This window comes from Bacillus sp. SIMBA_008 (genome assembly GCF_046535495.1).
GTDB classification, from domain to species: Bacteria; Bacillota; Bacilli; order Bacillales; family Bacillaceae; genus Bacillus; species Bacillus subtilis.
This window is the reverse complement of the sequence record NZ_JAWRWL010000002.1, coordinates 858,925-916,595: the sequence shown is the minus strand read 5'-3', so window position 1 is coordinate 916,595 and position 57,671 is coordinate 858,925. Positions and strand designations below refer to the sequence as shown.

The 57,671-nt window shown below is 44.1% G+C and carries 56 protein-coding genes and 1 pseudogene (2 of these 57 only partly in view); 28 read left to right on the top strand and 29 right to left on the bottom strand.

All coding sequences use genetic code 11. From position 1 onward, the window contains the following. The 3 genes from lytF to SB658_RS10225 form a co-directional block, all read right to left on the bottom strand. Positions 1-193: the start of a peptidoglycan endopeptidase LytF gene (gene lytF, locus SB658_RS10235; RefSeq protein WP_032721232.1), read on the bottom strand. 1,274 nt of this gene lie to the left of the window's left edge; the window shows 193 of its 1,467 coding nt (coding positions 1-193); the start codon lies at positions 191-193; the stop codon falls past the left edge of the window. Between the two features lie 152 nt (positions 194-345). Beyond that, positions 346-786 carry a nitric oxide-sensing transcriptional repressor NsrR gene (nsrR, locus tag SB658_RS10230; RefSeq protein WP_003245378.1) on the bottom strand — a complete coding sequence of 147 codons (441 nt, stop codon included), beginning with the start codon at positions 784-786 and terminating at the stop codon, positions 346-348. 106 nt (positions 787-892) lie between these two features. Next, on the bottom strand, positions 893-2,419 hold the full coding sequence (locus tag SB658_RS10225) for a mechanosensitive ion channel (protein ID WP_003245641.1): 1,527 nt from the start codon (positions 2,417-2,419) through the stop codon (positions 893-895). 162 nt (positions 2,420-2,581) lie between these two features. Here SB658_RS10225 and spoVR point away from each other — a divergent pair, with 162 nt between their 5' ends. After that, positions 2,582-3,988, top strand: a complete 1,407-nt coding sequence (gene spoVR / locus SB658_RS10220; RefSeq protein WP_003233364.1) for a stage V sporulation protein SpoVR — start codon at positions 2,582-2,584, stop codon at positions 3,986-3,988. Between the two features lie 29 nt (positions 3,989-4,017). Here spoVR and phoA read toward each other — a convergent pair whose 3' ends face one another. After that, complete coding sequence (gene phoA / locus SB658_RS10215) at positions 4,018-5,403, bottom strand: alkaline phosphatase PhoA (RefSeq protein WP_010886458.1); 1,386 nt, start codon at positions 5,401-5,403, stop codon at positions 4,018-4,020. Between the two features lie 529 nt (positions 5,404-5,932). Here phoA and lytE point away from each other — a divergent pair. Continuing rightward, entirely contained in the window at positions 5,933-6,937 is a 1,005-nt protein-coding gene (lytE, locus tag SB658_RS10210) for a peptidoglycan endopeptidase LytE (RefSeq protein ID WP_003244816.1), read from the top strand. A gap of 70 nt (positions 6,938-7,007) precedes the next feature. Here lytE and citR read toward each other — a convergent pair whose 3' ends face one another. Continuing rightward, positions 7,008-7,883, bottom strand: coding sequence for a transcriptional regulator CitR (citR, locus tag SB658_RS10205; RefSeq protein WP_032721233.1), 876 nt, complete (start codon positions 7,881-7,883; stop codon positions 7,008-7,010). A 108-nt stretch (positions 7,884-7,991) separates the two neighbouring features. Between citR and citA the strand changes: the two genes are divergently transcribed. The 4 genes from citA to SB658_RS10185 all read left to right on the top strand — a co-directional run bounded on the left by citA (position 7,992) and on the right by SB658_RS10185 (position 13,155). Beyond that, positions 7,992-9,092: a citrate synthase CitA gene (gene citA, locus SB658_RS10200; RefSeq protein ID WP_032721234.1), complete on the top strand. Its 1,101-nt coding sequence runs from the start codon at positions 7,992-7,994 to the stop codon at positions 9,090-9,092. A 73-nt stretch (positions 9,093-9,165) separates the two neighbouring features. Next, complete coding sequence (locus SB658_RS10195) at positions 9,166-10,035, top strand: SDR family oxidoreductase (protein ID WP_032721235.1); 870 nt, start codon at positions 9,166-9,168, stop codon at positions 10,033-10,035. A 248-nt stretch (positions 10,036-10,283) separates the two neighbouring features. Beyond that, the gene (gene bcaP, locus SB658_RS10190; protein ID WP_032721236.1) at positions 10,284-11,681 is read left to right on the top strand and encodes a branched-chain amino acid transporter BcaP; all 1,398 of its coding nucleotides are present in this window, start codon (positions 10,284-10,286) and stop codon (positions 11,679-11,681) included. Between the two features lie 118 nt (positions 11,682-11,799). Continuing rightward, a complete protein-coding gene (locus SB658_RS10185) occupies positions 11,800-13,155 on the top strand; it encodes a sodium-dependent transporter (RefSeq protein ID WP_003233348.1) in 1,356 nt (451 codons plus the stop codon). A 35-nt stretch (positions 13,156-13,190) separates the two neighbouring features. On the opposite strand, the gene pdxR is transcribed toward SB658_RS10185, so the two are convergent. Beyond that, a complete protein-coding gene (gene pdxR, locus SB658_RS10180) occupies positions 13,191-14,600 on the bottom strand; it encodes a MocR-like pyridoxine biosynthesis transcription factor PdxR (RefSeq protein WP_144500810.1) in 1,410 nt (469 codons plus the stop codon). Positions 14,601-14,709: 109 nt separating this feature from the next. On the opposite strand from pdxR, the gene SB658_RS10175 reads away from it, so the two are divergent. Then, positions 14,710-15,138 (top strand): GNAT family N-acetyltransferase, encoded by a 429-nt coding sequence (locus SB658_RS10175; protein WP_009966899.1) that lies wholly within the window; start codon positions 14,710-14,712, stop codon positions 15,136-15,138. A 26-nt stretch (positions 15,139-15,164) separates the two neighbouring features. On the opposite strand, the gene SB658_RS10170 is transcribed toward SB658_RS10175, so the two are convergent. From SB658_RS10170 to sigM, 3 genes are read right to left on the bottom strand one after another with little or no spacing between them, the layout of a single operon-like run. Continuing rightward, positions 15,165-15,455, bottom strand: a complete 291-nt coding sequence (locus tag SB658_RS10170; protein WP_003233341.1) for an anti-sigma-M factor — start codon at positions 15,453-15,455, stop codon at positions 15,165-15,167. Then, positions 15,443-16,519 carry an anti-sigma factor gene (locus SB658_RS10165; RefSeq protein ID WP_010886459.1) on the bottom strand — a complete coding sequence of 359 codons (1,077 nt, stop codon included), beginning with the start codon at positions 16,517-16,519 and terminating at the stop codon, positions 15,443-15,445. Before SB658_RS10165 ends, SB658_RS10170 begins: the two co-directional genes overlap by 13 nt. Beyond that, entirely contained in the window at positions 16,509-17,000 is a 492-nt protein-coding gene (sigM, locus tag SB658_RS10160) for an RNA polymerase sigma factor SigM (RefSeq protein WP_003224177.1), read from the bottom strand. Before sigM ends, SB658_RS10165 begins: the two co-directional genes overlap by 11 nt. Positions 17,001-17,196: 196 nt before the next feature. On the opposite strand from sigM, the gene akrN reads away from it, so the two are divergent. Beyond that, positions 17,197-18,192, top strand: coding sequence for an aldo/keto reductase AkrN (akrN, locus tag SB658_RS10155; RefSeq protein ID WP_003245422.1), 996 nt, complete (start codon positions 17,197-17,199; stop codon positions 18,190-18,192). A gap of 391 nt (positions 18,193-18,583) precedes the next feature. Further along, positions 18,584-19,183, top strand: coding sequence for a 1-acylglycerol-3-phosphate O-acyltransferase (locus SB658_RS10150; protein WP_003233335.1), 600 nt, complete (start codon positions 18,584-18,586; stop codon positions 19,181-19,183). Between the two features lie 68 nt (positions 19,184-19,251). Here SB658_RS10150 and SB658_RS10145 read toward each other — a convergent pair whose 3' ends face one another. Beyond that, entirely contained in the window at positions 19,252-20,586 is a 1,335-nt protein-coding gene (locus tag SB658_RS10145; protein WP_009966903.1) for a hemolysin family protein, read from the bottom strand. Positions 20,587-20,646: 60 nt separating this feature from the next. After that, entirely contained in the window at positions 20,647-21,078 is a 432-nt protein-coding gene (gene cueR, locus SB658_RS10140) for a Cu(I)-responsive transcriptional regulator (protein WP_010886460.1), read from the bottom strand. A 156-nt stretch (positions 21,079-21,234) separates the two neighbouring features. Here cueR and SB658_RS10135 point away from each other — a divergent pair, with 156 nt between their 5' ends. Both SB658_RS10135 and SB658_RS10130 read left to right on the top strand, forming a co-directional pair. After that, entirely contained in the window at positions 21,235-22,416 is a 1,182-nt protein-coding gene (locus tag SB658_RS10135) for a pyridoxal phosphate-dependent aminotransferase (protein WP_015383213.1), read from the top strand. Positions 22,417-22,742: 326 nt separating this feature from the next. After that, the gene (locus tag SB658_RS10130; protein WP_032721242.1) at positions 22,743-24,128 is read left to right on the top strand and encodes a hemolysin family protein; all 1,386 of its coding nucleotides are present in this window, start codon (positions 22,743-22,745) and stop codon (positions 24,126-24,128) included. 13 nt (positions 24,129-24,141) lie between these two features. On the opposite strand, the gene crcB is transcribed toward SB658_RS10130, so the two are convergent. From crcB to SB658_RS10115, 3 genes are read right to left on the bottom strand one after another with little or no spacing between them, the layout of a single operon-like run. After that, entirely contained in the window at positions 24,142-24,498 is a 357-nt protein-coding gene (gene crcB / locus SB658_RS10125; RefSeq protein WP_003233320.1) for a fluoride efflux transporter CrcB, read from the bottom strand. Continuing rightward, on the bottom strand, positions 24,495-24,890 hold the full coding sequence (locus SB658_RS10120; RefSeq protein WP_014479308.1) for a fluoride efflux transporter FluC: 396 nt from the start codon (positions 24,888-24,890) through the stop codon (positions 24,495-24,497). Before SB658_RS10120 ends, crcB begins: the two co-directional genes overlap by 4 nt. Beyond that, positions 24,877-25,608: a glycerophosphodiester phosphodiesterase gene (locus tag SB658_RS10115; protein ID WP_014479309.1), complete on the bottom strand. Its 732-nt coding sequence runs from the start codon at positions 25,606-25,608 to the stop codon at positions 24,877-24,879. The genes SB658_RS10120 and SB658_RS10115 overlap by 14 nt, the downstream gene beginning before the upstream one ends. A gap of 233 nt (positions 25,609-25,841) precedes the next feature. On the opposite strand from SB658_RS10115, the gene SB658_RS10110 reads away from it, so the two are divergent. The 3 genes from SB658_RS10110 to srtN all read left to right on the top strand — a co-directional run bounded on the left by SB658_RS10110 (position 25,842) and on the right by srtN (position 28,026). Further along, positions 25,842-25,949 carry a YhdX family protein gene (locus SB658_RS10110; protein ID WP_009966908.1) on the top strand — a complete coding sequence of 36 codons (108 nt, stop codon included), beginning with the start codon at positions 25,842-25,844 and terminating at the stop codon, positions 25,947-25,949. 148 nt (positions 25,950-26,097) lie between these two features. Further along, entirely contained in the window at positions 26,098-27,213 is a 1,116-nt protein-coding gene (gene mscY / locus SB658_RS10105) for a small-conductance mechanosensitive channel protein MscY (RefSeq protein WP_015383218.1), read from the top strand. Positions 27,214-27,282: 69 nt separating this feature from the next. Next, complete coding sequence (srtN, locus tag SB658_RS10100) at positions 27,283-28,026, top strand: sirtuin NAD-dependent deacetylase (RefSeq protein WP_032725294.1); 744 nt, start codon at positions 27,283-27,285, stop codon at positions 28,024-28,026. 23 nt (positions 28,027-28,049) lie between these two features. Here the strand turns inward: srtN and SB658_RS10095 are convergent, their stop codons facing one another. Continuing rightward, positions 28,050-28,898: a polysaccharide deacetylase family protein gene (locus SB658_RS10095; RefSeq protein ID WP_032725295.1), complete on the bottom strand. Its 849-nt coding sequence runs from the start codon at positions 28,896-28,898 to the stop codon at positions 28,050-28,052. A 284-nt stretch (positions 28,899-29,182) separates the two neighbouring features. Here SB658_RS10095 and dat point away from each other — a divergent pair, with 284 nt between their 5' ends. Further along, the gene (gene dat, locus SB658_RS10090; protein ID WP_017695386.1) at positions 29,183-30,031 is read left to right on the top strand and encodes a D-amino-acid transaminase; all 849 of its coding nucleotides are present in this window, start codon (positions 29,183-29,185) and stop codon (positions 30,029-30,031) included. Between the two features lie 42 nt (positions 30,032-30,073). On the opposite strand, the gene nhaC is transcribed toward dat, so the two are convergent. Then, complete coding sequence (gene nhaC / locus SB658_RS10085; protein ID WP_120363312.1) at positions 30,074-31,435, bottom strand: Na+/H+ antiporter NhaC; 1,362 nt, start codon at positions 31,433-31,435, stop codon at positions 30,074-30,076. 126 nt (positions 31,436-31,561) lie between these two features. After that, positions 31,562-32,062: a universal stress protein gene (locus SB658_RS10080; protein WP_015252456.1), complete on the bottom strand. Its 501-nt coding sequence runs from the start codon at positions 32,060-32,062 to the stop codon at positions 31,562-31,564. Between the two features lie 163 nt (positions 32,063-32,225). On the opposite strand from SB658_RS10080, the pseudogene SB658_RS10075 reads away from it, so the two are divergent. The 3 genes and pseudogenes from SB658_RS10075 (at position 32,226) to bmrD (ending at position 36,280) form a co-directional block, all read left to right on the top strand. Then, positions 32,226-32,385: pseudogene (locus SB658_RS10075) on the top strand (hypothetical protein). A gap of 119 nt (positions 32,386-32,504) precedes the next feature. Beyond that, entirely contained in the window at positions 32,505-34,262 is a 1,758-nt protein-coding gene (bmrC, locus tag SB658_RS10070; protein ID WP_144500811.1) for a multidrug ABC transporter ATP-binding protein BmrC, read from the top strand. Continuing rightward, complete coding sequence (gene bmrD / locus SB658_RS10065) at positions 34,259-36,280, top strand: multidrug resistance ABC transporter ATP-binding protein/permease BmrD (RefSeq protein WP_144500812.1); 2,022 nt, start codon at positions 34,259-34,261, stop codon at positions 36,278-36,280. The genes bmrC and bmrD overlap by 4 nt, the downstream gene beginning before the upstream one ends. Before the next feature lie 48 nt (positions 36,281-36,328). On the opposite strand, the gene SB658_RS10060 is transcribed toward bmrD, so the two are convergent. The 6 genes from SB658_RS10060 to spaC all read right to left on the bottom strand — a co-directional run bounded on the left by SB658_RS10060 (position 36,329) and on the right by spaC (position 40,441). Next, complete coding sequence (locus SB658_RS10060; RefSeq protein WP_014479319.1) at positions 36,329-36,949, bottom strand: SDR family oxidoreductase; 621 nt, start codon at positions 36,947-36,949, stop codon at positions 36,329-36,331. A 38-nt stretch (positions 36,950-36,987) separates the two neighbouring features. Beyond that, entirely contained in the window at positions 36,988-37,113 is a 126-nt protein-coding gene (locus SB658_RS10055) for a hypothetical protein (RefSeq protein WP_003245136.1), read from the bottom strand. Positions 37,114-37,217: 104 nt separating this feature from the next. Further along, positions 37,218-37,421, bottom strand: a complete 204-nt coding sequence (gene sspB, locus SB658_RS10050; protein WP_003233287.1) for a beta type acid-soluble spore protein SspB — start codon at positions 37,419-37,421, stop codon at positions 37,218-37,220. A 209-nt stretch (positions 37,422-37,630) separates the two neighbouring features. Next, positions 37,631-37,849 (bottom strand): YheE family protein, encoded by a 219-nt coding sequence (locus tag SB658_RS10045; RefSeq protein WP_010886462.1) that lies wholly within the window; start codon positions 37,847-37,849, stop codon positions 37,631-37,633. 149 nt (positions 37,850-37,998) lie between these two features. After that, positions 37,999-39,360, bottom strand: coding sequence for a spore coat associated protein YheD (yheD, locus tag SB658_RS10040; RefSeq protein ID WP_046160225.1), 1,362 nt, complete (start codon positions 39,358-39,360; stop codon positions 37,999-38,001). Then, a complete protein-coding gene (gene spaC / locus SB658_RS10035) occupies positions 39,350-40,441 on the bottom strand; it encodes a spore coat associated protein SpaC (RefSeq protein ID WP_014479322.1) in 1,092 nt (363 codons plus the stop codon). Before spaC ends, yheD begins: the two co-directional genes overlap by 11 nt. A 266-nt stretch (positions 40,442-40,707) precedes the next feature. Here spaC and SB658_RS10030 point away from each other — a divergent pair, with 266 nt between their 5' ends. Both SB658_RS10030 and SB658_RS10025 read left to right on the top strand, forming a co-directional pair. Further along, on the top strand, positions 40,708-41,841 hold the full coding sequence (locus SB658_RS10030) for a DUF445 domain-containing protein (protein WP_046160226.1): 1,134 nt from the start codon (positions 40,708-40,710) through the stop codon (positions 41,839-41,841). Between the two features lie 92 nt (positions 41,842-41,933). Continuing rightward, positions 41,934-42,287: a YlbF/YmcA family competence regulator gene (locus SB658_RS10025; protein ID WP_003224239.1), complete on the top strand. Its 354-nt coding sequence runs from the start codon at positions 41,934-41,936 to the stop codon at positions 42,285-42,287. A 43-nt stretch (positions 42,288-42,330) separates the two neighbouring features. On the opposite strand, the gene SB658_RS10020 is transcribed toward SB658_RS10025, so the two are convergent. Then, positions 42,331-43,404, bottom strand: a complete 1,074-nt coding sequence (locus SB658_RS10020; RefSeq protein WP_003233279.1) for a DNA alkylation repair protein — start codon at positions 43,402-43,404, stop codon at positions 42,331-42,333. Positions 43,405-43,889: 485 nt separating this feature from the next. Between SB658_RS10020 and SB658_RS10015 the strand changes: the two genes are divergently transcribed. Both SB658_RS10015 and SB658_RS10010 read left to right on the top strand, forming a co-directional pair. Beyond that, a complete protein-coding gene (locus SB658_RS10015; protein ID WP_003233277.1) occupies positions 43,890-44,756 on the top strand; it encodes a Cof-type HAD-IIB family hydrolase in 867 nt (288 codons plus the stop codon). A gap of 111 nt (positions 44,757-44,867) precedes the next feature. Next, positions 44,868-46,373 (top strand): coproporphyrinogen III oxidase, encoded by a 1,506-nt coding sequence (locus tag SB658_RS10010; RefSeq protein ID WP_032677416.1) that lies wholly within the window; start codon positions 44,868-44,870, stop codon positions 46,371-46,373. A gap of 17 nt (positions 46,374-46,390) precedes the next feature. Here the strand turns inward: SB658_RS10010 and khtU are convergent, their stop codons facing one another. The 3 genes from khtU to khtS all read right to left on the bottom strand — a co-directional run bounded on the left by khtU (position 46,391) and on the right by khtS (position 48,514). Further along, positions 46,391-47,608 (bottom strand): K(+)/H(+) antiporter subunit KhtU, encoded by a 1,218-nt coding sequence (khtU, locus tag SB658_RS10005; protein ID WP_003233272.1) that lies wholly within the window; start codon positions 47,606-47,608, stop codon positions 46,391-46,393. Positions 47,609-47,614: 6 nt separating this feature from the next. After that, positions 47,615-48,112: a K(+)/H(+) antiporter subunit KhtT gene (gene khtT / locus SB658_RS10000; protein WP_003233269.1), complete on the bottom strand. Its 498-nt coding sequence runs from the start codon at positions 48,110-48,112 to the stop codon at positions 47,615-47,617. A gap of 63 nt (positions 48,113-48,175) precedes the next feature. Beyond that, positions 48,176-48,514: a K(+)/H(+) antiporter modulator KhtS gene (gene khtS, locus SB658_RS09995; RefSeq protein ID WP_080010593.1), complete on the bottom strand. Its 339-nt coding sequence runs from the start codon at positions 48,512-48,514 to the stop codon at positions 48,176-48,178. Between the two features lie 165 nt (positions 48,515-48,679). Between khtS and SB658_RS09990 the strand changes: the two genes are divergently transcribed. Then, on the top strand, positions 48,680-49,447 hold the full coding sequence (locus tag SB658_RS09990) for an enoyl-CoA hydratase (RefSeq protein WP_032677415.1): 768 nt from the start codon (positions 48,680-48,682) through the stop codon (positions 49,445-49,447). Between the two features lie 20 nt (positions 49,448-49,467). Here SB658_RS09990 and SB658_RS09985 read toward each other — a convergent pair whose 3' ends face one another. Further along, on the bottom strand, positions 49,468-49,653 hold the full coding sequence (locus tag SB658_RS09985) for a YhzD family protein (protein ID WP_015715596.1): 186 nt from the start codon (positions 49,651-49,653) through the stop codon (positions 49,468-49,470). 126 nt (positions 49,654-49,779) lie between these two features. Here SB658_RS09985 and SB658_RS09980 point away from each other — a divergent pair, with 126 nt between their 5' ends. Together SB658_RS09980 and SB658_RS09975 are read left to right on the top strand one after the other, a co-directional pair. Further along, complete coding sequence (locus tag SB658_RS09980) at positions 49,780-50,676, top strand: ABC transporter ATP-binding protein (RefSeq protein WP_032725309.1); 897 nt, start codon at positions 49,780-49,782, stop codon at positions 50,674-50,676. Beyond that, the gene (locus tag SB658_RS09975) at positions 50,669-51,928 is read left to right on the top strand and encodes an ABC transporter permease (RefSeq protein WP_144500813.1); all 1,260 of its coding nucleotides are present in this window, start codon (positions 50,669-50,671) and stop codon (positions 51,926-51,928) included. Before SB658_RS09980 ends, SB658_RS09975 begins: the two co-directional genes overlap by 8 nt. A gap of 158 nt (positions 51,929-52,086) precedes the next feature. Here the strand turns inward: SB658_RS09975 and SB658_RS09970 are convergent, their stop codons facing one another. Then, the gene (locus SB658_RS09970; protein ID WP_250634996.1) at positions 52,087-52,533 is read right to left on the bottom strand and encodes a hypothetical protein; all 447 of its coding nucleotides are present in this window, start codon (positions 52,531-52,533) and stop codon (positions 52,087-52,089) included. Positions 52,534-52,795: 262 nt separating this feature from the next. On the opposite strand from SB658_RS09970, the gene SB658_RS09965 reads away from it, so the two are divergent. The 3 genes from SB658_RS09965 to yhaM all read left to right on the top strand — a co-directional run. Then, positions 52,796-54,022 carry a metallophosphoesterase family protein gene (locus SB658_RS09965; protein WP_014479332.1) on the top strand — a complete coding sequence of 409 codons (1,227 nt, stop codon included), beginning with the start codon at positions 52,796-52,798 and terminating at the stop codon, positions 54,020-54,022. A gap of 4 nt (positions 54,023-54,026) precedes the next feature. Then, positions 54,027-56,918, top strand: a complete 2,892-nt coding sequence (gene sbcE, locus SB658_RS09960; RefSeq protein ID WP_080351450.1) for a DNA repair/recombination ATPase SbcE — start codon at positions 54,027-54,029, stop codon at positions 56,916-56,918. A 73-nt stretch (positions 56,919-56,991) separates the two neighbouring features. Continuing rightward, positions 56,992-57,671 carry the 5' portion of a 3'-5' exoribonuclease YhaM gene (gene yhaM, locus SB658_RS09955; RefSeq protein WP_003245698.1) on the top strand. The gene runs 265 nt beyond the window's last position, so only the first 680 of its 945 coding nucleotides appear in the window; the start codon lies at positions 56,992-56,994; its stop codon lies off the right edge, out of view.

Genomic DNA, 57,671 nt, shown 5'->3' with positions numbered 1-57,671 from the left:
CGATCGACAGAACAGTAGTCGAAAGATGATTGGCGGATGTGAGGGCCGCCACACTTGTGTTATAGGTTTGGGCCAGTTTCCATAAAGAATCTCCGCTTTTGACCTTAATCGTTGCTGCTTCAGCTGGTGTCACTACTAAAGTTGTGCCGACAATCGCAGATGCTGTCAGCCCTGCTGCTAATTTCTTTTTCATCTTAGCTCTCCTTTTTCCCCCAATGATTTTGCATTTGCTGTTTCTTTTTTATATCGGCACATTTGTCTCATCGTTTTGCCTTTTTATAAAAATAGCCAAATTATCTTAACAATAAGGGGGAAAAAGGGCATAAAAAAAGAAGGAATCTTAATCTATTCCTTCATTTTTAAAAGCTTCATGATATCTTCTTTGTTTTTGACGAGGTCGCGCAGTGTGTATTTGTCTAAAACTGCGAGGTAGGCTAAAAGCGCTTCATTCAGCACATGTTTTAAGCCGCAAACCGGGGAAATAACACAGAGATTCTTGTTCGCATCAAAACATTCAACAATATTAAAATCGTCCTCCGTTTTTCTGACAACCTCACCGATGTTGATGTCTTCAGGGTCCATGCCTAATCGTATGCCGCCGCCCCGTCCGCGTATCGTTTCTACGTAGCCGAGCTGGCCGAGCCTGTATATGACTTTCATGAGATGATTTTTTGAAATAGAATACGTTTCGGCAATCTGTTTTATATTTGAAAGTTCTCCGGGACGCTCTGCAGCCAGAAAAATCAACACTCTTAATGAATAATCTGTATAATTGGTTAACTTCATAATAAGACCTCAGAATAAGACATTTTCTATATCTTATCATAATCGATTGAAAAATGAAAAAAAAGGAATTAAAAAACATGCACCCAGCTGGGTGCATGTTTTTTGCTTACATGTCATTCGGCGGATTTTGGTTTTTACGGTTTTTTTCGATTTCTGTGTTTTGCATTTTGCGTTCAAATGTAGACAGATAACGTGATGCAAAATCCTTACCGCCAAGGCCGAAGGATAAACCAAAAGCAAGTGCGAAGCCGCTAAGAACGATGATGAACGCGGAATTGACGATTGTCGCAGCGACACCCAGCTGATCCAGGGCCATAAAGAAAGCAAGTGCGATAATCGTATATTTAGCAATAGGCGCTAAAGACTTGAATTCCTGACCTTTTATCATGCTTGCGAGCACTTTTCTCACCAATTCTCCTGCGTAAAGGCCGAGTCCGAGAATGAATACTGCGACAAGGACATTCGGCAGATACGCGATGATGCCGGTGGCAATTTCTACGAGGAAGTGCAGCCGAACAATTTGAAGCGCCTCAGCTGTAAAGAGCAGAATGACAATGATTTGCGCAATCATACCGACAACTTGAGACAAGGACAGCTTTGCAGGCGTTCCGGCTTCCATGCCCATTTTCCCTAAGACAGAATCAAAGCCTGCGCGATGGAGCAGTCCGGACACCATGGATTTCACCCATTTTCCTGCCCAGATACCCGCTAATACAAGCACGATGGCAATCATGATGTTCGGAAGCATGTTTAAAATCGTATTCAGCATAGAGACAGCTGGTTTTGAAATGCCGGCGACATCCAGCTGATCAAGCGCTGAAATGACCACCGGAATCATAATGAGCACATAAGCGATTGTTCCGATGACTGCTGAAAGGCTTGTGTCTTTTAAGTAAATTGATAAACCCATACGTGCCGCGAATCTTTCGGTGCCGATGCTTGCAAGGAAATTCGTAATGATATCACGGACAAGGCGGGCAACAAGCCATCCGATTAATACGATAAGCGCCGCTGCAAATAATTTCGGCAGAAAAGCGAGCACGCTTTCCATCATATTTGTAAAAGGACCTGAAATGCCGCTGATTTTCAAAGAAGATAAGACCCCTGGCAGAAAAACAAGCAGCACGAGATAAAAGACAATTTGTGAAGCGGTATTGACAGCCTGGTGAATATCTTTTCCTTCAGACACCAAATTCCACTTGCGCAGTTTGTCACTCGTGTTCAGCTTCATCCCGATTTTTTTGACAAGGAAGCTCAAAACAGAAGCTGCAGCCCATCCTAACAGCAGAATGAGTCCGGCTTTCAGCACGCTTGGGATCGCAGCTGCAATCGCCGAAAGCATACTGACAAACGGCGATGCCACTGTTGTCAGGTGCAAAATGTTAAAGAATAAAATAAAGACGATGATCAGTGCGATAAAATAAACGACCTTGCTTATGACTTTTTCCGAGGAATAGCGTGAAGGCTTTTTCCCAGCAAAGAGCTTGTCGTCGATTTTTGTTTTGCTGAGTCCTTTGTATACCGCTTTTTCAATGATTTTAGCAATAGCCCAGCCGATTAATAAGACGAGTAAAGCAATGATTACGTTTGGCAGCTTACTGAGATAAGAAGAAAACACGTCTGCTACATTCAATTGGTATCGCTCCTTTTTCGTAGTATGGTGTGTGTTTACCCACTTATCCAATAAGCAAACAGATGAATGTGCCGGGGGAATTTTTTCTTGCCCGAGTGAGACTATCATCTTTTGTCTGGCGGGCTCATACATTATAGATAAGTCCAAGTAGGGGGGATTCGGTTGAACGCGGAGGAGAAGAAGGGATTACAGCGGGCAATTGAGGAAATTACCGAAATTGCAAAAGGATTCGGCCTTGATTTCTACCCGATGAGATATGAAATCTGCCCGGCTGAAATTATTTATACATTTGGCGCGTACGGGATGCCGACAAGATTCAGCCACTGGAGCTTCGGCAAGCAGTTTCACAAGATGAAGCTGCACTATGATCTAGGGTTAAGTAAGATCTATGAGCTGGTCATTAACTCAGATCCATGCTACGCTTTTTTGCTGGACAGCAACTCACTGATCCAAAATAAATTGATTGTCGCACACGTTCTTGCTCATTGCGATTTCTTCAAAAACAACTGCCGTTTCCAAAACACGAAGCGCGATATGGTGGAAAGCATGGCGGCAACAGCTGAACGGATAAAACACTATGAACAGGTTCACGGGATAAAAGAAGTCGAATCTTTTTTAGATGCAATCCTTTCGATTCAGGAGCATATCGATCCGTCGTTGGTCCGACCAAAGCTCCAATGGAGTGTGGATGATGAGGAAGAGGAGATTGAAGAGGCAGCCACGCCTTACGATGATCTATGGTCTTTAGATGAAAAGAAACCGAAAAAACAAGTGAAAAAATCGAAAAAACCGTTCCCGCCGCGGCCTGAAAAAGATATCCTGCTTTTTATCGAGGAGCATTCCCGGGAGCTGGAGCCATGGCAGCGTGATATATTAACGATGATGAGAGAGGAAATGCTTTATTTCTGGCCTCAGCTGGAAACCAAGATTATGAATGAGGGCTGGGCTTCCTATTGGCACCAGAGAATTATACGTGAGCTTGATTTAACCTCTGATGAAGCGATCGAGTTCGCCAAGCTGAATGCAGGTGTCGTTCAGCCGTCCAAAACAGGCATTAATCCTTATTATTTAGGGCTGAAAATATTTGAAGACATTGAAAAGAGGTACAACAACCCGACGGAGGAAATGAAGAAAATGGGCGTGCAGCCTGACTCCGGCCGGGAGAAAATGTTTGAGGTCAGGGAGATTGAATCCGATATCTCTTTCATCCGCAATTATTTAACCAAAGAATTAGTCATGCGCGAGGATCTTTATTTATTTCAAAAACAGGGCCGAGATTATAAAATCATCGATAAACAGTGGAAGTCGGTGCGCGACCAGCTCGTAAGCATGCGGGTAAATGGCGGTTTTCCATATTTGACAGTAAACGACGGCGATTATATGAAAAATAACGAACTCTATATTAAGCATTGGTATGAGGGCATAGAGTTGGATTTGAAATATTTGGAGAAAGTGCTTCCTTATTTATTCCAGCTTTGGGGAAGAAGCGTGCACATTGAGTCTGTGCTTGAGGATAAGGAAGTCATGTTTTCGTACGACGGAAAAGGTGTTCACCGCAGATATTTATAAAAAAGAGGATGCAGCGTTCTGCATCCTTTTTATTTTCCAGTTTTTAAAATCTTAAATATGATGTTTGCCTGGTCCGTATTGTTAATCAATCCGCGGAATTTTTCTTTTCCGGGGCCGTACGCGTATACCGGTACTTCTTCGCCGGTATGATCGGTACTCGTCCATCCGCTGTTGGAGCGGGTATTAAAAATCTTGATGATGGCTTTGGAGGCCCCTTTGCTTTTGTCAGCCTGTGCAGCTGCTTCAACGCTTTTGATTTCTTCAGATGTGACTTTCAGATTGGCATAGCGGGCGAGCACATCTTTAACCGGCTTGCCTTCACTGATTTTTTTGGCCATGAATTCAGGTGTTTTCTTAGCGGAGAGAATCGGTTCTGCGTGCCAATTCTTTTCCCCGTTTGCGCCAATGGTAAAGCCGCCGGTTGTATGGTCAGCAGTTGCAATCACAAGTGTATGTTTGTCTTTTTTCGCAAATTCAATCGCGGCTTTATAGGCCTGTTCAAAATCTTTAACCTCGCTCATGGCTCCTACTGTATCATTGTCATGGGCCGCCCAGTCAATCTGGCTCCCTTCGACCATCAAGAAAAATCCTTTTTTATTTTGGTTCAGGCGATCAATTGCTGAAACCGTCATGTCTTTGAGAGACGGTGTTTTACTGTCACGGTCGAGCGCTTTAGCAAGCCCTCCATCTGCGAAAAGCCCGAGCACCTGCTGATCTTTATTTTTTTTCAATGCTTGTTTAGTTGTCACATAGCTGTAGCCGGCTTGTTTGAATTCCTTTGTCAAGTTTCTGTCCTTGCGGTTAAAATAAGATTTTCCGCCGCCGAGCAGCACGTCTATTTTATGTTTGCCTTTTATCTTGTCATCCATATAGCTGTTGGCGATTTGGTCCATGTTTTTCCGTGATTCATTGTGGGCGCCATATGCGGCTGGAGTGGCGTGGTTAATTTCAGACGTGGCGACAAGCCCTGTTGACTTGCCTTGCTGTTTGGCCTCTTCAAGTACAGATTTCACTTTTTTTCCGTTTTTATCGACGCCAATTGCATTGTTATATGTCTTAACGCCTGTCGCTAATGCTGTTCCGGCTGCTGCTGAATCTGTAATATTATAGTCAGGGTCATCCGGATGCGTCATCATCATGCCTGTCAGGTTCCGGTCAAATTCTGTTAACTTCGGGTTATTCGGTGTGTCACCGTTATTTTTCATGGAACGGTAGGCTCTTATGTAAGGCGTCCCCATGCCGTCGCCTATCATCACAATGACATTTCTGATCTCAGCTTTGTCTTGTTTTTTGGCGCTGGCCTTTTCTGTTTGCTGAAGCTCAGCTCCGGCAAAGATTCCAGCTGTAAGGACAGAAACAGCGGCGATTGGCAGAAGTTTTGATTTCATATTTTGAAACAAACTCATTTTTTTCATGCCTCCTTTAATGTATTCCGTTTATCATGTTAGGGAAACTTTGTTAAATGCGGCTGTTGATCATGTAAACAATAAGTAAAGCCTTGTAAGGAAATGAAAAAACGCTTTTCGTTATCTTGCCTTATTTGATGTAAAGCATTCATTTTTCAGAAAAATCTTTACCTCTCTGTCTTTGCATGATATGTTTGTTTAAATAAAAAAACTGCGGATAACCACAGCTCTCCTCGAATATACTTTATCACTCATTTTTCCGATATATGAGCCGACCCCGAAAGTTTTTCATTTATTTCCTTTATGTTGAAAAACATCCCATAAAACATGACAAAAGCACTCGTTTTTTGTCACCTTTGCAATGAAAATGAAATATTTAATACCCTTAAAAACTTTTTTTTAGAACGAATAATTAAGAAATTTGTCACATGAAGTCAAGACTATTTCTGATGGGAATCTATCCTTATAATAGAAATCAATAAGATTAATTTAAAAAAAGAGATACATATATATAGAGTTAACATTTGGGGAGGAAAATATGAAAAAGCAAATCATTACAGCTACGACAGCAGTTGTTTTAGGATCGACGTTATTTGCAGGAGCGGCATCTGCACAAAGCATTAAGGTGAAAAAAGGCGACACGTTATGGGATCTTTCAAGAAAATACGACACAACGATCAGTAAAATTAAATCAGAGAACCACCTTCGTTCAGACATTATTTATGTGGGACAAACTTTATCGATTAACGGCAAATCTACAAGTTCAAAAAGCAGCAGTTCTTCTTCCTCTTCTTCTACATACAAAGTAAAGAGCGGGGACAGCCTTTGGAAAATTTCAAAAAAATACGGCATGACAATCAATGAACTGAAGAAGCTGAATGGCTTAAAATCAGATTTGCTTCGTGTTGGACAAGTCCTGAAACTGAAAGGTTCAACTAGTTCAAGCAGCTCCAGCTCATCAAAAGTGTCATCGTCTTCAACTTCTACTTATAAAGTGAAGAGCGGAGACAGCCTTTCTAAAATTGCGAGCAAATACGGCACTACGGTTAGCAAATTAAAAAGCTTAAACGGCTTAAAATCAGATGTAATCTATGTCAACCAAGTATTGAAGGTGAAAGGAACAAGCACAAGCAGCTCAAAACCTGCTTCATCTTCATCGTCTTCAAGCAGCAAAACGTCATCTACATCACTTAATGTGAGCAAGCTGGTTTCTGATGCAAAAGCGTTAGTCGGAACGCCATATAAATGGGGCGGAACGACAACTTCAGGCTTTGACTGCAGCGGATTCATTTGGTACGTACTGAATAAACAAACAAGTGTGGGCAGAACAAGCACTGCAGGATACTGGAGTTCTATGAAGAGCATTGCCAGCCCGTCTGTTGGTGATTTCGTCTTCTTCACAACATATAAATCCGGCCCTTCTCACATGGGGATTTACATTGGAAACAACAGTTTCATTCATGCAGGATCTGACGGCGTACAAATCAGCAGCCTGAACAACAGCTACTGGAAGCCTCGTTACCTCGGTGCGAAAAGATTCTAATTTTTAGAGAAAACCCGTTCATTGGAACGGGTTTTTTTCATTAGACGGAGCACAGGCGTTTTGGTTGCTCCTAAAAATGAAAATGTGATAAAAAATCCAAGAACTTTTTTTCTTTCTTATTTTCATAAAGGGCAATCGCGTAAGCGCCGGCATAGGGCAGCTGTACAGACTGATAAGGAATTCTGATCATCTGTTTCTCTGCTAACTCACGCTTTACTGTAGATAAAGGCAGAAATGAAACTCCGAGTCCTTCCTTGATAAACCGTTTCGTTATATGTGTTTGAGTGACCTTCATTGTTCTCACAAATGGAAAAGTCATTCTGACTTGACGGAGCAAGTCGTCCCAGTAATCAGGGTGATTGTGGGTCAAAAGCAGGTATTGTTCGAGCACCTCTTTGGCATCAATTTCGTTGTCTTCTATGAAACGCTTATCGGGCGGGGCAACAAGGACGACAGGGTCTTTGTATAGGCAGTGGCAGCTTAAAGATGAAGACTGTACCTTTAAACCGCTTAGTCCGATATCTGCTTCCCCGGCTTTAATCAGTGACGCGATTTCCGCTGATTCGAAAATTGTAACCGCCATTTCTGTTTCCGTATTCATTGCTGTGTACCGTTTCATGACAGAAGGAAGCACAGTATCTGCAATAAGCGGAGAAACCGCGAGCTGTAAGGTTTGAGAGTAGCCTTGTCTCACTCTGTGAAGCTCTGCCATGCTGTTTTCATAATCATCAAGAAGCCTGAGCGCATACGGCAAATACGCCCTGCCTTCATCAGTCAGCTGGATTTGCCTGCCTTTACGCTCGAACAGCTTGCAGCTGATTTCTTTTTCTAATTGCTTGATATGTACGGTCACAGTAGGCTGAGATAAGAAAAGCGTTTCCGCCGTTTTTCGGAAGTTCTCATATTTTGCAGCGGTCACAAAGGTGTGAAGCCATTTGAAATCCATTTCTATTCTCCCTCTGATTAATATTTTTAATTAATTCCCTTTAAAATATTCATTATTTTTTAAATATTATATTTACTATAATAACAGAAAAGGATAGGGGGAATACAAATGGTACATTACGGATTAAAGGGAATTACATGTGTAGAAACATCCATCAGCCATATTGATGGTGAAAAAGGGCGTCTGATTTACAGAGGACATCATGCAAAAGACATCGCACTGAATCATAGCTTTGAAGAAGCGGCTTATTTGATTTTATTTGGAAAACTGCCTTCAACTGAAGAATTGCAGGTATTTAAAGATAAGCTGGCTGCGGAACGGAATCTTCCGGAACACATTGAGCGCTTGATTCAATCACTGCCAAACAACATGGACGATATGTCGGTGCTGAGAACGGTTGTTTCAGCATTGGGGGTAAATACGTACATATTCCATCCGAAAACAGAGGAAGCAATCCGGCTGATTGCAATCACGCCTTCCATCATCGCATACAGAAAAAGATGGACGCGCGGTGAACAAGCAATTGCACCTTCTTCCCAGTACGGACATGTCGAAAACTACTATTATATGCTCACAGGTGAACAACCTTCAGAGGCAAAAAAGAAAGCGCTTGAAACCTATATGATTCTGGCCATGGAACACGGCATGAACGCATCCACTTTTTCGGCACGAGTCACGTTATCAACAGAGAGTGATTTAGTGTCAGCCGTCACGTCTGCTCTCGGCACGATGAAAGGTCCGCTGCACGGAGGCGCTCCTTCTGCGGTGACAAAAATGCTTGAAGACATTGGAGAAAAAGAACATGCTGAAGCATATCTGAAAGAAAAACTCGAAAAAGGAGAGCGCTTGATGGGATTCGGCCACAGGGTGTACAAAACAAAAGACCCGCGGGCAGAAGCTTTAAGACAGAAAGCAGAAGAGGTGGCCGGCAATGACCGTGATCTTGATCTTGCGCTGCATGTAGAAGCAGAAGCGATTCGTTTGCTTGAAATCTACAAACCGGGACGAAAGCTGTACACAAATGTTGAATTTTACGCAGCTGCAGTGATGAAGGCCATCGATTTTGACGATGAATTGTTTACTCCGACCTTTTCAGCAAGCCGAATGGTAGGGTGGTGCGCCCATGTGCTGGAACAGGCAGAAAACAACATGATTTTCCGCCCGTCAGCGAAATATACTGGTGCCATTCCCGAGGAAGTTCTTTCATAACATATTTTGGCGTTTATTCATTTCTGTCGTGTGGTAACGTTCAGTATCAACCACATGTCTAGGAGTGATGAATGTGAACCCAATGGACAGACAAACAGAAGGACAAGAACCGCAGCATCAGGACAGACAGCCGGGCATTGAATCAAAAATGAACCCGCTGCCGCTGTCAGAGGACGAGGATTATCGAGGAAGCGGAAAACTGAAAGGAAAAGTCGCGATCATTACTGGAGGCGACAGCGGAATAGGGAGAGCAGCAGCTATTGCCTTTGCTAAAGAGGGGGCTGATATCTCCATTCTATACTTAGACGAGCATTCGGACGCAGAGGAAACACGTAAACGGATCGAAAAGGAGAATGTCCGCTGCCTGCTTATCCCGGGAGATGTCGGGGACGAGAACCATTGTGAACAAGCTGTGCAGCAAACAGTGGACCATTTTGGTAAACTTGATATCTTAGTGAATAACGCCGCTGAACAGCATCCGCAGGACAGCATTCTCAAAATTTCAACAGAACAGCTGGAAAAAACCTTTCGCACAAATATTTTTTCCATGTTTCATATGACGAAGAAAGCTTTGCCTCACCTGGAAGAGGGGAGTGCCATTATTAATACGACATCGATTACCGCTTATGAAGGGGATACGGCGTTAATTGATTATTCCAGCACAAAGGGTGCGATTGTCTCCTTTACGCGTTCCATGGCGAAGTCGCTTGCAGATAAAGGCATCAGAGTGAATGCGGTGGCGCCCGGTCCGATTTGGACACCGCTTATTCCGGCGACATTCCCTGAGGAAAAAGTGAAACAGCACGGCTTGGATACCCCAATGGGAAGACCGGGACAGCCGGTTGAGCATGCAGGCGCCTATGTTCTGCTGGCGTCTGACGAATCTTCCTATATGACAGGGCAGACCATTCATGTGAATGGCGGCCGTTTTATTTCAACGTAATCAACGAAAAACCAGCTCTAGAGCTGGTTTTTTTGTGCGGTAAAAAATTAAAAATAAAAAATTTGTCGATTTTTCTAACAATTTTGTTTTCATTTTTGCAATTTTATATATAATATTGAGTAGGAGAAAGGAATGATTCGCGACCAGTACAAATATAGTAGAAAAAAAGAAAAATGACCATTGTTGCTCATGAATTCAGAAAATTCAAATAAAATATATAAAAATAGATGATCGGGAGTTGAAGGGGAATGAAAGGGAGCGTTTTTAGGAAGAAAAGCATTCAGGATTTAATCGCTGCGACGAGCGGTGAAAAGTCTTTAAAAAGAGAATTAGGGGCATTTGATTTAACGTTGCTTGGAATCGGCGCCATTATTGGCACAGGGATTTTTGTTCTGACGGGAACAGGTGCAGTCACGGCCGGTCCCGGGCTGACGATTTCATTTGTTGTGGCGGCGCTGGCTTGTTTATTCGCCGCCCTGTCTTACGCGGAATTTGCGTCAAGTGTGCCTGTTTCAGGTTCGGTGTATACATTCACTTATGCGACATTGGGAGAGCTTATGGCCTTTATTATCGGGTGGGATTTAATTTTAGAATACATGCTGGCGGTAAGTGCAGTGTCGGTCGGCTGGTCTGGTTATTTCCAATCGTTTTTATCAGGGCTCGGCATTCATATTCCGGTTGCTTTAACAGCGGCACCGGGCGCAGTGAAAGGCACCTTTACCCTGTTTAATCTTCCTGCATTCGTCATTGTAATGGCGATAACATATTTGCTTTATTTAGGCATCAAAGAATCAAAAAGAGTCAACAATATCATGGTTATCTTGAAGATACTGGTTGTTCTGCTGTTTATCGCGGTGGCAGCCGTTTACGTGAAGCCGCACAACTGGCAGCCGTTTATGCCAATGGGCTTTGGCGGCGTGTTCAGTGCAGCGGCGCTCGTATTCTTTGCTTTTATCGGATTTGACGCTGTATCCTCTGCTGCGGAAGAAACGAAAAATCCCGCGAAGGATCTGCCTAAAGGCATTATTTTCTCTTTATTGGTTTGCACGATTTTATATGTCACCGTATCAGCGATCATGACTGGGGTTATCCCGTTTGCTCAATTTGCGGGTGTAGATCATCCGGTTTCTCTAGTTCTTCAAAGCGCAGGGCAAAATTGGGTGGCAGGCATCATTGATATTGGCGCCGTGTTGGGAATGACAACAGTTATGCTCGTGATGCTTTACGGGCAGACACGCGTCATGTTTGCCATGTCGCGTGACGGACTTGTGCCGGGCTCACTTTCTAAAGTGCATCCAAAGCACAAAACACCTTATGTAGCCACTTGGTTTTTCGGAACGATGTCGGCGCTTCTCGGCTCACTTGTTCCGCTGGATGAACTTGCAAAGCTGGTAAACATCGGAACGTTGTCGGCATTTGTCCTGATTTCTGTGGCAGTTATCGTTTTGAGAAAGAAACAGCCTGATCTTCCGAGAGCTTTTAAATGCCCGGGAGTTCCCGTGATCCCAGGCCTGGCGATTCTGTTCTGCCTGTTCTTGATTTTAAATCTGGGATGGGTGACGATTGTCCGCTTCCTAGTGTGGCTGTTAATCGGCTTGGTAATCTATTTTCTGTATTCAAGAAAGCATTCAAAATTAAATCAATAACCTTTTGATAAAGAGAGCGTCCATACAGGCCGCTCTCTTTTCTGTTCTTGGCAAATGAATCTATAGAAATGAAGACAAAAATAAGAGATAATATAGGCTGGAAAGGAAGTGACGTTTATTGTCTGAGCAAAAACCAGTCCAATGGGCTTCGAAAATCGGTTTCGTCATGGCAGCGGCCGGCTCGGCTATCGGCTTGGGCGCGATTTGGAAGTTCCCTTACGTAGCGGGGACCAATGGGGGAGGAGCCTTTTTTCTTATCTTCGTGTTATTTACCATCCTCTTAGGCTATCCGCTTTTGGTGGGGGAATTTATTTTTGGAAGACGGAACCAGACGAATGCCATTGATGCATATAAAAAAGAAGCGCCGCGATCAGCTTGGTTTCTTACGGGGTGGATCGGCGTAGCCGCGTGTTTCTTAGTGCTGTCGTTTTACAGTGTAATTGGGGGATGGATTTTGCTGTATATCGTAAAAACGGCGTCAGGCTCACTGTCCGGGCTTTCTCAAGCACAGTATGGCGCTCTTTTTGCTTCTATTATCCAAAATCCGGTGCAGACGCTCGCGGCTCAGCTTGTCTTTATGGTACTTACTGTCATCGTTGTCGCAAGAGGGGTTCAAAAAGGGATTGAACGGGTAAGCGCGGTGATGATGCCGATTTTGTTTTTATTGTTTATTCTGCTCGTTCTTCGGTCTCTTACGCTTAATGGTGCAATGGAAGGCGTAAAGTTTCTGCTTGTGCCTCATTTCGGCGATCTGACTCCGGAATCCATATTATTCGCGCTGGGACAGGCCTTCTTTACGTTAACACTGGGGGTTTCGGTGATGGTGACCTACAGCTCCTATTTGCCGAAAACACAAAATATCCCTCGTTCGGCAGCCTCCATTGTCTTGATGAATATCATTGTGACACTCTTGGCAGGTTTGGCTATTTTTCCGGCGGTTTTCTCATTCGGTTTTCAGCCAAATGAAGGACCGACATTGCTGTTTACAGTGCTTCCGGCCGTTTTTGAACAGCTTCCGTTCGGCACGTTGTTTTTTATCGGCTTTCTCGTTGCATTTTTATTTGCAGCCTTAACCTCAGCATTTTCTATGGTTGAAATTATCGTTGCCACAATCGGAAAAGGGGACGAAAAGAAGAGAAAAAAACTGTCATGGACGAGCGGGCTTTTGATCTTTTTGGTCGGAATCCCATGCTGCTTGTCTTATGGCGTTTTGAGTGATGTGCACCTATTTGGCAAAACATTTTTTGATATTGCCGACTTTACCGTCAGCAATGTTTTGATGCCTTCAGGCGCTCTGTTAATTTCTCTATTTATCCCGCTGAAAATTTCGAAAAGCGAACTCTTGGCTGAAATGCGAAATGGATCAAATGCAGGTAAAGCATTCTTTTACACGTGGTTTTATTTGCTTCGTTTTATCGTGCCGCTTGCCATTATTATCGTGTTCTTAAATTTAATCGGAATTTTATCATTTTAAAAAAACAGGCTCCGTTTCCGGGGCCTGTTTTTTATTTAATAAGATGATATCAACGGTGCCCATGCCGTTTTCAGTTTTTGGATGCCGAGCCTGATGTCCTCTTCTAACAAACCGCCATAACCGATTAAGACAGAAGTAAAAGCCGTCTGTTCTATATATAAGGGAGACACGGGATAGATGGTTACACCGTGGTCTGCAGCTGCTTGTATTGCTTCTTCCTCACTTGCTGGAAACAAAAGGCGCAGCAGGATGTGAAGCCCCGAGTTCTTACCGAGAATCTCAACGGTGTTTCCCAGTTCAGAGCGGATGGTTTCTAACAGGATAGCGTGTTTTTTTCGGTATAAGCTTCTCATTCTATTTATGTGTTTTTGCCACTCTCCGGTTTCGATGAAGTCTGCCAGTGTCAATTGCGAGTGGACAGAGACGGTCTGCTTCATTAACTGAGCACTGTTTTTGATCGGTTCCATGAGTTCAGGGGGCACAATCATGAAGCTGAGCCGCAAGGAAGGCAGAAGTGACTTTGAAAAAGTGCCCAGATATATGACTCTGCCATTCGGATCAAGCCCCTGTAAAGACGGAATGGGATGGCCGCTGTAGCGAAATTCTCCATCGTAATCATCTTCTATAATGAATGAATTTGTTTCTGCCGCCCATGCCAGCAGCTCCTGTCTGCGGGTAATCGTCATAATGGTCCCAATCGGAAACTGATGCGAAGGAGTCGTATACATGAGATAAGGATTCTGACGGTAGAGCTCATCCGGCAGGACGCCTTCTGCATCAGAACAAATCGGAGTGACATCCATGTGATTTGCTTCAAACATCCTTCTTGAACGGTGAAAGCCCGGTTCTTCAAAGCCGATTTTTGTACCTGGCTTTAGCGAAAGGCAAAGAATTTGCAGAAGCACGGTGGTTCCTGCGCCGATGATAATCTGGCCGGGTTCACAATTTACTCCCCGAGACAGCCTGACGAATCGGGCAATCATGTGCCTGAGTTCGTATTCTCCTTGAGGGTCGCCAGAGGTGTGAAACGATCTGGAATAGCGATCAAGACTTTTTACTATGCTTTTTCTCCATGCGTTAAAGGGAAAGAGGGTCGGATCAACGTTGCCCTGATGGAAGTCAATAGTAGGTGCGTTTTTTTCATGTAATCCCGGCTGTACAGACTGCTGAAAATGGTCAGGAGCTGTCGGGAATCCTGGTTCTACTTCCGCCGCGAACCAGCCGATTTTCGGCTTGCTTTTGACATAGCCCTCAGCAGTTAATTGCTCATAAGCTCGTTCTATAGTTGCCGTGCTGACATCGAGCAAGCTGGAGAGCCTGCGTTTTGACGGAAGTCTTGTTCCCTTTGTGATTCGCGCATGTGAAATTTCTTGTTTAAAAAAGGTATAAAGCTGCTCATACAGCGGTGTTTTGCTCTTTTTATCAAGAAACGGCGTAATATCCATCTCATGTCTCCTTTGTAGCTGGCATGGTCATTTTTTCTGATATTGGCTATTTGGCAAATGCCATTTATTAGCTATGATCATTGTAACGAAAGGAAAGGGGATTGAGAAGATGATCCATATGAAACAATTAACCTCGAAAGAAGAATGGGCTGAGTCGTATCCGATTATGAGTGAATTGAGAACAGAACTGGATATAGAGACGTATTTACAAAGGCTTGAAGCCTGTGTGCAGAAAGAATCGTATATGCTGTTTGCCTTATATGAAAATACAGCAATCAGAGCGCTGTGCGGGGCTCTGCCGAGAGTTTCCATTCATAAAGGAGAGCACTTATGGATTGCGGATCTTGTTACAACGGCACCTTGCCGATCAAAGGGATACGGCAAAATGCTTTTGGATTATGCCTCAGACTGGGCGAGAAAAGCCGGACTCGGTTTTGTCAGTCTATCATCTGGCCTTCAGCGTAAAGACGCACATCGATTTTATACAGATAAAATGGGTTTTACTATAGAAAGTTATTTGTTCCGAAAACCGGTATAAAAAAGACGCCTGAAAAGGCGTCTTTTTTAAAAGCCAAACTGTAAATTCGTATCTACAGATACAATGGTATACACACAAATAATCACAAAGAGATTAAGGATGACGCCGAGCAGGCCGGGGCCTGTGCGCCCTCTCTTGATGAAGAGTTCAACAACGCCGAACGGAACGGCAGCCATGGCGAATGGAAGCATTTGATAGGAATAAAACGTGACATTGCTGATAATGGCCAAATTCAGCAACAGCAGGGACAGAACCGCTGTCCCGACAGAGATCCAGCCGAATACATTGTGTTCTTTAAAAATTCTTACCAGTTCCATAATTCCACCTCACCGACATTCGCTGATTTTACAGATTTATTTTTCAGCATGCGCTGGATTTCCTTGGTTGGCCCTGTAACGACCGAACCGTATACATTGACACCGTTTTTTTCTACATAATCTAATCGGTTATCTACATTCAGGTCTTTCCGTTTTGAAATGACCTGAGCCCATTTTTCGTGTTTGGACATGAATTTCAAGGCGTTGATAAACTGATCGCCATTCGACTTGCCTTTTGTATTAAGGGCGGCCAAGAACTTTGAATCCTTTCCAGGATAGCCAAGAGGTTCTGTGGAAGCTGTCTTATTTGTGTTTTTCTCTGTTTCGATTGCGTTCCACAAAAAGCTCACATCATAGCCTTTGAATTTGTTATACACGTCTTTTGTCGGATATGCACGGTCATATGAAAGGTAGACCTCTGATACCGTTCCTTCAGGCAATGTGCTTAACGTTTTTTCTGCTTTTGCGGTCGTTTGTTCAGACTTGTTTGAAGGATGTGTAAAGTAATGGCCGGTTTTATTCACTTCTAAGTCATAGTAGTTTACTGCCGGCGCTTTTACTTTGTTATAAAACATTTCAACCCGTTCATTCCCTACGGCAGCCGTCTTCGTGCCAATCTGCTTTTGCAGCGGGAATTCCGTATTCATTCCAAATAGCTTCACTTGGCTTTTCAGTCCGGAAGTATCAACAAGAACATTCGGCATGGTCAGGGCTACAGTGACTGCGGCAGTTTCCATAAACTCATTGCCGGTGCTGTGTTTCCCACCCATTCCGTAATAGAGGTAGCTTCCCAGCGTACAAAGCGGCAAAATCATCAATGTCGAAATGACGGCAAGCACAGAAATTCGCAAATAAGACTTGCGTTTGCCGTAGGCTAAAATCGCTTTTTGTTTTTCAGGACTGATGCTGAGATCCCAATCGTTATCGTCCTCTAGTTCGCTGTCAATCAGTTCCTGATATACTTCGAGCTTCTCAAGTTCTTCCTCAAATGCAGTCATTTCCTGGTCGCTCATTTCCCCATTTTTATATTGATCAAAACGCTTTTTAAATTCTTCATTCATCATTAACACCTCTATTATAAAGTGCTTTCAGCCGCTGTCTGGCACGAAATAAAACACTTTTAAAATTCGCCTCTGAAATATTCATAATATGGGATGCTTCTTTGTAGTTTAACTCTTTTAAATAATATAGCGTTAAGGCCTCCCGATAATTATCGGGGAGCTCGGACATATAACCAGTCAGCACTTCCTTTATCTCTACCTGATGGGCAGGACTTTGAACAGCATTTTGAAAGAGGCTTCCGATTAAGTCATCAGAAATGGTTACTTCTTTCTTATGCTTTCTGACGTAATCAATGAAGGCGTTTCGCGCCACTTGAAAAAGCCAGGGCTTTACTTTGCTGTGATCATAGGAGTGAATGTGTATGTATGCCCGCATAAAGGTTTCCTGCAGCAAGTCTTCAGCAAGATGCTTGTCTTTTGTCATGGAGAGCAGGAACCTGTAAACATCATTCATGTACATTTGGTAAATTTCATCGATCGTCACTGCCTTTTCTCCCCTCTATGTTATACACGCATAAGAAAGGTTTAAAGTTGCACATTACATGCAAACGGCTTTTTTATACCTAATCAAACACCATTACTATATAGTACCCAAAAATGGCCGCAAAAGATAGTGCGGAGAAATGTTTAACATTTTTTCCAGAGGGGAAAAGATAGTGAAAAAGTGAAGGAGTGGCACAATGGAATATACCAGTATAGCAGATACAGGAATAGAAGCCTCCAGAATCGGCCTCGGCACATGGGCCATTGGCGGAACGATGTGGGGAGGCACTGACGAAAAAACATCGATTGAAACAATCCGCGCCGCTCTTGATCAGGGGATTACACTGATTGACACCGCGCCGGCTTACGGCTTCGGGCAGTCCGAGGAAATCGTCGGAAAGGCAATCAAAGAGTACGGCAAAAGAGACCAGGTGATTCTCGCAACGAAAACGGCTCTGGACTGGAAGAACAACCAGCTGTTCCGCCATGCGAACAGAGCGAGAATTGTAGAGGAAGTTGAGAATTCTTTGAAGCGGCTTCAAACAGACTATATTGATCTTTATCAGGTGCATTGGCCCGATCCGCTTGTGCCAATTGAAGAAACGGCTGAAGTCATGAAGGAATTATATGATGCGGGAAAAATCCGGGCGATTGGCGTCAGCAATTTTTCAATTGAGCAAATGGATACATTTCGCGCCGTCGCACCTCTCCATACGATTCAGCCTCCATATAATCTGTTTGAAAGAGAGATGGAAGAGAGTGTCCTTCCTTATGCGAAAGATAACAAGATAACAACATTATTATACGGCAGTTTATGCAGAGGGCTGTTAACAGGCAAAATGACTGAAGAATATACATTTGAGGGCGATGATCTGCGTAATCACGATCCAAAATTCCAGAAGCCCCGCTTTAAAGAGTATCTTTCTGCTGTCAATCAATTGGATAAGCTGGCGAAGACACGTTATGGAAAATCAGTGATTCACTTGGCTGTCAGATGGATCTTAGATCAGCCGGGAGCGGATATCGCTCTTTGGGGAGCAAGAAAGCCTGGGCAGCTTGAGGCCCTATCTGAGATTACAGGCTGGACGCTGAACAGTGAAGATCAGAAAGATATCAATACTATATTGGAAAATACGATATCAGACCCTGTCGGACCGGAGTTTATGGCCCCGCCGACCAGAGAGGAAATATAACAAAAGCTGAGGGCGAATCCTCAGCTTTCAGCGTGGCGACAAACCCTCGCATTCGTTGTCAGGCCTGCGCGTCGGTGCTCACGAATGATGAAGGAACAGCGGCTAAATGCTTAGGCGTCCTGCCCAAACACCGCTGTCATCACATCCTGTGAAAGTCTCGTCCATGCTCGCCTTTCCTAGACTCAAGGGTTTTCAATCACGCTGAATAGATGACAAAATCATAAAATGAAAAACATTTTATGATTTTATCAACAATCTAAAAGCTGAGGGCGAATCCTCAGCTTTTTGGCGTTTTAACGGGAGAAATCTTAAAAATTAGTACCAGGTAATAAAAAATATTGTTATAATAGATGACAGAAAGAATCATTGATTACGACAAAGGAAGTGCGATATGTATAAGTTTTGTGCAAATGCTTTAAAAGTTATTCTTTCTCTTCGCGGAGGAGTGAAGGTGTATAACAAAGAAAACCTTCCGGCCGATTCAGGTTTTGTCATCGCGTGTACACATTCCGGCTGGGTTGATGTGATTACACTCGGAGTCGGGATTCTTCCTTATCAAATACACTACATGGCGAAAAAAGAGCTTTTTCAAAATAAATGGATCGGTTCGTTTCTGAAGAAAATTCATGCCTTTCCGGTAGATCGGGAAAATCCCGGGCCAAGCAGTATTAAAACGCCGATTAAGCTGCTGAAAGAAGGAGAGATCGTCGGTATCTTCCCAAGCGGAACAAGAACCTCTGAGGATGTGCCTTTGAAAAGAGGTGCGGTGACGATTGCGCAAATGGGGAAAGCGCCGCTTGTCCCCGCTGCATATCAGGGCCCTTCAAGCGGAAAAGAGTTATTCAAAAAAGGAAAAATGAAGCTGATTATCGGTGAGCCTCTTCACCAGGCTGATTTTGCCCACCTGCCTTCAAAGGAAAGACTTGCAGCAATGACAGAGGCTTTGAATCAGCGGATTAAAGAACTAGAGAATAAACTTGATCAGCTATAAGGCGTTCTGAGAGATTGCCCTGAAACTGTGAAAATAAGAAAAGCACCTTATACAAGGTGCTTTTCTTATTATGCTTCCTGCTGGTTAGCTGTCTCCAGAAGTTCTTCTTCTTGAAGCTTTTTCACTTCAATATATGCGACGTGGTGGCCGTCAATTTCATTAATGATGAATTCGCAGCCCTCTTCGATGATGGAATCATCTTTTTCAACATCGTATTTTTGAGTAAGGAACCAGCCGCCGATTGTATCGACTTCTTCGTTCTCTAAATGGATGCCTAGCAGGTCGTTTACTTGGTCAATTAACACTTTTCCGTCAAGAATATAATGGCCTTCGCCGATTTTGCGGATTTCGCTAATTTCATCAATATCAAATTCGTCGCGGATTTCACCGACAATTTCCTCAATGATGTCCTCAACCGTCACAAGCCCGGCAGTACCGCCGTATTCATCAGACAAAATGGCCATGTGGACCCTCTCTTTTTGCATTTTGACAAGCAGGTCTTGGATCGGCGCAGATTCAATGACATGAATGATCGGGTTGACGAATTGAGAAATGGTGGAATCAACAGATACCTCACCGCTGATGCAGGCGGTCAGCACTTCTTTAATGTTAATAACCCCGATAATGTTATCTTTATCGCCCTCTTCCACAGGGTAGCGGGTATATTTTTCAATCTGAATGATGTCCATCATTTCAGAAATCTTGATATCATGCGGAAGGCTGACAATTTCGGTCCGCGGAATCATAATTTCTTTCGCGAGCCTGTCGTCAAATTCAAAGATTTTATTTACATATTTAAACTCTGATTGGTTGATTTCACCGCTTTTATAGCTTTCAGACAAAATGATTCGCAGCTCTTCTTCTGAGTGAGCCAGTTCGTTTTCTGAAACGGTCTCCAGGCCAAATGCTTTGGTCAATAACCGTGCAGAATTGTTCAAAAGCCAAATGAATGGGAACGCGATGCGGTAAAACCAAATCAGCGGTTTCGCAAACAGCATAGACACTGCTTCCGCCTTTTGGATAGCGACTGTCTTAGGTGCAAGTTCTCCGACAACAACGTGTAAGAACGTGATAATGGCATACGCAAAAATAAACGATATGACATGTGAAAGGGAACCTGGTACGTTCATTTGTACGAAAAGCGGGTGAAGCAGCCTTTCGATCGTTGATTCACCTAAAACCCCTAATCCGATGGAAGTCAATGTAATTCCGAGCTGACACGCAGATAAATATTCATCAAGATGCGTGGTCACTTTTTTTACGGCTATTGCTGCTTTATTTCCTTCCGCGATCAGCTGATCGATCCGTGAGCCTCTGATTCTGATAATGGCAAACTCAGATGCCACGAAAAATGCCGTCAGGGCGATTAAAACAGCAACTAAAATCAAATTCACTATGTCCAATTAGAACCTTCACTCTAGCAATGAGAATGAAGGTAACACCTCCTGTTAGATAAAATGGTTTTAACTTAACAGCAGCATAAATGATTGGAACACGGCGAGCTTTTCAGGCGGGAGTTTGCTTTTCAGCTTGTCACGATCCTCGGGCTTCAGCCGTTCAAACCGATGCAAGATTCCGGAGATGTTTTGATTCATATGATCAATTTCTAATGCCAGATTTCCAATTTCATCATCAAGTTTAGCTGAAGAGGGAAACTGGTTCTCCAGTCGATCTTTAATATCGGACAGGGCCAATCGCTGCTTCTTGCAATCTACAATAAATATAAGTCGTTTGAGTGCATTTTCGTCGTAGTAACGGTAATTTGAACAGGATCTGGCCGGCGTAAGCAGACCGAGATTCGTATAATAATCAACTGTCCGTTTCGTTACTCCGGCGAGTGCCGCTAGTTCACTGATGCGATAAGTCTCAGCCCCATCTATATCCCTCCCAACCATCACGTTATAGTTATGAGAATAGTTTAATATATGAACGGTGTCTTGCACAAGTTTATTGTTTTTTTTAGACCGGAATTGGAAGTTGTGGAATTCATCATCTGATTGAAGTAACATAGGAAGATAGAATTTTCAAATTTTTATATGCGGAAGGGACAGATGAAATTGGCTGGGTTATCCCGGGAAGTTGAAGAAAATTTAAATAAAGGATCATGGATTCGCAAGCTGTTTGATGAAGGTGCAAGGCTGAAGAAGGAGTTCGGGGAAGACCAGGTATTTGATTTTTCACTCGGCAACCCGATTGTTGAACCGCCTGAAGCTTTTAAGAGAGCGTTAATAGAGGAAGCTGAAAAAGGCAGCCACGGATACATACAAAATCAAGGGCTTCCTGCAGCGAGAGAAAAAGTCGCGCAATTTCTGGGGTCACGTTTTGAAGCTGATTTCTCAGCGGAGCGTATCGTCATGACGGTGGGTGCGGGAGGCGCTTTGAATGTTGCGTTAAAAAGCATCGTAAACCCTGGGGAAGAGGTCATTATTCTCGCACCTTATTTTGCCGAATATAAGTTGTATATTGAGAACTACGGGGGAAAGGCCGTCAGCTGCCCGTTGACAAGCCGGTTTGAGATCGACATTGAAGCGGTAAGGCAATCGATCACTCCACAGACGAAAGGGCTGATTCTCAATACACCGCATAACCCCACAGGCACTGTTCTCAGCCAGAAAAATATAGACGATTTAGGCGCTTTATTAAAAGAAATAGAAGAGAAGAGCGGCCAGACGATTTATGTGCTGTTTGATGAACCGTACAGTCAATTAATCTATGATGAAGAGCTAGCAAATCCGTTTCAATCGTACCATCGTGTGATATTGGCCAGCTCATTCAGTAAAGATCTCGGCATAGCCGGAGAGCGGCTCGGGTATATCGGATTGGACAGCCGAATGCCGGATGCGGACCTTTTGATCAACGCTTTTGTGTATTGTAATCGAACGCTTGGATTTGTGAATGCCCCTGTCATGATGCAGCGGGCTGTGGCACGAATGGATGATTTAAGAGTAGACGCGAGCGCTTATAAAGAGCGCCGGGATTTAATGGTAGACATTTTAAAAGAAGCCGGTTTTGAATTTGAAATGCCAAAGGGAGGTTTCTTTGTTTTTCCGAAATCGCCGATTGAAGATGAAGTTGCATTTTGCGTGCATGCCGCCCAAAAATACAAATTATTAATTGTGCCGAGCAGCGGTTTTGGAATGAGCGGGCATTTCCGATTATCCTTCAGTGTGCCGATCGAGCAGATTAAAAACTCACGGGACATTTTCATTTCTTTATATAAAGATTTTGCTTAAGAAGGCAAAGAAAAGAAAACAGTTTTCAAGGCTGTTTTCTTTTTATATCCGCAAAATCCTTCCTCTTCCAATCCAGACAGGCGCAGAATTAACAAGCAGGCATGCAGTTAAGGCTTTCTTCATGATAAAAGTCTAAAAATTAAAAATCATTTTTGGAATGAGTTGTGTTACAATAAAATATACAATTTATAATCAAACTTTGACTTTTGGAGGTGGTATGATGGGGCCCTCTGCTTAGGCAACAATACACCGCGTACCTCAATGTTAAGGAAAAATGATTATATCAGGAGGTGACTCCTTATCCTTTGTTGAGAGGATAGGGTTAAATGGACGATATTGACAGTCTGATTTTAATTGGCGTGCTCATTGCTTTAACCGCGTTTTTCGTTGCAAGCGAGTTTGCGATTGTTAGAGTGAGGAGATCCAGAATAGATCAGCTTATCACAGAAGGAAACAAACGGGCGATACTCGCAAGGCGTGTCATTACAGATTTGGATGAATATTTATCCGCATCCCAGCTGGGCATTACATTGACATCAATCGGGCTTGGCGTACTGGGTGAGCCGGCCTTTGAACGGCTGCTGCATCCACTGTTTGAACCGCTCGGCTTGCCGGACTCGGTTTCACATGCAGCCTCTTTTGCAGTCGCGTACGGCTTGATCACGTTCCTGCACGTTGTTGTAGGTGAACTGGCCCCGAAAACGGTCGCGATTCAAAAGGCAGAACAGCTGACTTTACTGATAGCGGGCCCTTTGCGTTTATTTTATTTGCTCCTGTTTCCGTTTATTTGGATCCTCAATGGATCGGCGCGGCTTTTATGCGGGATGTTCGGTTTGAAGCCTGCGTCAGAACATGATGGTTCCCATTCTGAGGAAGAACTCAGGATGCTGTTATCTGAGAGTTTAAAAAACGGAGAGATTAATCCGTCTGAATATAAATATGTGAATAAGATTTTTGAATTTGATAATCGGATCGCCAAAGAAATTATGATACCGCGGAAGGAAATGGCTGCTGTGTCAACTGAGATGACGATGGCCGAGATGCTCGAAGTCATGCTGAAGGAAAAATACACGCGCTGGCCAGTCACAGATGGAGACAAAGACAGTGTGATCGGTTTGGTCAATACGAAGCATTTGTTTTCTGATTTGCTGTTTATGACAGAAGAAGAACGAATGAAGATGACGATCCATCCGTATGTGAGGCCGGTCATCGAAGTGATTGAAACGATCCCGGTTCATGACTTGCTGATTAAAATGCAGCGCGAGCGCATTCATATGGCTATATTGTCGGATGAATACGGAGGAACCTCGGGACTTGTGACGACAGAGGATATTCTTGAGGAAATTGTCGGAGAGATCAGAGATGAATTTGATGAAGATGAACAGCCGCTGATCCAAAAGCTTGGCGACGGCCATTATGTGATGGATGGAAAGGTTCGGATCGATCAGGTGAACAGCCTTCTTGGCGCATCGATTCAAGAAGACGTCGATACGATCGGCGGGCTGATATTAAAAGAAAACATCGATATTGAGGCTGGTGAATCCATTCGCATCGGTTCATATACGATAAAGGTGCTGAAGATGGACGGCCGATTAATCAAGCAAATCGATATAAAAGAAGAAGCCGGCAACACAACCGGGATTATGGCGCACCACAAGCTGCCGCTGCCTGAGCCTGTGATGCTGAACAGTGCAACCTTGAGCGAGAAATAAGCTCAAGGTTTTTTTATATTGTGATTGTCCAGCCGCACCAAAATGCCAAAAGCGACCCGCAAAGTGTCAGGGCGATGTACAAGATGCTTTCTATTACACGTTTGGCCATAAGGAGTTGAATACTTTCAACGCTGAAAGTGGAAAAGGTCGTAAAGGCGCCAAAAAACCCCGTGCCGATGATAAGCGAGACCGAAGCATTTGCAACGTGAAGTCCTGTAAATATTCCGAGCCCGAGAGCTCCGAGAATATTGACTGTCAGTATGCCAATGGGCAGGCTCAGACCTTTGGTTTTGGCGGTTATGACATTGCCAAGCCAGAACCGAAGCATTGCGCCAAGTCCGCCCCCTATGAAAATACCCGCTAGTGTCATCTTTCCTGCAGCCCCTTTCTTTGCTGAATGCCTGCTATGCGCCGTCCCGCAAAAACACCAATCAGTGCAAATATGATCCCTGATATCAATGAGGCTGCCACATATAAAAGAGCCAATGAGGGTTGTCCTTGCAAAAGCATCACCGTTTCCTTAGAAAACGTGGACATTGTTGTGAAGCCTCCGCAAAAGCCGGTGCCTAAAAAAGCCGACAGCAGAGGCCGTTTTGCCCCGATCATAAAAAATCCGGTCAAAATGCCTAATAGAAGGCTGCCTGCCGCATTTTCCAGCCAGGTTGCCGCCGGGAACTGACCGGTGTGTATCCATAAGTTTAATCCGTATCGGAGGCAGGCGCCAAGCGCGCCTCCGATAAAAACCGCGCTATATATTTTCATGTTTGCCATCCTTTATGATGAAATCCGGGTAATCTGTAACGATGCCGTCCACGCCCATGGCTTGTAATTTTGCCGCTGTCTTTTGATTGTTGACAGTCCATGCAAATATGTTTAAGCCATTTTTATGGACGGAGCCGATCATCAGACGGTTGAGCCGTGTGTATTTTATATTGACATAGTTTGCAAAAGAGCGGAAGGCCTTCATCTGATTTCTGGACAGCATGCCAAAGTTGGGCCTTGTAATGACCGCTGTCGGAATCGAAGGATAAAGCTCGCGGAACCTTTGGACGGAGCGGAACTGAAAGGATTGAACAATATTATTGATAGAAAAAGAAAATTGCCCTAATAGCTGTCCCACCTCTTCTTCAATTCCGACTTGAGACGGATGGCCTTTTAGTTCAATTAAAAGGCCGATTTTTTTGTGGTAGCGCTTGAGCACCGCTTCCAGGGTCGGAATACGCTCTCCTTGAAAAGCGGGACCGTACCAGCTTCCTGCATCGAGTTTTTGCAATTCCTCCAAGGTAAAATCCTTAACAAAGCCCGATCCGTTTGTTGTTCGGTCAACCCTGTCATCGTGTATCACAACAATCTGCCTGTCTTTTGTAAGCTGGACATCCAGTTCGATCATATCTGCATTCATTTTCACCGCAAGGTCAAATGCGGCAATCGTATTTTCCGGAGCGTAGCCGGATGCTCCGCGATGGGCAATGATGTACAAGCTAAGTCAGCTCCTCGTATGGGCATTTCTGTTATTGTATCAAATCCATATATGCACCGCGATACAAACTGGTGAATTTTTTCTGCCATATCGGAATGGTCCGGGCTGAGGAATGCGTATAACTAAAAAAAGACACTCAGCGTATCAGAACACATTTCGTCAGAAAATTAGGTCTTTCGACATGTTCACAACAAAATATGATCCTTTATAATAGCAAAAAAGGAGGCGAGATCATGGGAAAAGGGAGAATCAGAGTGGAGGAAAGAATTAAAGCCGAAACGGATGCTGAAATGCAAAAAGCAACTCTCCTTGATCAGACACAAACGAAAAAAGGTAAGTGACTGTCCCTATTGAATCTGGCTGATAGATGAATTGAGAAATGACCCCGGCGTTTCGCCGGGGTTTTGTGCTGCAAAAGACATTTAAATGAACATCTTTACGAATATTTTAGTATAATAAACAATTGATTGGGATAGAGGGGAGACAGTCATGCCGGATTATCTGCAGCAGTATTTTACGCTTGATATCATCATTCAAATCGGCATCAGCTTGGCGATTTTGCTGGTGTTTCTTATACTTAGAAAATTATTCACAAGATATTTCTTTAACCTGCTTTTTAATTTGACAAACCGGCCGAAAACAGAAATTTTTAAACAGGTGGTTCTGGCGTTTGATAAGCCGGCCAGATGGTTTTTTGTTGCCCTTGGGCTGTTTTTAGCGATCCGGTATTCACCGTTTTTAGATGAGCAAATGCCGGTCATCAGCAAAATATACCGCTCACTGATTGTGGCGCTCTTGTGCTGGGGTCTTTGTAATTTGACCGCAACATCGTCGTTTATCTTCCATAAGGTGAATCAGCGCTTTGAGCTTGACATGGATGACATTCTGGCCCCGTTTTTATCCAAATTGCTCCGTTTTGTGATCATTGCGCTCAGTGTCAGTGTGATCGCTCAGGAATTCAATTATGATGTCAACGGATTTGTAGCGGGCCTTGGTCTTGGCGGACTGGCTTTTGCGCTTGCCGCGAAGGATACCATCAGCAACTTCTTCGGCGGTATTATTATTATTACTGAAAAGCCGTTTACAATTGGTGACTGGGTGGAGACGTCGACAGTAACAGGATCAGTCGAGGATATTACCTTTAGGAGCACGAGATTCAGAACAGCACAGGGGGCGCTTGTAACGGTGCCGAACTCTACGCTGTCGATGGAAGCGATCACGAACTGGACAAGAATGACCAAACGCCAGATTACGTTTTCCATCCATGTGTCCTACGCTACGCCGATTGAGAATCTTGAACGCTCCATTCATTCTCTCAGAACAATGCTCTTAGAGCATGAGGGCGTTGATAATGAAACAATCATGGTCAACTTTGATACGTTTGCCGACAGCTACTACAATTTATTTTTTAACTTCTATACAAAAACGACAGTTTGGGCTGAAAACCTTAATATTAGAGAGGATATCAACTATAAAATTATTGAGATTTTAGGTGCAGAAGGTGTCCAGTTTGCATATCCCGGCCAAATGGTTGTTGTCAAGCAAAAGCACGAAAGCGACCCATTCCAGGTGAATCTAAATAAAGAGGAAAAGGAACGGGCTTAAAAGAGAGACTTCGTCTGACAGAGGCGGAGTCTTTTTCATGGTAAAATAAGAGAAAAAGGCGGTGTTGAGTTGGAAGCATTCAAAAGTATTCTACATGAAGCACAGCGAATTGTTGTGCTGACCGGAGCGGGAATGAGCACAGAATCAGGGATTCCCGACTTTCGTTCAGCAGGGGGCATTTGGACGGAAGATGCCTCAAGAATGGAAGCGATGAGCCTTGATTATTTCTCAAGTCATCCGCGTCTGTTTTGGCCCAAATTCAAAGAATTGTTCCAGATGAAAATGAGCGGCAGCTTTGAACCGAATGAAGGACACTTGCTTTTAGCTGAGTTGGAGAAGCAAGGGAAGCAGGTCGATATTTTCACGCAAAACATTGACGGTCTTCATAAAAAAGCGGGGAGCAGGCATGTATACGAACTGCATGGTTCTATCCAGACAGCAGCTTGTCCGGCATGCGGCGCCCGATATGATCTTCCCCATTTGCTGGAGCGGGAGGTGCCGGAGTGCACGGCGGCCGGAAACAATGGGGACATTTGCGGAACGGTATTAAAAACCGATGTTGTTCTCTTTGGCGACGCCGTCATGCACTTTGACACCCTTTATGAAAAGCTGGATCAAGCAGATCTTTTATTGGTTATCGGCACGTCTCTCGAAGTGGCTCCGGCTAGATTTGTGCCTGAGGATGCAAGTCTGATTCCCGGCATGAAGAAAGTCATCATAAACCTTGAACCAACGTATTGCGACAGCTTGTTTGACATGGTCATCCATCAAAAAATCGGCGAGTTTGCCCGAAGTTTGGGAATAAAAAAGTGAGCCGCCTTATGCGCCTCACTTTTTTATTCATGAACAGGAACCATTGTGTCCTCTAACACTCCGAAGGAATAGCCTTTTTCTTTTAATTTATTGATTAGTACCGGCAGCGCGTTTACGGTAGCGGGAAGATCATGCATGAGAATCACATTCGGGCGGCCTGAAGAGCTGTGTTCCATATTTTCAAGCTGCTCTAACACGGCCGTCACATACTTTGAATTTCGGTATTTCCAGTCCATGCTGTCAATCGTCCAATCCCAGTACACAAAACCGTCTTTCTCAAGATTGCGGATTTGTGAGGGGGTTAGTGACGGTTTGCTTCCGTAGGGCGTTCTGACAAGAGCGGTTTTATATCCTGTAATGTCCTGCAGCGTGTCACGCGCCTCCTGCATTTCTTTTAGCGGAGATGTCGGTGTTTGATAGAACAATCTGTTATTGTGGGTAACGCCATGTAAACCGAGTGCGTGGCCTTCCTTTTCTGCTCTTTTCACAGCTTGTTTGAATTCGTTCATCCGCGGTGACAGCATAAAAAACGTCGCTTTTACATCAGCGCTTTTCAGTACATCGAGCAAGCGGTTTGTAAAGGCTGACGGGCCGTCATCGAAGGTTAAGTAAACCGTTTTATCTCCCATGTCCTGCTTTGTCTGCAGATGTTTTATCAGCAGATCGGGGGAGTCGTTTTTCAGCTTAAGGCTTTCCTTCTCATCTCGAAGCTGTCCGTTAGTTGTGACAGTGACTTCCTTTGCTTTCGTTGAACTGTTAGAATAACCCAAAATCACCATAAGCAAAAGCAGCACACATAAAACTGCTAAACTTGCAAATTTAAAAGCAAGCGAAACTGCAGAAGGAGAAGCCTCTCCTCTCGTTTGTCGCATAACAATCTCTCCATTGGCATAAAATCTCTACATAATGCTGTACAGCAGGCAGCTTATGAAGATGCCTTATGTTTACAACCTATGTATTACCAGTCAAGTATACAGGAATAAAACTGGAAAGCACATAGAAAATTTGTCGAAATGTCAGATTTTAAGGAAAAAATAAACTCCTTTCCGCTATAGATCTCTTGATCTTTCTGTTTTTCAGCTTGTCCAATATGGTAGAATTAGTGATAATGACAGCTTGAATGACATCAGGGACATCTCGAAAAGGGAGGGCTTTTATGAAGGTTTTAGTCAATGGCCGGCTGATTGGGCGCAGTGAAGCATCAATCGATTTGGAAGATCGCGGTTATCAGTTTGGTGACGGCATCTATGAAGTGATCAGGGTGTACAAAGGAGTATTGTTCGGCTTACGTGAGCATGCAGAGCGTTTTTTCAGAAGTGCTGCTGAAATCGGAATTTCACTGCCATTCAGTATAGAAGATCTCGAGTGGGACCTGCAAAAGCTTGTACAGGAAAATGCGGTCAGTGAGGGAGCGGTATACATTCAGACAACAAGAGGTGTGGCCCCGCGAAAACACCAGTATGAAGCCGGCCTCGAGCCGCAGACTACTGCTTATACGTTTACGGTGAAAAAACCGGAGCAAGAGCAGGCATACGGAGTGGCGGCCATTACAGATGAGGATCTTCGCTGGTTAAGATGTGATATCAAAAGTCTGAATTTACTGTATAATGTCATGACGAAGCAAAGGGCCTATGAAGCCGGAGCATTTGAAGCCATTTTACTTAGGGACGGCGTTGTTACGGAGGGTACATCCTCTAACGTTTATGCCGTTATCAACGGCACAGTGCGAACACATCCGGCTAATCGGCTCATTCTCAATGGAATTACACGGATGAATATTTTAGGACTGATTGAGAAGAATGGGATCAAACTGGATGAGACTCCTGTCAGTGAAGAAGAGTTGAAACAGGCGGAAGAGATCTTTATTTCGTCAACGACGGCAGAAATTATTCCGGTCGTGACGCTCGATGGACAATCGGTCGGAAGCGGGAAACCCGGACCGGTGACCAAACAGCTTCAGGCTGCTTTTCAAGAAAGCATTCAACAGGCTGCTAGCATTTCATAAATGAACGAAGAAAAGAGCCCGCTTTTTACAGCGGGGCTCTTTTTATTTTTTAACAAATCCAATCAAAATGGAGATCATTGGCGATATATAGAGGAAGAACGTAAACGGGATGTAGTCTATGACTGGAACACCAAGTGCGCTCGCCATAAATGCGCCGCTGACGCCCCAAGGAATCAATGGGTTAATTAATGTTCCGCCGTCCTCTAATGATCTTGTCAGAAATTTTCGCTGGATGTTTCGTTTGTCATATAAAGATTTAAATGATTGTCCCGGTATTAATATCGATAAATACTGTTCGCCCGTTGCCAAGTTGACGCCGATGCTTGAGCAGACAGTTGCTGCAACAAGACGGCCTTTTGAGCGGATGCCTTTCATGACGCCTTCCAATAGTGCAGAAATCAATCCGATTTTCTCCATCAATCCGCCGAGTGCAAAAGCAATCATAATGAGAGAGACAGAGCCCATCATGGATTGCAGTCCGCCTCTGTTAATAATTTTAGCGGCTGCCTCATTGTCAGTTTCGAAAGTTGTGCCATTTTGCAAAGCTGTCATAAACGCCTGCAGGCTGCTGTCGGGTACAAAAATAGCAGTCAAAATTCCCGAGGAAATAATTCCGGCAGTCAGAACGGGGATTACTGATACCCGTTTTATTGCCAGCAAAACGACTAAGAGCGGAGAAAGAAGGGCCCACGGTGTCACGTTTGCGGCATCTTTTATTCCGGTTATGACCTGCTGAATATTCTCGGTTGAAGCAGCGTCCGCTGACACTGATGAACCGAGAAAGTAAAACAGAACGACAGTGATGAGCAAAGCTGGAATGGTTGTGCCCATCATATGGCGAATGTGTTCAAAGATCGGTATTTCGCCTATTCCGGCTGCAAAGTTGGTTGTGTCCGACATCGGCGACATTTTATCCCCAAAACAAGCGCCGCATATGACTGCGCCTGCTGTCCATTCAAGCGGAACGCTAGCCGCGCTCGCCACGCCGATCAGCGCTACTCCGATTGTGCTTACAGTTGTTAGGCTTGAGCCAACAAGTGTGCTGATGATCATACATGAAAACAAAGCAGTCAACAGAAGGTGGCTTGGTTCAATAAAGGATAGGGCATAAACTGTCACAGTCGGTATTGCGCCGCTGTACATCCAGGCGCCGATTAAGATGCCGATCAGCGCTAGAACAATAATCGGCTGTACGCCGTTTTTGATCCCGTCTACAATCCCTTTTTCAATACTCTTCCAGGAAATTCCAAACCATAAAGCTGCTGCTGAAAGCATGACAACACTTAAAAACAGCGGGATATGAGGTTCTACATGAAGCAAGAATAAGCAAGAAATAATAATGCATAACATCAATATAAATAAACCGACGGCTAACGGAAACGTCAGCTTTTTTTGAGAATCCAAAATAACACCCCATATTTATCTTTAATGCTTTTGTGCTTTTGGGCACGAAAGCATTATAACAGAAAAAAACGAAAATCTATGTTTTTTCACAATTATGAATATAAAAGAAGTGAGCACAGGGCGTGCTCACTTTACAATCAGGACGGGTATATCCGATTTCGCTGAAAGCTTTTCACTTACACTTCCGAATATTAGCTTTTTCAGCCTGTTTTGGTCTCTGCTTCCGGTTACGATCATATCGGCAGAAATGCGGTTTGCATGCTCGATAATTGATTCAGCCGGATCGCCTTCTAATATATCGATATCTCCATCTGCCTGCTGTTCATTCAGCATCATTCTTGCTTCGGCGATGACTTCTTCCGTACGGTCTTCATAGATCATTGGCTCAGGTGATGTTACATCCGATATCAGCGGATCAGGAACACTTGTCATGCCTCCGCTGATATAGCTTGCCTCAGCTGCGGGTCTGGGCGGGTCGATGACGGTCTGATTGTCTTTCATATCATGTGAATGGGCGACGGTAATAGCGGCATTTACGGTTTTAGCAAGATCAATGGCTGTCTGAAGCGCTTTCTTACTATTTTCACTTCCGTCAAACGCAACAATGATACGGTCAGCATGGAACATCCTTCTCACCCTTTCAAAGCGTCTTACAACACTACTACCCGAATTTGAGCACCATTAACCTTTTCCTATTCAAGTAATGATTGACAATAAAAGGTTTTGTTTATATGATGATAAAAAGATGAAATCAGAATGGAAGGAGGGTTTGCTATGCCAAGGAATTTGCGTGTTTATCAAACAGTTTCATATTGGCGCGGCAAACCTTTTGTTCTGTTTTCGTGAACGGTTTTTTAGGTCGGACCGCGCGCTGAAAAGCGCTGTGCGTAACATATCGTAAAAAAGGCATGGAGCTGACGCTTCATGCTTTTTTTATATACAAAATCTAAGGAAAGACAGGTGTATGGGATGTGAAGACCAATACAGAGGCGAGGGCTGTTCGTGCCAAATTGGATGAAAAAAGCTGCAAGGAAAAAATAGAAGGCGGCTGATGAGGAGATGGGGATAGATGTTTTCAGTTTTGAAAAAGCTTGGCTGGTTTTTTAAGGCGTACTGGCTGCGCTATACGATTGCGATTGTCCTTTTATTAGCAGTCAATGTCATTGAAATGTTTCCGCCTAAGCTCTTGGGGAACGCCATAGATGATATGAAAGCAGGGGCATTTACTGCGGAAGGGCTGCTGTTTTATATCGGTATCTTTTTTGTGCTGACGGCGGCCGTGTATATCATGTCTTATTTTTGGATGCATCAGCTGTTTGGCGGAGCGAATCTGATGGAGAAAATTCTTCGTACGAAGCTGATGGGGCATTTGCTGACTATGGCGCCGCCGTTTTATGAAAAAAACCGAACAGGCGATTTAATGGCACGAGGGACAAATGATCTTCAGGCCGTCAGTTTAACCACAGGGTTTGGCATCTTGACGTTAGTTGATTCTACGATGTTTATGATGACGATCTTTTTGACAATGGGGTTTTTGATCAGCTGGAAGCTGACCTTTGCCGCCATTATCCCGCTTCCAGTCATGGCGATTGCAATCAGTCTATATGGAAGTAAAATTCATGAGCGGTTTACTGAGGCCCAAAACGCGTTCGGGGCGCTGAATGACAGAGTGCTGGAATCTGTTTCAGGCGTGCGGGTGATTCGCGCGTATGTTCAGGAAACAAACGATGTTCGCCGGTTTAATGAAATGACCGCTGATGTTTATCAGAAAAATATGAAAGTGGCTTTTATTGATTCACTGTTTGAGCCGACGGTGAAACTGCTTGTCGGCGCAAGCTATCTGATTGGGCTCGGCTACGGAGCGTTTCTTGTATTCCGGAACGAGCTGACGCTTGGAGAGTTAGTGTCCTTTAACGTTTATCTCGGCATGATGATTTGGCCGATGTTTGCAATCGGTGAACTCATTAACGTGATGCAGCGCGGCAATGCGTCATTAGACCGGGTAAATGAAACTCTTTCTTATGAAACGGATGTGACAGATCCAAAACAGCCCGCTGATCTTAAAGAGCCTGGAGATATCGTTTTCAGTCATGTCAGCTTTACATATCCAAGCTCAACAAGTGACAATCTTCAGGATATTTCATTTACGGTGCGAAAAGGGCAGACTGTCGGGATTGCAGGTAAAACCGGGAGCGGAAAAACGACAATTATTAAGCAGCTTTTGCGCCAGTATCCTCTAGGTGAAGGGAGCATTACATTTTCAGGTGTACCGATTCAGCAAATCCCTCTTGACCGTCTCCGCGGATGGATCGGATATGTGCCTCAGGATCATTTACTGTTTTCACGGACTGTAAAAGAAAATATTTTATACGGAAAACAGGATGCAACTGATAAAGAGGTTCAGCAAGCCATTGCCGAAGCACATTTTGAAAAAGATTTGCACATGCTTCCGTCCGGTCTGGAGACAATGGTCGGTGAAAAAGGCGTGGCACTGTCAGGCGGACAGAAACAAAGAATTTCGATTGCGAGAGCACTCATGGCGAATCCGGAAATCTTGATTCTGGATGATTCACTTTCCGCTGTAGATGCCAAAACAGAGGCTGCAATTATCAAGAACATCAGAGAAAACCGCAAAGGAAAAACGACATTTATTTTGACGCACCGATTATCCGCGGTTGAGCACGCTGACCTGATCCTTGTGATGGACGGCGGCGTCATTGTTGAGAGAGGCACGCATCAAGAACTGCTGGCCAATAATGGGTGGTACCGGGAACAATATGAAAGACAGCAGCTGTTCACTGCGGAAGAAGGGGGAGCAGGGGCATGAAAATAGGAAAAACGTTATGGAGATACGCACTTCTTTATCGAAAATTGCTGATCACAGCCGTCCTTTTGCTAGCTGTCGCCGTCGGTGCAGAACTGACCGGGCCGTTTATTGGCAAGAAAATGATAGATGACCATATCCTCGGTATTGAGAAAACATGGTATGAAGCTGCGGAAAAAGATAAAAATGCCGTTCAGTTTCACGGCGTCTCATATGTCAGAGAGGACCGAATGCAGGAACCTGTTTCAAAAGCAAAAGAAGCGCATATTTATCAAGTGGGAATGGCGTTCTATTTTGTTGATCAGGCTGTCAGCTTCGACGGGAATAGAAGGGTTTCTGACGGGAAGCTGACGATCACAAACGGAGACAAGAGCCGGGCATATGCTGCCGAAAAGCTGACTAAGCAGGAACTTTTCCAGTTCTATCAGCCGGAAATAAAGGGAATGGTGTTTCTGATCTGCCTGTATGGGGGCTTGCTTGTGTTTTCGGTATTCTTTCAATACGGACAGCATTATCTGCTGCAGATGAGCGCCAATCGGATTATTCAAAAGATGAGGCAGGACGTGTTTTCGCACATACAGAGTATGCCGATTCGCTATTTTGACAACCTTCCGGCCGGAAAAGTCGTTGCGCGGATTACCAATGATACGGAGGCTATCAGGGATTTATATGTCACAGTGCTTTCAACATTTGTGACAAGCGGAATCTATATGTTCGGGATATTCACGGCTTTGTTTCTGCTTGATGTGAAGCTTGCGTTTGTATGTCAGGCAATTGTGCCGATTATCTGGCTGTGGTCTGTCATATACCGGAGATATGCGTCATATTACAACCAAAAAATCCGCTCGATCAACAGTGACATTAACGCAAAAATGAATGAGTCAATTCAAGGCATGACCATTATCCAGGCTTTCCGCCATCAAAAGGAAACAATGAGAGAATTTGAGGAATTAAATGAATCACATTTTTATTTCCAAAACAGGATGCTGAATTTAAACTCCTTAATGTCCCATAATTTGGTCAATGTCATCCGCAATCTTGCGTTCGTCTGTCTGATCTGGCATTTTGGCGGTGCGAGCCTGAATGCGGCCGGGATTGTTTCTATCGGTGTGCTGTACGCGTTTGTCGATTATTTGAACCGGTTATTTCAGCCGATCACAGGCATCGTCAATCAGTTTTCAAAGCTGGAGCTTGCAAGGGTCTCCGCCGGGCGTGTTTTTGAACTGCTTGAAGAAAAGAATACGGAAGAAGCGGGTGAACCGGCGAAGGAGCGCGCGCTGGGGCGGGTTGAATTTCGTGATGTGTCATTTGCGTATCAAGAAGGTGAAGAGGTATTAAAGCATATTTCCTTTACTGCGCAAAAAGGCGAAACCGTAGCGCTCGTCGGCCATACCGGATCAGGAAAAAGCTCGATTTTGAATCTTCTGTTTCGTTTTTATGATGCGCAAAAAGGTGATGTCTTAATTGATGGAAAAAGCATTTACAACATGTCAAGACAGGAACTCAGATCCCATATGGGCATTGTGCTTCAGGACCCGTACTTATTCTCGGGTACAATCGGATCTAACGTAAGTCTGGATGACGAAAGAATGACTGAAGAAGAAATAAAAAATGCACTGCGGCAAGTCGGTGCTGAGCCTCTTCTTAAGAAGCTTCCTAAAGGCATTAATGAGCCCGTGATTGAAAAAGGCAGCACGCTATCCTCTGGAGAGCGGCAGTTAATTTCTTTCGCAAGAGCTTTGGCGTTTGATCCCGCGATCTTGATTTTAGATGAGGCAACGGCGCATATTGATACAGAGACAGAGGCCGTGATCCAGAAGGCGCTTGATGTCGTCAAACAAGGACGCACCACCTTCGTCATCGCTCACCGGCTTTCAACAATCAGAAATGCTGATCAGATTTTGGTTCTTGATAAGGGAGAAATTGTTGAGAGAGGGAACCACGAGGAACTGATGGCATTAGAAGGCCAATATTATCAAATGTATGAACTGCAAAAGGGACAGAAACATTCCATTGCATAACGCTCAAAAACCCAAAACAATCGTGTTTTGGGTTTTTGGTTTATGTAGTCAATAAGCCAGTCCGACACGGTATCCGACATACTCACCTGTAACGAGCTCACGATATAAAAAGTCCGCAGTATCGCCGACCGAAATGCTTGTGCCGCCCTCAGGCAAAACGTTACGCTCCGTACGATAAACGCCGGTTGCTGTTCCGTCCGGGAGGTAAGTGGGGCAGATGATTGTCCAGTCTAATGATGATTCTTTAAGCATTTCGTATACTTTTGCATGCTCCTTGGCTGCGCGGGTCTGCTTTCGTTTCGATTCATTTGTTTCAAACCGGTATTTCCCCGGTTCATATCGGGAATCTAGGATCCCTGCGGTGCCGATCGTAATAAGCCGTTTGATATGCTGTTCCTCCATAGCGGAGAGAATGTGTGCCATAGCAGTTGACAAGGTATCATCACCATCTGTGCCTAGACAGCTGATCACGATTTCAGCATTCTCCATTATTTTTTTCACATCTTCTAAGCGGCGGGCGTTCCCCATGATGGTTCTGTCTTTTGAAAGGGGAAAATCAGCATGTTGAGATCTGATCAGAGCGAAAATATCAAATCTTTCATCTGCTGCAGCTTGTGTTAAAAAGGCTTGTCCGACGCGGCCGCTGGCTCCTAATAAAGCGATTTTCATCAAAAAACCTCCTCGCCTTTCATTATAAAAGGATGTTCTCAGTTTGAACAGCGCGGGAAAGAATACCTGTACAAATAAACAGAACGATGGGAAACATATTCATGAATCATGGATACACTTACGAACTGAACCAGCTCCCAATTCACAATGGTGATGAATGACACCCCGATTCCCTCCCTTTTTTTCTAGGATATGTGGAGCAGGAAAAAAGGGTGACAAAATAAAGAGAGCGCGGAAACCGCGCCCTCTATAGCCATATATTGAATTGTTATTGAACTCTGCCGCCCATTTGCTGCTGAGCGAAAGATACTAAACGTTTTGTGATTTCTCCTCCGACAGAACCGTTAGCGCGAGAAGTTGTGTCCGCTCCAAGGTTAACGCCGAATTCAGAAGCGATTTCAAGTTTCATTTGATCGATAGCCTGAGCTGCGCCAGGAACTAGCAAGTCATTTGAAGAGTTTTGGTTAGCCATGTGTAAAATCTCCTTTTTATTTAGTATGGTTGGGTTAACTGGAGTTGCACCAATCTGTGAACCCTTCTCGGGTGTCACTGCCGCCTCGGCGTAACCCAATGCTTTGCCGGCTTGTTACTACGTATTATGTTAAAATGGCCGGAAACTCATGCGGAGAATTGTGTGGTAAATCTTGAGAAAGCAAAAAAAGCTTAGCCGTTTAGGCTAAGCTAGTCATAAATATGAAAAAGCATCAGTTCATGTATCTCGTTTGTAAGAGCAGGCTCGTCAGCGCGGGCGGGAAACAAGTCTCCCCATTCAATCTCACCGCTCTTATGATAGATGCCTTCATAATGGGTCCCTTTATAATAAAATGAAATTTTCCATCCGGGCAGCTTTTCTTTTGGGAACAAAGGTTTCCAGCTGAAATGAGAAATCATTACGGCCACGCTCCTTACATTTGGTATCAATTGACCTGAATAAAAACGGCTTATGTTCATTGTATCATTGTTTCAGAACATCATTGAAGAGGCCTTAATATGCAGATTGTCCCAGCTTTGGATAAAGATAAGCCCGCTTTATTAAAAAAGCGGACAGGTTACGAAGGCCACAATGCTTCAGGAGATGTGATTGCCTTCTCAGATAAATATGACGCGTATTCAAAGCTTCTTCGTTTTGTAAGAGAATCAACATGATGCAAATTTGGATGAGAAAAAATGCTTCGGCCTGGGCGCGAATTCGCTTCAAACATCCATACTTTACCGTTCTGATCAATGCCAAAATCGAAACCAATCTCCCCGATAAACCCCTCGATATGATCATGAAGGACATGGCTTGCCGTCAGTGCCGCTGCAGAAAGCTTTTTTATGACCTCAACTCTTTCAGTGGGATCATCGTATACTTCCGCAAGTGTCTTTACAGTGCCGCCGTTAGAAAGATGTGTTGTAATGCTGTTCTTTCCGGAAATTTTTACGGCGATTGCTGTCACTGTCCATTTTCCTTTTCTGTTTTTATTGGTATGGACACGGAAATCCGCTGGTTTGCCTTGAAATTCGATGAGATCAACACCTTGCTGAATGAGAAAGTCGGACGTGTTGTGCTGTTTTTGAAATTCTGCAAGGAATGAGGCGGCATCGGAATAATCAATCGAAGTAAATGTTTTGGCGTCATTCGTATGCTTTACCGTCAGGCCGCCATCTGTTCTTTTCAGCTGATAAATGCCGGTGCCGAGTGCTCCATTTGCCGGTTTGATATAGACTTTTTTGTATGCGCCACAGAGCTCATCTATCAGCTCCACAGACGGTGTCAGCTCGGATCTAGGCAAAAAGGGTGCCGTTCTCGGATCTTTTTCGAGCAATTGATGAACGTTCCATTTATTGAAAAACGTTTTATTAAACCATGGGATCTGATATTCATCGATCAGCCTCTTTTTTGTATGTTGCAAGAGAAGTGAATCTTCAATTTTTCGGTTCGGCAAACGGTCATAAACGACGTTCGGCAATGGAACAATTTTTTTCTCCCAGCCGTTTTCCCTGTAAAGGAGGCCTTCAATTGTGCCTTCCTCCCAATTGATTTGGTGCGCGCCAAAAACGAAGCAGTAGCCTCCGGCTTGCTCGTGTAACGTGACAAGTTTAGAAAAAAAGAGGGAACGATCCTTAAATGGACGTTCAAGAGATACAGTAAACCCTGCCGTAAAGATGCCGACTAACGGCCCGATATGCACTGTATGATCATGAATCAGTATATCAGCCCTGCTTCGGTGGGGGAGCAAAAGCTCATGAAACAGATTTTCAGAGAGTAGCACGGTTTGTTCCAGATGCCGTCTGTAAGCAACGTGGCATCTGACAACCTTCGTTCCGAATGCGGCATGCAAAAGTCCGTCTCGCTTCAGCGAAGAGGGCAGAAACAGGGTGTTTTCACTGGTTTTGTCTATGCCGATCAAAAACCGTTTAGGATTCACGCGGAAGAACTCCTTTCTGGCTTTGCTCAGAAAACAGATATTGGCAGCGCTTTAGGGGACAAGTGTACAGCTGTTCTTTTTGCTCGGGAGAGACACGCAGGATTGACTTCCTGCCCGGTTTTGAATTGATATCTAAAATCCAAATTCTCCCGTCCTTAGCAAGACATATATCAAGACCGAGTTCAAACAACGGTCCATAGCGCTCGTCAAGATAATACGGAACCGATTGGGTAATCGAAAACACATCATCTAGTAAAACCACTTGCTGTTTTTTCGGTATATCTTCAAACCAGGAGTCAAATGTCAGCGCATCAGATCCGCCTGACAAATTGGCCAGCAGCCCGTGTTTGTATCCGCGTCTTACTGCCTTTCCGACTGTATTCCATTCACCTGCTTCGTTTTTTTCCATAAACAGACGAATATCACAAGGGTATTGTTCCTTATCTTGAATGTTTAAGTAAGGCTGAAGCAAATATTGATGCTGAAGCACTTTTTTGCACCATGTTTTAAAAGAAGTCTGGTTGGAAAACGTTTTTGTCTGCTTATCCTTTCCGATGTGATAAGTAGCTGTGATGTTTTTCTTGCCCAGCTTCAATAGAATCACGCCTCTGCCTCCCGCGCCGAATGCCGGTTTAAGGATGCAGGCTTTTTCTTTGGATAAAAAGGAGTGAATTTGTTCGTAGCGGCTCACCTTTATCGTTTCCGGAATATAGGGATTGATTACAGAGTGCTGCTGCAAATCGTGAAGGACGGTCCACTTATCGGGAAGACCCCGCCCGATAAATTCCGTTTTCGGATATTTTTTGAGCCACTCAACGATTGGTTTTGCTTTTTGGGAATGTGAATCCTTGCCGTAAAAACAGCGATCATAAATATAATCTGGAATCGCCATTTCAGTTTCGTTCCATGTGCTGCTGGCCGAATGATAGACCGATGCTTTGACACGCAAAGTGTCAGGTAAAATATCAAATGGTGTAAACCGGATGAAACGTATGCCGAATTCGGGTGCTCTTTTGGCCAGTTCTGCGGAATAATCCGCTTCATGCTGGCGGGATAAGGACATAAAACCGAGTGTTATCATGGTGAGACTCCCCCTTTTATTCAAAAGCTGCCGGCGGGTGTCCGCAGCTTTACACTAAATACATGTAAGACGAACGCAGCTGACGGTATTCTACTTTACAGAATACGATTCTTCACCTTGCCCTATTCCAAAAGAACAAGCTGATTTTCTAAGAACAGGAATTTGTCTCCTCGTTTGCTAAGTGATTGCATGAGCCTCTATAATACGTATAGGTACATAATCTATATGAAAAAAGCTGAAGCACAGATGGAGGAAGATGAATAGGAATGGGTATTGCAGGAACCTTTATTTTTATGATCGTGATCGGCGCTGCCATTGGAGCGGTGACCAATCATTTAGCAATTCAAATGCTGTTTAGGCCGTATAAAGCGTACTATTTGTTTGGGAAGCGAGTTCCTTTTACGCCCGGGCTGATTCCAAGACGGCGAGATGAACTTGCAAAACAAATGGGACTGATGGTAGTCAATCATCTCTTAACCCCTGAAGGCATTAAAAAGCGGCTCGTCTCTGATGCAGCCAAAACGCAGGCTCTTCGAGTGGGGGAACAGCTGATTCAAAAGCTGTCACTTTCTGAAGTGACAGTAAAAGAAGCGCTTGAAAAAGCCGGGATGAAGCGCCCCGAAAAAGCTGCTGATGCATGGATCAGCAGCTGGACCGATGATAAGCTGAATGAGCTTTTCCGCCAATACGGGGACCAATCGTTAAAAGAGCTGGTGCCTATAGAGGTGCAGGAAAAGCTTGAGGAAAAAATTCCGATGATTTCAGGATATATATTGTCACGGAGTGTCCGTTATTTTGAAAGTGATGAAGGAAAAATCCGTCTTGGCAATATGATTGATGACTTTTTAAAAGAGCGCGGCATGCTTGGAAGCATGGTGCAAATGTTTCTTGGCAATTCAAGCCTTGCGGATCGCGTGCTGCCGGAGCTGCTGAAATTCTTGCGGAATGAGGAAACAAATAAATTGCTTTCTGATCTCTTAAAAAACGAATGGGGCAAGCTGAGGGAGTATACGTTTAATGAAGCAGACGAAAAATGGAATGCAAAGGCGCTCATTTTCAGTTTGAAACGAAGAATGCTGCAAGTATTTTCGACTGCCCCTTTCTTCAACAATACGATTGGCACGCTTACCGTCCGCTATGAATCTGAGCTGACCCAGCAAATGCTGCCGGCACTGTTAGACAAATTGCTTGAAGGGATTTCGTCCAACCTTGAAAGTGTCTTAAAACGGTTGCGTCTTGAGGAAATCGTCAAGGAGCAGGTGGATCAGTTCCCGGTGGAGCGTCTTGAAGAAATGGTGCTGTCCATTTCAAAAAAAGAATTTAAAATGATTACCTATTTGGGGGGCCTTCTCGGCGGAATTATAGGCGCGATTCAAGCACTGTTTGTCATCCTTTTTTAAGAAGAAATGGGTTTTGATTAATGAAAGGATCTCCATAGTCTGTTATAGTGGAGTGGTATGTCAAACGGCAATGATGAAAGGAGCTATTTACAATGGCTGTTAATTTTTATGATGTAGCGTATGATCTGGAAAATGCATTACGCGGGAGCGAAGAGTTCACCCGTTTAAAAAACCTTTACGACGAAGTTAACGCAGATGAATCAGCGAAGCGCATGTTCGAAAACTTCCGTGATGTACAGCTTAGACTCCAGCAAAAACAAATGGCAGGAGAAGAGATTACACAAGAAGAAGTGACGCAGGCTCAAAAAACAGTTGCGCTTGTACAGCAGCACGAAAAAATTTCTCAGCTGATGGAAGCGGAGCAGCGCATGAGCATGCTGATTGGTGAATTGAACAAAATCATTATGAAGCCTTTAGAAGAGCTTTACGGCAGTGTTGAAGGCTAATCAGCAAAATCCCTTCTTGGATAAGAAGGGATTTTTTATTCATTCAGCAAACTTGGAAATCCAATGAATCTTTTACCTCTCCATTGATGATGACTGATAATGTATGAATTCCTTTGTAATGCTTTCTGGTGGTTAAATCCTTAAAGGATTGGATTCTTGTGTATGACTTCGTTTCGTTTTTTCGTATATTTGTTTCTGTTATTTTAAATACTTTCTGATGACGCTGGCCTCTTGCTTTTACAAAATCAATTGCGTACTCAATTCTTACTTTTTGATCCCTGTCTGAATGAATATAGAAAGAAAATTCAAGGCTTTCGCCAATAACTATACGTTTGGGCTGGCATGTTAAATCATGTAGTTGTATCGAATCAGCATTTTCATAACCAAAAAGCGCTAAGGCCTGTTTATCACCCTTTTTTAATAAGGTCCGATAGGCGTGTTTGATAATCCAGTCTGTATGGGGATGTGTTCCGTACCATTGATCTGCGACTTTTCTCAGTAAATGAGGATGCGTTTTTGATATATCATTAAGGTTGTTGGCCACGCTTTTCCTTACATATAAGGACTCGTCCTGCATCAGCTTCTCAAGGATCGGCAATACGGGGGAAGGGTCCGATTTCAAAGCCGGTATCGATTTTCCCCATGGCAGGCGGGGCCTGCTGCCTTCGCTCGCAAGTCTTCTCACGTGTTCATTTTTATGCTCAGACCATGCAAGCAATTGTGCAATCATCTTTTCTTGATCTAACAGCAAAAAAGGCCTTACAGCAAATTCTGAGGTCGAATATTGCGTAAAGTATTCCAATGCCTTTATTGATTCTTCCCAATGCGCTAACCCGTACTGTTCCACATAATCTGGAAATAAAATTCCGCTGAGTCCTTTAAAATGAGGGGCTGTATCCCGTAAAATTGTGAGCGCTTCAACGTATTGTTTTGGCAAAGTTTCGTATAAAGAAACTGTCACGCGGCGCATCCGCTCTTTTAAAGTGAGTTCAGGCCAGTCCTCCAGCCGTAATGTACCCAAGAATCTGTTTTTGTTAAAATCAGGATAGGATGACCTTACATGATGGATCAACTGAGATATCAGTTCTTCATTATATATTTCTTTTAAATCAGCCATATAAACACCGCTTTTTCGTTTATTATTTATATTGTATGGGAATGTACGTTCTGGATCAAGTGTATAGTCCTAAAAATTAACAACTGATCCTACCACGGATATACAAAAGTTGGTTACTTTTTTTAGTTAAAAAAACCCTTGTCATCGGAAAGGAAAACTGAGATAATAACATTGAAAGCGCCTACACTTACCTATTTCAAATGGATACGGTCGCATATCATGCCGTTATATAGAGGGGATAAGCAACAGAGAGTAAGTGTTCGGAGCGCATCATTGGTCAAACAAGGGGTTCCTGATACATGATTTTTCGTAAATCGAAATAACGATATTAGGGAGAATGGCTGCTTCGATCGTATCCTATCAACAAGCCATACATAAAGTCTGCTGAGCCAGGCTTTTTTTGCTTTAAGAAAAGGTTGTTCTAAACACAGAGACAGGGTCATATCCTATACACAAGTACAGTCATCAAGGAGGGGGACATCTCTGTGTCAAAACAATTGCTTGCCTTAAATATAGATGGAGCGCTGCTTCGGTCGAACGGGAAGATTCATCAGGCAACGAAAGACGCGATTGAATATGTAAAGAAAAAAGGGATTTACGTCACACTTGTGACCAACCGTCATTTTCGCTCAGCACAGAAAATAGCGAAATCGCTAAAGCTTGATGCCAAGCTGATCACCCATAGCGGGGCATATATCGCTGAGAAAATTGACGCCCCGTTTTTTGAAAAAAGAATTTCTGATGATCATACCTTTAACATTGTTCAAGTGCTGGAGAGCTATCAATGTAATATTCGGCTTCTTCACGAAAAGTATTCCATCGGAAACAAGAAAAAGGTGAATTCGAATTTATTGGGGAAAGCACTCATTCATCCGTCTGACCCGATCTTTTATCCAGTCCAGTTCGTTGAATCATTAAGCGATCTCCTCATGGATGAGCCGGTGAGTGCACCCGTCATCGAGGTGTACACGGAGCACGACATTCAGCATGACATTACAGAAACGATTACAAAAGCCTTCCCTGCGGTGGACGTGATTCGCGTAAACGATGAGAAGCTGAATATCGTCCCGAAAGGTGTCTCGAAGGAAGCGGGTTTGGCCCTCGTCGCTTCAGAGCTGGGCCTGAGTATGGATGATGTCGTGGCCATTGGGCATCAGTATGACGATCTGCCGATGATCGAACTTGCCGGTCTTGGGGTAGCGATGGGGAATGCCGTTCCGGAAATTAAGAGAAAGGCAGATTGGGTTACAAGGTCCAATGACGAGCAAGGTGTCGCTTATATGATGAAGGAATATTTCCGAATGCAGCAGCGAAAAGGATTTCTTGATAAGTTCCACATGAAACGTGTGTAAAAAAGCCGCTCGCGCCCTGACAGGTGCGGCGGCTTTTTTGCCGGATTGATTTTAGCAGTTTATTTCTGTACACTAAAGAAAGTTTTGAATCTGATAAATTAGGTGATGAAGTTGCAAATTAAAATAGAAGGCATACATGATGACCGCCTGCATCGGCCTCTGCAAAATATTGCAAATTTGTTTTATGAAGAGTGCGAGCTTGCGTATGGCGGAGAGGAGCCCGCAGATTTTGTCATTTCTTTAGCGTTGTCACAAACGGATGAGCATGTGACGGTTTCGGGAGAAGTGAAGGGTACTGGCATAAAGGAACAGCATACAAAATTCTTTTCTCCCGGCATGAATGAAAAAGAAGCTTTTAAGCAAGTGAAAAACACAATTTCTTATGTGTATCTCAATCTTCTTCAGGCGCATACGGGCATTACGCAGAAGTGGGGAATCCTCACAGGAATCCGGCCCACAAAGCTGCTTCATAAAAAACTGCAAAGCGGAATGTCCAAGGAGCAAGCGCATGCTGAGTTGAAAAAAGACTATTTAATTCATGATGAAAAAATCATGCTAATGCAGGAAATTGTTGACCGTCAGCTGGCGGCAGTGCCGGATTTGTACCGAGTAAAGGATGAAGTCAGCATTTATATCGGCATTCCGTTCTGCCCGACAAAATGCGCGTATTGCACATTCCCTGCGTATGCCATCCAGGGACAGGCAGGCAGAGTCGGCTCATTCCTATGGGGACTGCATTACGAAATGCAGAAGATCGGTGAATGGCTGAAGGAGCATGATGTTAAGGTTACAACCATTTACTTTGGCGGCGGGACGCCGACAAGCATTACAGCGGAGGAGATGGATCTGCTGTATGAAGAAATGGTCCGCTCCTTCCCGGATGTGAAAAACATTCGTGAGATTACGGTGGAGGCCGGTCGTCCTGATACGATTACAGAAGAAAAACTCGCCGTTTTAAACAAATATGACATTGATCGGATCAGCATCAATCCGCAATCCTATGAAAACGAAACGCTAAAGGCGATCGGGCGGCACCATACGGTTGAAGAGACCATTGAGAAATATCATCTGTCACGCCAGCATGGCATGAATAATATCAACATGGACTTGATTATTGGTTTGCCTGGGGAAGGCGTGAAGGAGTTCAGGCACAGTCTTTCAGAAACAGAAAAACTGATGCCGGAATCCCTTACCGTTCATACTCTTTCATTTAAACGGGCGTCAGAAATGACGAGAAACAAACATAAGTACAAAGTTGCCGGCAGGGAAGAGGTTTCTCAAATGATGGAAGACGCGGTAGCCTGGACGAAAGAGCATGGGTACGTGCCTTATTATTTATACCGCCAGAAAAACATTCTTGGAAACCTTGAAAACGTCGGATACTCTTTGCCGGGACAAGAAAGCATCTACAACATTATGATTATGGAAGAGGTGCAGACGATTATTGGCATCGGCTGCGGCGCTGCTAGTAAATTTATTGATCGGGATACAGGGAAAATTACGCATTTTGCGAATCCGAAAGATCCGAAATCGTACAATGACCGCTTCGAGCACTACACGGACGAAAAAATCAAATATTTAGAGCAGATTTTTGAAAAAACGACAAAGCAGCACTGATTACAGTGCTGCTTTTTTTATCCCTGTTTTTTTGCGGGCTGAACCTCAGGCTTCCATTTAAATACCTTGTTCAGCAAGCGGTAAATTCGTTTTGATTCCTTTGTGACAAGCGGTCCCAAAATCGCCAGAATGAGGACATATAATGCGGCAAACGGCTTTAATGTGGCCGACAGTCCGCCGGCTATTCCGAGATTCGCAACGATAATCGAAAATTCTCCCCGCGATACGATCGTCAGCCCGATATTCGATGAAGCCTTATGAGAAAGCCCTGCGCGTCGTCCTGCCACCATTCCGGCGATAAAATTTCCCAGAATGGTCAAAATCACTGCACCCAACGCAAGCCAAACCGCTTCACCAAGCGAAAACGGATCGATACTGAGGCCGAAGCTGAAAAAGAACATCGCACCGAAGAAGTCGCGAAACGGAACAACGAGGTGTTCAATCCTATCGGAATGCTCTGTTTCTGAAAAGACCAAACCGAGCAGCAGCGCGCCGATTGCTTCTGCTACATGAATCGTCTCGGAAAACCCGGCGATAAAAAAGAGCGCTGCGAAAATGACGATAATAAACACTTCGTTTGAGCGAATGTCCAACAGTTTGTTCAACAGCGGCGGGAGTTTTCTTGCTGCGATAAAAAACAGCAGCATATAACCGAAGGCGATCAAAATGGACAAGAGTGCACTCCCTACGGATGTCGCATCACCTAGTATAAGGCCGGAAACAACGGACAGATATACGGCAAGGAAAATATCTTCAAACATGATGATGCCGAGAATCAATTCGGTTTCCGGGTTGGCGGTTCTTTTTAAATCAACGAGCACTTTTGCGACAATCGCACTTGACGAGATTGTGATGACTCCTGCGAGGATGAGGACTTCCAGAAAGGAAAATCCAGTGATAAACCCGTAAAGCAGTCCGAGGCTGAAGTTAATCAAAATATAAATCGTCCCGCCGACCGCGATTGATTTTCCTGATTTGATTAACTTCCCGACAGAGAATTCGAGTCCGAGATAGAAGAGGAGGAACAGTACGCCCATTCGCCCGAAAAACTCGATGATTTCACTGCTTTGAATAAATGTTAGATCAATAATCCCCATTTTCGGCGCGTGCGGTCCAACAAGCATCCCCAGCACAATCAGAAACGGAATAATCGAAAATTTAATTTTATTGGCGATCACACTGGCGATTGCCACAAGCACAAGTGCAGTTCCGACTTCAAATACAAGATGGTCCATCGGGGCTCACACGCCCTCTCCAGAAAGAAAATCGTGAATCAGTTTCTTCAGATGCTTTCTCTCACCTGAGAGGACAAGGGTGTCATTTTCTTCAATAATCGAATCGGCTCCGGGATTTAGGAGCTTTTCCTGGTTGTGTTTGATAATGGCAATCACAGTGACATCGTAATTCTGGCGAACATCAAGCTCTCCGAGTGTGCGCCCGATCGATTTGGCGCCTTTTTCGACCTTAAACCATTCAATAATAAGATCGCTGAAGGCCATTTCGATGGACTCCAGAGCTTGCGGTTTATAGACCATGCCCCCGAGAATAGCTGCAATTTGCCTTGCTTCAGAATCATCCAATGAAATATTTGAAAGAAGCTCATCCGGGTCCCGGTCATTAAACCGGTAAATTTCCCTTCTTCCGTCATCATGAATGATAATCGTCATTTTTTCGTGGCTTCTTGTTTCGATTTCAAACTTTTTGCCGATGCCCGGCAGATCGTTTTCTTTAATATTCAATGAAAATCCCTCCGAATGTAGTGTTGGCAGTATGGGGTGAGTAACAAATAAAACTTGAGCAAATTATATTCGGAGGTAATTAGACTGGTATTTGACAGGGACGGCCAAAGCCTTTTCCAGCCTGTTTATTAGCGGTTCGTCAAGTGGTTTGACAGAGAGCTGCCTGACAGACTGCGCCAGCGGGCTGTACTCTTTGATCAGCTCATCCGGGTGCATGCTGCCCGGCGACGGCGTTTTTGCCGATTGTGTTTCCTGCGGATATGAAGTCATAGGCACATAGCTGTCAGTGCTTGCTTCAAACTGGGAAGGCAGAACCACGTCCGAAGGGGGAAAGTACACCATAAATAAACTTAACAGAAAACCGATCAGCAATTTATCCATGTTCCTTTCCTCCCTTCTCATCAAGATATCCCTTCTTTTTCACTATATAAAACTTTATGTTTCCATTCAAACAATATGCATTTTTCAGTATCTATTGACCTTGAAAAATAAAAAGGTTTATTTGAGGATGGCGGGGAATGTATAGGAGAAAGAAAAAAAGTAAGCGCATACATTGAGGTGCTTTATATGGAGTTTGTTCAATATGCATGTAATGGGGCTGTTGCAGAGATTATCCTGAATCGGCCTGATGCCCATCACGCCCTGAATGAACAGATGCTGTCTGAATTGAAGGAGGCAGTCGAAATGGCGGCTGCAAGCGAGGCGCTCATCGTTCTCCTGAGAGGAAGCGGAAAAGGCTTTTCGGCCGGCGGTGATATCAAGATGATGACATCAGAGCATGACCCTAACCAATTTAAACGGCTGATGGATACGATTGAGGCTCTCACCCTGAATTTATATCAGATGAAGAAAGTGACAATTGCAGCCATTCATGGCGCTGCTGCGGGACTGGGCCTGAGTTTGGCGCTTTGTGCGGACATTGTGCTCGCTGAAAAAAACGCCGTCCTCGCGATGAATTTTATCGGCATTGGGCTTGTTCCGGATGGCGGAGGACATTATTTGCTGAAGAAAAGAATCGGTGAAGCAAAAGCGAAAAAACTGATTTGGAGCGGAAAAAAACTATCTGCCTCAGAAGCTGCCGATATGGGGCTTCTTGATGGGACATTTGCCGGAGACCCTGCCGAAGGCGCAAGACCCATTATCGAAACCCTGTTGGCCTCCCCTCTTTTGGCGATGATCGAAACGAAAGCTATTTTTCAAAGCCTCCAGATTGAAGAACTGAAAAAAGTGCTATCCCTTGAGCGCAGCGCCCAAGAGAGAATGAGAAGGACCAAGGATCACCAAGAAGGAATCCGTGCCTTTTTAGAAAAACGGGAGCCGAAGTTTCAAGCGTAACAGATCAGCCGGAAAGCTGATCATCTGTGAAACAAAATCAGCTTTCCGGCTGCATTGACTAAACGATGAGTATGACTATGAAGCTCTTTTTCTTTTAAGAGGGCTTCACCATGCGTTTTTGCCGCTTCTTCATGTTCTGCCTCGAATCGCTCGTTTACCAGCGTGTTCCCCGAAGGATCAAATACGGTAAGGAAATAATCAGCCATCAGGTTTCTCCTCCATTTTAAGGTTTATCAGTCTTTCTTCATTTATATTCTAAAAAGGAAATCAAAATCCTTTATTATGCTTTATCCAAAATTAGTATATAATGGGTCAGGGAAGGAGGAGATTCAGTGCTTACAATTGATCACGTAACGAAGACATTTGGAGATTATAAAGCCGTTGACGGATTGGACTTAGATATTCCGGAACAGCAAATGTTCGGTCTGTTAGGCGCAAATGGAGCGGGAAAAACGACGACGTTTCGCATGATCCTAGGATTATTAAGCATTACGGAGGGCTCAATCAGCTGGAAGGGCCGACCTGTGAATTATCATATCAGCAACAAAATCGGTTATTTGCCGGAAGAGCGGGGCCTTTATCCGAAAATGAAGGTAAAGGATCAGCTTGTCTATCTCGCCAGATTAAAAGGGATGGAGAAGCGGGAGGCTGTAAAAGAGCTCGGGACATGGCTTGAACGCTTCAATATTACAGATTACGAGAATAAGAAGGTGGAAGAGCTTTCAAAGGGGAATCAGCAAAAAATCCAATTCATTTCGGCAGTTTTGCATAAGCCGGAGCTGCTTATTCTCGATGAACCTTTCAGCGGCCTGGACCCTGTCAATGTTGAGCTGCTAAAAGAGGCTGTGATCTCGCTGAAAAACAGCGGCGTTTCTATTTTATTTTCAAGCCACCGGATGGAACATGTGGAGGAGCTTTGTGAGAACCTTTGCATATTGCAGAAAGGAAGACCGGTCGTGCAAGGCAAGCTGAAGGAGATCAAGCGCTCCTTTGGCAAAAAGAACGTCACCATTCACTCCGATGACGATCTAAGCTTTTTGCAGTCTCATGAAGGCATTCTACAATGGAAGGAGACGGCCGACGGCGTCAAGCTGCAGATTGCCAATGAAGACATTTCTCAAGAGATTTTTGCGATGCTACAGGGAAAAGGGTTTATCAGAAAGTTTGAGCTTGAAGAGCCGTCACTGCATGATATTTTTATAGAAAAGGTGGGGGCCGTCTATGAATAAATTTTGGATCATGCTTTCTCATACATACAAAAATAAGATTATGGCAAAATCCTTTATTATTTCGACTGTCATCACGGTGCTGCTTGTTTTAGTTGTAACGAATCTGGAGTCGATCATTTCTTTGTTTCAAGGTGACGATGCGAAAGAAAAAATCGCCGTTTTTGATGAAACAAACGAATTATATCCGGTTTTTTCTAAGCAGCTGAAAGCGGTGGATACAGACGGCGATCTTGATGTGAAGCTGTCGAAGCAATCGGAGGATGAGGTCACAAAGCAAGTCAAAGATGAATCACTCGATGGCATGCTCATCATCAAACGAGATGAAAAAGGGACCATTTCAGGAACATATAAAGCGTTAACGATTTCTGATGAAAGCACGTATCAAACGCTGCAGCAGGCGCTGACGCAAACCAAAACAGCTGTCGGAACAGCGGAGCTCGGCGTATCGCAGGAAACGATCAGCAGCCTTTATGCGCCCGTTACTGTGGGGCAGAAGGCGCTGAAAGAAGGGGCGAAGTCTGAGGAAGAGCTTGGCCAGACAGTAGGGCTTGTTTACATTATGCTGTTCGTCATTTATTTTTCGGTGATTATGTATGCCAGCATGATAGCGATGGAGGTCGCAACCGAAAAATCTTCGCGAGTTATGGAAATCCTGATCTCAAGCATGCCGCCGATCCAGCAAATGTTTGCAAAGCTGCTTGGTATCGGGCTTGTCGGGATCACACAGCTTGCTATTATTATAGGAGCCGGCTCTCTGTCGCTTAAGCTGAACGAAAAGAGCGAAACGGCTTCATCTGTCGGCGAATTCCTTAATTTGACCGACGTATCTGCAACCACTGTCATCTATGCTGTCATTTTCTTTTTGCTCGGATACTTTTTGTACGCGACACTTGCCGCGTTTCTCGGCAGTGTCGTCAGCAGAATAGAGGATGTACAGCAAACGATCACGCCGATGACGCTTTTGGTTGTCGCCGGTTTTATGATCGCGATGTTCGGTTTGAATGCGCCTGACGCAGGATTTATTACGGTAACTTCGTTTATTCCGTTCTTTACGCCAATGATTATGTTCCTGCGCGTCGGCATGCTTGATATTCCGTTCTGGCAGGCGGCTGTCGGAATCGGAATCACACTGCTCACCATTGTCATACTAGCAGTTATCGGCGCCAGAATTTATAAAGGCGGTGTATTAATTTACGGCAATTCAAGCGCGTTCAAAGCGATCAAACAAGCGCTACGTTTAGCGAAAAACTGATTTTAAATATTAGATTAGAAAGATGATTTTTAAATAAAACCTTCGAATCAATATAAAAAGAGCAGGGGGAAAAGATCTCTGCTCTTTAATAGTATAGCAAGTTAGATTGTTTTTTTCTAAACTGTAAACCTTCATGCATAAAGTTCTAAAAGTTAATATTAAAAGTTTTTCATAGCGAGAGTTGTGAAGTAAGCAAGAGTTTTTGCAGAGTTTTCTGAATATCCAGCATCTCTTAGAGATGAATAAACTTTGCTATTTACAGTATCCCAGGTAAGTATAGTATAGCCTAATAATTTTTTTAAAACTGGTTCAATGTGCTGATTAAATTCAGTTTCAATCGTAGTCCTTATTTTCTTTCCAGCATATTTCTCTACGACGTCGAAGAATTGCCCTTTATGTTCAAGAATTAATTTTATGCATTCTTTTACTGGTTTTGTCACATTCGTTTTAGAGTTATACGTAGAAGTAAGTCCATCTTGCTTATACAAAGCTGTAGCCAATTCTTTACTATGTACTTGTGAAGCATGTACTTTTTGAGTAAAAGGCGTATGGATTAACATTAAAGTTGCTGAAAGGAAGAGTCCTTTCATGATTGTTTTCTTCATTATATCCCCTCCGAATATTTAAATGAGTCCATATTAACCGTGATTTTAATAATATATGATTCCTAGATATCACCTCTCTCATTTCCACATTGTAATATATTAGGGAAAATAATTACAACTAAATTGTGTATATTTTTAGAAAATATTTCTATCCTAAGGTTGATTTATTAGATTAGTAATCGTTCTCACTTTTTTTGACAGAACGTGCATTCGCAAGAATTCGGTGCTAAAATAAGGGTACTTCATCCTGGGAAGGAGCAGAATGTTGACTGATCTAACCTTTATTCATGCGGCAGATCTTCATCTTGACAGCCCGTTTTACGGGATATCGCATCTGCCGGAGCCGATTTTTGCCCGGATTAAAGAAAGCACGTTTGCAAGCGTGAGACATATGATAGACGCCGCAGTGAGAGAGCACGTTGATTTCATTTTGCTGGCGGGAGATCTGTTTGATGAAGCCAATCGAAGCTTAAAGGCTCAGCTCTTTTTGAAAAAACAGTTTGAAAGACTCAGAGAGTGCGGGATTTCGGTATACGTCATCTTTGGGAATCACGATCATCTTGGCGGGGAGTGGACGCCGATTGAATGGCCTGAGAATGTCCATATTTTTTCGTCCGCTGTTCCAGAAGAAAAATCGTTTTTTAAAGAAGGCAGGCGCATAGCAAGCATTTACGGTTTCAGCTATCAAGCAAGAGCAGTGACGGAAAACCAAGCCGCCCGCTATCGGAGATCAACTGACGCACCGTTTCATATCGGCATGCTCCACGGCACGCTGTCAGGATCTGAAGGACACGATCCGTATTGCCCGTTTACACATGACGACCTCGTGAAAAGCGGGATGGATTATTGGGCGCTTGGCCATATACATAAACGCCAGGTTCTATCTGCCGAGCATCCGGCAGTCATTTACCCGGGAAACACGCAAGCACGCCATATAAAGGAGACGGGAGATAAAGGTTATTATCTCGTTCATGTGACAAACGGAGATATATCTTATGAATTTCAGAGAGCGCATGATGTCCTGTGGGAAAAAGCGGCGGTTGATGTGACGGAGGCAAAGAATATGACAGCCCTCTTCCAAATGGTGGAGGACACGTTTTCGAAGCTGCGGAAAAAGGGGAGCCCTGTTTGTGTAAGGCTTGTTTTACAAGGGACGGCGCCGGAATGGCTGCTGGAGGCGCCAAAAGGCACCTTGGATGAGTTTCTTGAAGCTCTTCAGGAACAAGAAGCGGAAGAGGAACATTTCGTTTGGCCTCTTAGATTGGACGATGAGACAGAAAACGAAGCAAACCTAACAAACCTTGATCCTTTTTTTGGCGGTTTATTTGAAGACATTGATCGCAGCGATCTGTCAGACGTGCTGGAAGGGCTTGAGCGGCATCCAGTGTATAGAAGGCACGCGGACCGGTTTAGCCAAGAGGAGGTAAAGGAAATAAAAGAGCAGGCACAGATATTATTGAAAAGACAGCTTAAGGTGCTTGATACATGAGGCGGTGACAGCTTTGCGAATTATATCTTTACATATCTACCAATACGGAAAATTTTCCAATCGAACCTTTCACTTTTCCGCCTCTCCTGTCCAAGTCATCTACGGATTAAATGAGGCAGGAAAAACGACGATGATGTCATTCATTGAAAGCATGCTGTTCGGTTTTCCGAAAACGAAAAAATATGAACCGAAAACAGGCGGTGTCTACGGCGGTGTTCTTGAAGCTGAACATCCTGAGTATGGGGTGCTGAAGATCGAACGGACGAAAGGGACTGCCGAAAAACTAAGCGTGTACACAGAAAAGGGCGAAGTAAAGCAGGGAGATGTTTTAAAGCAGCTGTTCCAGGGCACAGACAGGTCGTTGTACAAAGCCATATATTCGTTCGACGTATTCGGGCTGCAGGAAATTCACGCCTTTAATCGGGACAAGATAGGGGAATTTTTGCTCTTTTCCAGCTTGTTTGGTGCTGAAGCCGTATCAAAGCTTGATTCAAGGCTGACGAAGGAAAGCGAAAGGCTCTATAAACCAAATGGGCGAAACCCTCAATTGAATCAGGAGCTGGAAACGCTTAAGCAGCTGGCAGTGAAGCTAAAACAGGCTGAAGCAGAGGAAGCGGGCTATCATCAGCTTCTCGGGGAAAAACGAATGCTTGAAGCCCGCCTTGCAGCCGCGGAAACCGAATTGAAAGAGACGGCGGGACATATCCGAATGATTGAGGGAGCGATTGAGCGAAAACCATTGCTAAATGAAAAAGCGACACTCGAACAGGTGATTGCAGAATTTCCGGAACATGTAGGACAATTTCCTGCTGACGGCCTGCATCAGCTGGAAAAATATGAATCCCATCTTCACCCGAAATCAGCACAGCTTGAGGCGCTTCGGGTGAAGATGGCGGAGTTGGACAAACAGAGGCAAAAGCTTATCCCCGATAAAGAACTATTGGCGAAAGAAACGCTGATACAAGAGCTTTCGGCAGCGTTTCATATGTACCAATCCTGGGGAGAACAGCTGGCAGCCATTCAGGCACAGCTGCGCCAGACGTCTGCGCAGACAGCGGCAGGGCTGGAACAGCTCAATAAAACGGATGAAAATGAGCTCCTGAATATGAACACCTCATATGATTATGAATGGCAGCTTCAGCAAGCGGTGCAGCAATATGTACAGGCAAGAGACAGAAAACGGCAACTTGACGAGACATTTGAACTTGCCCGGCAAGAGCTGGAAGACACGGAAAAGGCCGTTCGTGCCGCTTCGTCCGCGATTCTTGAAGATAGCCAAAGAAAAGATAAAGAAGCTGCTCTTAGAGCATATGATGAAACACAGGGGCAGCACCAAGAGCAAGCGAAGCTCAGAGAACAGCTAACGTTTTTTGAAAGACAGCAGGCTAAACAGAAAAAGACTGTCATTGCAGCTGGTATGTTGTTCATCGTTCTCTTTTCTCTGCTGAGGCAATGGATTCCCGCCATAAGTTTCGGCGCTGCACTTATTGTGTATTGGCTTGTATCAGGAAAATCGTCTTCTCGAAACAGCCGAGAGACAAGACAGCCCATGACGGATATTTCACCAGCAGAAGCTGAAATGCTTAGAGAAGCGTTATGGGAGGATGACCGCAATAAGCAGCACCTTCTCACACAGCGTGCAGCGCTCCAGCAAAAAGAGGCGGCGTATGAAAGGGTCATCCAGCAGTTTGAACAGTGGGAAGCCGATATGGCCCCGTCCTTTACACAGGTCGAGCGTTTTATGAATGAGCTCGGATTTAAGGAAGATCCATCATTTTTGCTTGATGCATACAGCTTAATGAAGGATGTCAAAAAAGAAGTGAAAAAAAAGCATGAGCTGACCATTGAAGCAGGCAGGCTGAAAAAGCACCGGAGAACATTCGAAGAACGCGTCAGTATGCTTCTTCCCGTGAATCAGAGTCAGGATATCTCCATTTCGGACGCCCTTCACACATTGCGGAAAAACATTGAACGTGAAAAAGAAATCGAGAAGCAAAAAAAGGAAATTGAAACAGATATTCATTATACAAAGGAACAGATGCTTGAGCTTGAGCAAGAAATACAATATTTCCACGCACAGATCGAACAGTTATTTGCCGCGGCTGCTGCAAAAGACAGAGATGCGTTTTTTGCCATAGCCGACATCAGCAGGCAATTGAAGGATACGGAGAACAAGCTTCATCACGTAAACGCACAGCTTCAAGGCGGGTACCCGGAGGAACTTGAACTGGCGGATTCCAATACGCTTTCTGAATTGAAAGATAAGCAATTTGTTGAGAATGAAAGAAAAGAGCGGCTGACTGAGGAGATCGAGCAGCTCCGCAGCCAAATCGCACTGCTCTCAGTCAAACAGGAACAATTAGAGGCTTCGGGATTGGTCTCAGACCTCAAGCTTCAAACCGAAATGCAAAAAGAACGTGTAAAAGAAACGGCTAAAAAATGGGCCTCGATACAAATGGTCAAACAGGTGATCAGAAACAAATTGGAGCGGCATAAAAAAATCGAGCTTCCGCGCCTTCTGGAGACGGCAGGAGAATTCTTCCGCCCTCTGACTGACGGAAACTACCAAACCATTTATTTTTCCGAAACGGATGATTCGATCATGGTTATGCATCGCGATGGAACTGTCTATCATGCGGAAGAGCTGTCACAAGGGACGTGTGAACAGCTGTATACAGCGATCCGATTTGCTTTGGCCGTTACGCGCCAGGGTGGGTCAAAGCTTCCATTCCAGCTTGACGACAGTTTTGTTCATTTTGATCAGGAAAGGCTGAAACGTGTATTACAAGTTCTGTATGATTTATCTGAAGGCGGTAGGCAGATTTTATATTTTACATGCCATGAGCACGTAAAAGATGCATTTCATAGCAGCCAAATCATCCATTTGGTGTCATAAAAGAGGTTCTATAGCTGAAAATCGGTATGTGATATACTGGTATTATGTAAGATACGGAGGGAGCTTTAATAGAATGGCTAAAGGGATTATGCTACATGAGGTTGGCGAACAGGTGGACCAGTATCTATTGATTAAATCCTCGACGAAAGGGATTGCAAGCAATGGAAAACCGTTTCTGACGCTGATGCTGCAAGACCAGTCAGGCGATATTGAAGCGAAGCTGTGGGATGCCAAGCAAAGTGATGAAGTGACCTATGCGCCGCAGACGATTGTCAAGGTCGTCGGCGATGTTCATCATTATCGCGGACGCACCCAGCTGAAGCTTAGAAATATCAGACCGGTAAGCGAGCAAGAAAACGTCAATATTGATGATTTTTTAGAAACCGCGCCGATTCCGAAAAATGAAATGATGGATACCATCACTCAATATATATTTGAAATGAAAAATCCGAATATCCAGCGAATCACAAGGTTTTTGGTTAAAAAACACGAAGCTGAGTTTATGGATTATCCGGCGGCTACGAAAAACCACCATGAGTTTGTCTCAGGTTTGGCGTATCATGTTGTCTCTATGCTGAACCTGGCGAAAGCAATAGCAGATTTATATCCGTCTCTCGATCGTGATCTGCTTTACGCCGGTGTTATCCTGCATGATCTTGGAAAAGTGAAGGAGCTGTCCGGCCCTGTTTCCACTTCATATACGGTTGAAGGCAATTTACTCGGCCATATTTCAATCATGGTGACAGAGCTTTC

Bases quoted from the DNA above. Each gene is read 5' to 3' on its own strand.
- nsrR (WP_003245378.1), bottom strand. From the start codon at position 786: ATGAAGTTAACCAATTATACAGATTATTCATTAAGAGTGTTGATTTTT.
- phoA (WP_010886458.1), bottom strand. From the start codon at position 5,403: ATGAAAAAAATGAGTTTGTTTCAAAATATGAAATCAAAACTTCTGCCA.
- lytE (WP_003244816.1), top strand. From the start codon at position 5,933: ATGAAAAAGCAAATCATTACAGCTACGACAGCAGTTGTTTTAGGATCG.
- citR (WP_032721233.1), bottom strand. From the start codon at position 7,883: ATGGATTTCAAATGGCTTCACACCTTTGTGACCGCTGCAAAATATGAG.
- citA (WP_032721234.1), top strand. From the start codon at position 7,992: ATGGTACATTACGGATTAAAGGGAATTACATGTGTAGAAACATCCATC.
- bcaP (WP_032721236.1), top strand. From the start codon at position 10,284: ATGAAAGGGAGCGTTTTTAGGAAGAAAAGCATTCAGGATTTAATCGCT.
- pdxR (WP_144500810.1), bottom strand. From the start codon at position 14,600: ATGGATATTACGCCGTTTCTTGATAAAAAGAGCAAAACACCGCTGTAT.
- SB658_RS10175 (WP_009966899.1), top strand. From the start codon at position 14,710: ATGATCCATATGAAACAATTAACCTCGAAAGAAGAATGGGCTGAGTCG.
- SB658_RS10170 (WP_003233341.1), bottom strand. From the start codon at position 15,455: ATGGAACTGGTAAGAATTTTTAAAGAACACAATGTATTCGGCTGGATC.
- SB658_RS10165 (WP_010886459.1), bottom strand. From the start codon at position 16,519: ATGATGAATGAAGAATTTAAAAAGCGTTTTGATCAATATAAAAATGGG.
- akrN (WP_003245422.1), top strand. From the start codon at position 17,197: ATGGAATATACCAGTATAGCAGATACAGGAATAGAAGCCTCCAGAATC.
- SB658_RS10150 (WP_003233335.1), top strand. From the start codon at position 18,584: ATGTATAAGTTTTGTGCAAATGCTTTAAAAGTTATTCTTTCTCTTCGC.
- cueR (WP_010886460.1), bottom strand. From the start codon at position 21,078: ATGGTTGGGAGGGATATAGATGGGGCTGAGACTTATCGCATCAGTGAA.
- SB658_RS10135 (WP_015383213.1), top strand. From the start codon at position 21,235: ATGAAATTGGCTGGGTTATCCCGGGAAGTTGAAGAAAATTTAAATAAA.
- SB658_RS10130 (WP_032721242.1), top strand. From the start codon at position 22,743: ATGGACGATATTGACAGTCTGATTTTAATTGGCGTGCTCATTGCTTTA.
- crcB (WP_003233320.1), bottom strand. From the start codon at position 24,498: ATGACACTAGCGGGTATTTTCATAGGGGGCGGACTTGGCGCAATGCTT.
- SB658_RS10120 (WP_014479308.1), bottom strand. From the start codon at position 24,890: ATGAAAATATATAGCGCGGTTTTTATCGGAGGCGCGCTTGGCGCCTGC.
- SB658_RS10110 (WP_009966908.1), top strand. From the start codon at position 25,842: ATGGGAAAAGGGAGAATCAGAGTGGAGGAAAGAATTAAAGCCGAAACG.
- mscY (WP_015383218.1), top strand. From the start codon at position 26,098: ATGCCGGATTATCTGCAGCAGTATTTTACGCTTGATATCATCATTCAA.
- SB658_RS10095 (WP_032725295.1), bottom strand. From the start codon at position 28,898: ATGCGACAAACGAGAGGAGAGGCTTCTCCTTCTGCAGTTTCGCTTGCT.
- dat (WP_017695386.1), top strand. From the start codon at position 29,183: ATGAAGGTTTTAGTCAATGGCCGGCTGATTGGGCGCAGTGAAGCATCA.
- SB658_RS10080 (WP_015252456.1), bottom strand. From the start codon at position 32,062: ATGTTCCATGCTGACCGTATCATTGTTGCGTTTGACGGAAGTGAAAAT.
- bmrC (WP_144500811.1), top strand. From the start codon at position 32,505: ATGTTTTCAGTTTTGAAAAAGCTTGGCTGGTTTTTTAAGGCGTACTGG.
- bmrD (WP_144500812.1), top strand. From the start codon at position 34,259: ATGAAAATAGGAAAAACGTTATGGAGATACGCACTTCTTTATCGAAAA.
- SB658_RS10060 (WP_014479319.1), bottom strand. From the start codon at position 36,949: ATGAAAATCGCTTTATTAGGAGCCAGCGGCCGCGTCGGACAAGCCTTT.
- sspB (WP_003233287.1), bottom strand. From the start codon at position 37,421: ATGGCTAACCAAAACTCTTCAAATGACTTGCTAGTTCCTGGCGCAGCT.
- spaC (WP_014479322.1), bottom strand. From the start codon at position 40,441: ATGATAACACTCGGTTTTATGTCCTTATCCCGCCAGCATGAAGCGGAT.
- SB658_RS10030 (WP_046160226.1), top strand. From the start codon at position 40,708: ATGGGTATTGCAGGAACCTTTATTTTTATGATCGTGATCGGCGCTGCC.
- SB658_RS10025 (WP_003224239.1), top strand. From the start codon at position 41,934: ATGGCTGTTAATTTTTATGATGTAGCGTATGATCTGGAAAATGCATTA.
- SB658_RS10020 (WP_003233279.1), bottom strand. From the start codon at position 43,404: ATGGCTGATTTAAAAGAAATATATAATGAAGAACTGATATCTCAGTTG.
- khtU (WP_003233272.1), bottom strand. From the start codon at position 47,608: ATGGACCATCTTGTATTTGAAGTCGGAACTGCACTTGTGCTTGTGGCA.
- khtS (WP_080010593.1), bottom strand. From the start codon at position 48,514: ATGAGAAGGGAGGAAAGGAACATGGATAAATTGCTGATCGGTTTTCTG.
- SB658_RS09990 (WP_032677415.1), top strand. From the start codon at position 48,680: ATGGAGTTTGTTCAATATGCATGTAATGGGGCTGTTGCAGAGATTATC.
- SB658_RS09985 (WP_015715596.1), bottom strand. From the start codon at position 49,653: ATGGCTGATTATTTCCTTACCGTATTTGATCCTTCGGGGAACACGCTG.
- SB658_RS09975 (WP_144500813.1), top strand. From the start codon at position 50,669: ATGAATAAATTTTGGATCATGCTTTCTCATACATACAAAAATAAGATT.
- SB658_RS09970 (WP_250634996.1), bottom strand. From the start codon at position 52,533: ATGAAGAAAACAATCATGAAAGGACTCTTCCTTTCAGCAACTTTAATG.
- SB658_RS09965 (WP_014479332.1), top strand. From the start codon at position 52,796: ATGTTGACTGATCTAACCTTTATTCATGCGGCAGATCTTCATCTTGAC.